Source organism: Winslowiella arboricola (genome assembly GCF_025527015.1).
In the GTDB taxonomy this organism is placed as follows: domain Bacteria; phylum Pseudomonadota; class Gammaproteobacteria; order Enterobacterales; family Enterobacteriaceae; genus Erwinia; species Erwinia arboricola.
Window position 1 is genome coordinate 115,343 of the sequence record NZ_JAODIM010000038.1, and the last position, 56,450, is coordinate 171,792.

The window sequence follows — 56,450 nt, forward strand, 5'->3', positions numbered from 1 at the left end:
CGTGGCGGTATCGCCTTTGATGACAGCCCGGTGCCTGCCGATAAGCGCTCAATCTCCATTCCTGACCAGGATCGCCTGTGGCTGAGCGCCGGTGCTTCTTACGCACTGAATCAGGATGCTTCGGTGGATGTGGGTATCTCTTATATGCATGGTCAGCATGTGACGGTGCAGGAAGGGGATTATACTTTTGAATCTGAAGGGAAAGCCTGGTTGTACGGCGCAGGCTTTAACTATAAGTTCTGAGTTTAACGGCGGCGATAACGCCGCCGCTACCGGCCTTGTAGTGGCGGCGTTATCGCCGCCATTTTCATTTATTCTGCGTCAATATCGTTCAGCTCGCCCTGAATCGCCGAAGCATTTGGGTTCTCCTGCGGTTTCAGCTTGCCACCGCTTGCCAGGAAGTCATGGCGCTGGAAATAGGCATTACGCACAAAGGCGTAAGGATCTTTGGTATTGCGCAGCATCGCATCGGAGTCCAGCAGCTGGGCGCGCGTTTCAACCCCTTCAAACACCCATTTACCTGCCGACATCCAGAAGGTCAGCCAGCTGAGCGCCGGATAGAGATTATCCACATAGTCGCCGCCATCTTCACGCGGCGTGGCGCTGCCATAGCCCGGCAACACCACATAAGGGCCATAACCGACACCGTAAGAACCCAGCGTGCCACCGAAGCGCGGCGGCTCTTCACGCGCCAGTTTCGGGTTCGCCATCCCGGCGACATCAATAAAGCCGCCCATCCCTAACAGGGTATTCAGGAAGAAGCGGTTAAAGTGGATCGCACCGCGATACGGGTCGCCACGCAGGAAGGAGTTTACCATTGCTGCCGGTTCATCGAGGTTACCGAGGAAATTGCCCAGTCCGGTACGCGCCGGCGTCGGCACATAATCACGCCAGGCCACCGCGACAGGACGCAAAACATAGGGATCCAGCATGTTATAGTTGAAATTAAACATGGTGCGGTTAAAACCTTCCAGCGGATCGGAACGTCCTTGTGGCTCGTTCGCATCATTGGAACTGGCGCAACCTGTCAACAGCACAGTTGCCAGTGCCAAACCCGTCAGGCGGTAATTCATGTTGTTCTCCCTGTACTCTATATTTTAAGGCGCTTCAGGGCTGCTGCCGATCGATGGCAACCGACAGCTGCTGATGACCATCGTATGGCGTCGCTGCACTTTCACCCAGCCAGTCGCCCGACTGAGGATTAGCGCTGCCATTGCGCGAAATGCGAACCCGTACCTTGACCTGATGCTGTGCCGAAAGCAGGCGTTCCGGCATCATAGCGTTGCTGTCATCCAGCGTGAGCGATAACGGGAAATGACTCAGCGGCAGTTTTTTCACCGCCACCGGTACCGGTGAAACACCGTCAGAAACAGAAATATACAATACTCCGCCTTCAGGTAACATTTTTTCTGCCGCCGGTGACAACTTAACCGTCAGCGCCAGCTTGCTATTTTGCTCACCCGAGTCGGTTTTCGCCTGCTCAATGCTGCGCTGGATCATGCTGATGCGGCGGTCTCCGGCGGGCAACAGCGTCAGCATCTGCTGCCATCCGGCGATGGCGCGATCGTAATGCTGTTGCTGGTATGCATTAAAGGCTAATAAGCCCAGCACCCGCAGATTATTGCTGTCCTCTTTCTGCATCGCCAGCAGCATCACTTCAGCTTCCCGATTGTCCTGTGCATCGCTGGAACGCGTCAGCACTTCAGCATAGCTGAGTTTAACTTCCTGATTGCCCGGCGACAGTTGCAATGCGTGCTGAAATGCCTGACCTGCAGTGGTGGGGTTATTCAGCACCATGCCAATACGCCCCAGCATCATCCAGTCATCAAGATTAACAGGATCGGTTTGCAGTTCGCTGCGAATACCCAGACCGAGGCGCGCCAGCTCCTCCATCGACAACGGCTTGCCATTCGGATCCATCACCCGCCCACGCAGTGCCGGCAGATCGTTTTTCACCTGCTGCCAGGCCATTAACTGTGGCAGACCGCCAACCTTAAAATAGAGTGCAAGGCTGACGATAAAAATCAGCAGCACGCCTGGCAGCAGCACCCAGCGGCTGATGCTGCGCGCCTGCGGATAAGCGCCCTCCGGAATATCGGTTAACAACGTCTGTTGCAGTTCGCGCACCATCTCGGGCCGCTCAGCCACCACGCCCTGCGCTTCATCCTGTTCCAGCTCCTGCAAGCGCTGATGGTAAAAAGCGGTGTTCAGCGTGTCGCGTTGTTGTGCACTGGCGTTACGGCTGCGCCAGCCAGCGACCAGCAGCAGCGCGCTGGCGGCCAGTAACAATGCGAGAAGAGTTAGCCAAAACACGCTCATGATTGCTTCCTGTTATTCTTCAGTAATCTGTCCAGGCGCTGCTGTTCAGCGGCATCAAGCCGTGCCTGTTGCGTCGGCTGCGGCTTGCGGCTGCGCAAAATAATCACCAGCGCGCCCAGCAGCACAAACAGCACCGGGCCTGCCCACAGAATCAGGGTAGACGCGGTCAGCGGCGGCTGATAAGTGACAAAATTGCCATAGCGCGCCACCATATAGTCGGTGATCTGCTGCTTACTCTGTCCCTGCTTCATCAGCTGATAAACTTTCAGGCGCATATCGCCAGCGATCATCGCATTGGAGTCGGCAATACTGTTGTTCTGGCATTTCGGGCAGCGCAGTGATTCAGTCAGCTGGCGATACTGCTGCTCCTGCTCCACCGAATCAAACTGCAGGGTATCAATGGCGGCAAAGGCGCTGAAACTCAGTAACATCGCTAGCAGCAGGGTAGTTATGGATTTCATTTACCTGACTCCTGACGATATTTATCCCATAGCGGTTTGACTTCCTGTTGCCAGACACGCTCATTCATATCGCCCGCATGGCGATAGCGGATAATGCCGTTGCCATCGATCAGAAAGGTTTCCGGTGCGCCATATACGCCAAGATCCAGTCCCAGCATGCCGTTGCCGTCATACAGACTCAGCGCATACGGATTCCCCAGCGTATTCAGCCAGTTCACCGCTTTTTGCCGGTTATCTTTATAGTTGAGTCCCACTACACGGATACCCTGTTGCGCCAGGGTATTAAGATATTGATGTTCGGCGCGGCAGGTCGGACACCAGGTGGCCCAGACATTCAGCAGAATCGGCTGGCCGTCATTCAGTACCGCCTGGTCGTAAATTTTGCCCGGCTGATCGAGAGATTCCAGTTTAAATTGCGGCACCGGTTTACCAATCAGCGCCGACTCCAGCAGCGTGGGATCGTCACCATTGGCATTACGTGACAGCTGGTATAACAGCGCCGCCGCCAACAGCAAAAATAGTACCAGCGGAATATAGAGAATCTTCTTGTTCATGCTGGCTCCTGCTGCACTTTTTTACGCGAACGATAGCGCGGATCGAGCAGACACAGAATGCCGCCCAGCGCCATAAACAGGCCGCCAAACCAGATCCAGCGGACAAAAGGTTTGTAATAGATACGCACTGCCCATGAGTTATCGTCCAGCTCTTCGCCCAGCGCGGCGTAAAGATCGCGGGTAAAACCACCGTCAATCGCCGCTTCGGTCATCATCGATCGCGTGACGCTGTAAAAACGTTTCTCGGCATGCAGCGTCGCTTCATGCTTACCATTGCGCGTCACGTCAATCAGCGCCACACCGCCGCTGTAGTTAGCGCCCTGCAAACTGCGCAGATCGCGGAACACAAAGTGGTAGTTATGGATATCAACGCTGTCACCCGCTTTCATCCGCACATCGCGTTCAACGCTGTAATTCTGACTAAAGGCGATACCAATAATCGTCACCGCCACGCCGAGATGCCCCAGCACCATGCCCCAGTGGCTGCGCGACAGATGACGCAGCCCGCGCAGCAGTGAGTGGCGGTGGGTAGCGCGTTCATGCAACTCCATCAGCGTCAGAATAATCACCCACAGCGACATCATCAGCCCGACGACCGTCATCGCTTCAATGCGGTCCTGCATCAGCCACGGCAGCAGAATCGATAGCACCAGCGTGGTCAGCATCGCCAGCGCAAGTCGCTTCCATAACTTTTGCGGCTCATCACGACGCCAGCGCACCAGCGGGCCGATACCCAGCGCCAGCGCCAGCGGCGCCATCAGCCAACTGAACATAGTATTAAAGAAGGGTTCGCCAATCGAAATGGTGCCCAGCCCCAGCTGTTTATGCACCAGCGGCAACAGGGTTCCCAGCAACACCACCAGCATCGCGGCAATCAGCAATACGTTATTGCCCAGCAGGAAAGATTCGCGCGACCAGATTTCATTCAGCACCCGGCTGCGCACCTTGCCACCTTTTATTGCATACAGCAGCAATGAGCCGCCGATTACAATCACCAGGAAAGCGAGGATAAACATGCCGCGCGCCGGATCCGAGGCAAAGGCATGCACCGACACTAACACGCCGGAGCGCACCAGGAAGGTGCCGAGCAGGCTGAGTGAAAATGCGGTAATCGCCAGCAGTACCGTCCAGGCTTTAAAGGTGCCGCGTTTTTCGGTGACCGCCAGCGAGTGGATAAGCGCGGTTCCGGCCAGCCACGGCATAAAGGAAGCGTTTTCCACCGGATCCCAGAACCACCAGCCGCCCCAGCCCAGTTCATAGTAAGCCCAGGCCGATCCCAGCACGATGCCAATCGTCAGGAATACCCATGCTGCAGTGGTCCATGGCCGCGACCAGCGCGCCCAGGCAGTATCAAGACGACCGGCCATCAGCGAGGCAATAGCAAACGCAAATGCTACCGAGAAGCCGACATAACCCATATACAGCAGCGGCGGATGGAAGATCAGGCCGATATCCTGCAGCATCGGATTCAGATCGCTGCCGTCGATTGGGAAGTCCGGCAAAGTACGAGTAAAAGGGTTGGATGTCAGGGTGATAAACAGCAAAAAGCCGAGGTTAATCATCCCCATCACCGCCAGCACCCGGGCAATCGCATCCAGCGGCATCGCGCGACTAAACAGCGCCACCAGCAACGTCCAGCCGCTTAGCAACAGCACCCATAACAGCAGCGAGCCTTCATGCGCCCCCCAGGTGGCGGCGATACGATAGTAAACCGGCAACAGGGTGTTAGAGTTGGTGGCCACATAGGCGACGCTAAAATCGTTAACAATAAATGCATGCACCAGCAGCACAAAGGCGCCGAGAATACAGGCAAACAGCCCGTAACTTAACGGACGCGCCAGCGCCATCAGCCGTGCATCCTGACGGCTGGCGCCCCATAGTGGATAGATACTTAACAGCAGTGACAGCGCCAGTGCCAGACAGAGCAGAAAACTGCCGATTTCAGGCATCATGACTGGTCACCTTGCGCCTGCTGATAAGCATCAGCCGGGCGTTTATGATTCTTTTTCATTGCGTCTTCAATTTCCGGCGGCGTGTATTTTTCATCATGTTTAGCCAGCACCTCTTTGGCATTGACCAGGTTACCGGGTTCCAGCACGCCCTGCGCCACGACGCCCTGCCCTTCGCGGAACAGATCCGGCAGGATGCCTTCATAGCTAACGCTAATCACGCCGTTCGCGTCATATAACTTAAACGACACGCGCAGCGTCTGCGGATCGCGTTTTACGCTGCCGGGCATCACCATGCCGCCGACACGTAAGCGCTGCCCGGGCTCGGGTTTCTGCTGCGCCTCGCCTTTACCATTAATAATTTCACCGGGTGTATAGAACAGGTCAATATTGGCGCGCAGCGCATACATCACCAGCGCAGTGGCCAGGCCAAGACCTATTAATATCGCCAGCACCAGATATAAGCGATTTTTACGACGGGTATTCACGGTTGCTCTCCAGCTGTGGCAGAGGCGGATGGTCTGTTTTTGGCCGCACGAATACGTTGCTCACGCGACTGACGCTGACGAATTTCCGCCAGCAGACGGCGACGCTGTAAGCCACTGTGCAGAAACAACGCGCCAAGGGGGATCAGGGTAAAAGCCACTGCCAGCCAGACATAAAAGGCATAGCCGCCCATCGCAAAGAAGTCGTGCCAGGAAGAGAAAGCCGGAGTCATGATTTACGCCCTCCTTTTGCCGCCACGGCGGCCACCCACGGACGGTGACGCTCGCTCAGCAACAGCAGATTGCGCAGACGCATCAGCGTCAGGGCGATAAACACCAGCAGATAACCGAGGATCGACCAGCGCAGCGGAGTACGCATGCTCGGCGCAATCGCCTGTTGCAGCATGCCGGACGATCCCTGATGCAGGGTGTTCCACCACTGTACGGAATAATGAATGATCGGCAGATTAACCACGCCGACCAGAATCAGGATGCCGGCGGCGCGTCCGGCGACGCGGCGATCGTCAAATGCGCTATAAAGCGCGATCACGCCCATATAAAGGAACAGCAACACCAGCTCGGAAGTCAGGCGCGCATCCCAGATCCACCAGGTGCCCCACATCGGCTTGCCCCAGGCAGATCCGGTGACCAGCGCAATAAAGGTAAATACCGCGCCCACCGGCGCCATCGCCGCGGCGGCCAGGTCAGCGCTTTTTAGCTGCCAGACCAGACCCACAATCGCTGCAATCGCCATCGAGGCATAGATGCCCATCGACCACATCGCCGCAGGTACATGGATATAGATGATGCGGTAACTGTCACCCTGCTGATAGTCGGCAGGCGCGAAACCAAATCCCCAAACCCAACCCAGCAACAGGCTTGCCAGACCGGCAATGGTAAACCAGGGCGCCAGTTGCCCGCTGAACTGGTAAAGCCGTTCCGGCTTTGCCAGCTGATGTAGCCATTTCCACATGATTTAGCGCTCACAATAAAAAAATAAAATTTTAGTTTTTATAGGGTTGTCGTGTAGCTACCGGCAGGGGCGGCGATAACGCCGCCCCTGCAGTGTCATCATTTTGTAGGGGAGCCGTTTTCGGCTCCCGCATTACCCGCGAGAACGACGCCCCTGCAATATTATTTTTAATGCACGCTGATCCGTAATGCCGCCGCGGTGGCAAAGGGCGCCAGCGTCGCACTGCCAGCCAGCATCGCGCCAAGAATCGCCAGATAACCATCAATCGGTAAGCCCATTGCGGCAGCATCAATCGCCGCAGTGGCAAAAATCAGTACCGGTATCGCCAGCGGTAACACCAGCAAACTTAACAATACGCCGCCACGGCGCAGGCCAACGGTTAATGCGACGCCAATCGCGCCGAGAAAACTCAGCGTCGGAGTGCCCAGCAACAGCGTCAGCGCCATCGCGCGCCAGCTGGCAAAATCCAGTGACAGCAGCAGCGCCGCCAGCGGTGACAACAGTAACAGCGGTAACCCGGTAATCATCCAGTGCGCCACAATTTTACCTGTCACTATTATCGGCAGCGGTGTCGGTAACAGTAAAAGTTGCTCCAGCGATCCATCCATAAAGTCGTCGCGGAACAGGCGTTCAAGCGCCAGTAAAGAGGCGAGCAGCGCCGCAACCCAGACAATGCCCGGCGCAATTCGCGCCAGCAGCTGCGGTTCCGGGCCAATCCCCAGCGGAAACAGCGTAATCACAATCAGGAAAAACCACAGCGGATTAATAATCTCTGCACTGCTGCGAAAGGCGATTTGCAGTTCACGTTTAATCACACGCCACAGCATCAGCCCGCCTCCGAGCTGGACAGCCGGATTTTGCGTACCGCCTGACGGGCGGCCGGAAGATCCTGATGGGTGGTGACAATCACCGCCCCGCCCTGCTCAGCATGGCGAATAAACAGGGCCATTAATTTTTCCACACCGGATTTATCGATAGCGGTTAACGGCTCGTCGAGGATCCATAACGTTGCGCGGCTCAGCCATAAGCGCGCCAGTGCGACGCGTCGCTGCTGTCCGGCGGAAAGCTGGGCCACCGCCACATCTTCAAAGCCGACCAGGTCGACGGCTTCCAGCGCAGCAAACAGTTGTTGCTCAGCACATTGCGGATGGTAAAACGCCAGGTTCTCCAGCGGCGTTAATACTGCTTTCACCCCAGGCTGATGACCAAGATAGAGTAACTCCGCATGCCACTGTTCGCGCTGATGACGAATATCCTGCTGACGCCACAATACACTGCCGCTTTCAGCCCGGCTCAGGCCGGCTAACAGACGTAACAAAGAGGTTTTGCCTGCGCCATTTGGCCCTTCAATCTGCACAATATCGCCAGCTGAAACGATAAAGTTCAGCTCGCTGAACAGAAATCGCTCATCACGCAGACATGTCAGATTTTTTACTTCCAGCATCGGGGAGAGAGTCACACTATTAATGAAGATCAGAATAGTAACATAAGCAATGGTTAGTTAGCAGCCTCAGCATCCATCTCCATAACCATCGCAGGGCCATTTAATCCTTAATTACGCCGTTTTTGCTGAAAAAAAGCGCAAAGTTAAAGCTTTGTTACCTTTCTTATAGTTTGACGTTACATTTCATCGACCCGTTAAAAAACCGCTACGCTTAACACAGCATGTTTCAGGTTATTTCTGGGGAATATTATGGCGGCAGATAAAAACAGCGATCAGGAAGTTGAAAGTGAAGAGCATGAGCAGGGAAAAGAGATCGAGGTAGATGAAGAGGCATTACCCTCCGCGGCGGCGGCGGTGCATGAGCAGATTCGTCAGGACGGGGAAAAAGAGCTGGAACGCGACAGCATGGCGCTGCTGTGGTCGGCGATTGCCGCCGGATTATCGATGGGCGCCTCGCTAATGGCGAAAGGCATTTTTCAGGTCCATCTTGCCGGTGTGCCGGGTGGTTTTCTGCTGGAGAATCTCGGCTACACCTTTGGTTTTGTTATCGTGATTATGGCGCGCCAGCAGCTGTTTACCGAAAATACCGTCACGGCGGTCTTGCCGATTATGCATAAACCGACCGGCAGCAACTTTCTGCTGCTGTTCCGGCTATGGGGCATTGTGCTGGCAGGCAATCTGACAGGCACTGCCCTTGGGGCGCTGGCATTTAATCATATGCCGATTTTTGATGAAGCCACGCGCGCGGCCTTTACTCATATCAGTGAAAAAGTGATGGCGAACAGTCCGGGAGAGATGTTTGCCAATGCGGTGATTTCCGGCTGGATTATCGCCACTATGGTATGGATGTTTCCCTCCGCCGGTTCGGCGAAGATTATCGTGATTATAATGATGACCTGGCTGGTAGCACTGGGCGATTTAGCGCATATCGTGGTCGGATCGGTGGAGGTACTGTATCTGGTGTTTAACGGCACCATTAGCTGGCACGAGTTCCTCTGGCCATTTGCCCTGCCGACGCTGGCGGGCAATATCATTGGCGGCACCTTTATCTTTGCTTTGATCAGCCATGCGCAGATCCGCAATGAAATTAGCCTGAAAGCGAAGGCTGAGGCGGCGGCGAAGAAGAAACAAGCTGAGCGTCAGGAGAAGAACGCGGAAAATAGTCAGCAGTAATTGCTGACAGAATGAGCAAACAGGCGGGTAAGTGGTTAATCTGCGTGTAAAAACGCGCTATACTCCCCCGCCTTGGTCCCCTTAGTTAAATGGATATAACGAGCCCCTCCTAAGGGCTAGTTGCAGGTTCGATTCCTGCAGGGGACACCATGTTCGAGTAACCGCGCATTACCCCCCGGTAAAAAAACCGCCTGTTTCAACCGTTTGTATCAATTCTGAGTTAGTTACAAGAAAGATGCGTGATTCTAAATTGGCCGTCTGTCAGACGGCTACGCATAAGAAGTTCCGGGCTGTCTCAAAAGGGATATTTTCCGATATGTTGCCACCGCCCTATCGACCAGATAGTGATTTATTATCCGCACGCTCAAGCATTTTCATAATATCTTCATGATCGGATTTAACTTCAATAAAGCGACCTGTCACGTTTGAGTTAGCTTCACGAATAATACTCTATTTGTAAAATTCGTTAATAAATACAACTTATTTGACCAAGGCACAATTGGCATGTGAACTTAGCCACTCCCGTTTTAGCGCAGTGTGCAAAGTATTTAATCTTATATTTAATAAACCTACAGATAAATAACAAAAAAAACCAAGATAATCTAATTTAAATACAATTACATTGCCATGGGAATTATATATTTATGGTCAATGGTCATATCATGCCTTTGCAATTATACTAGCATAACCATCCCATGATAGATCGTATTTCTGGTCAACTTAGAAAACAGGTATTTCAGTGAGGATAACTACATTACTTTTTTTCAGCAATGTCAAATATTCTAAAATCAGGGAAATTTACATCTGAATCGGTCACCCCAATCAGTTTGCATTATGTGAACTTTAATTGACTCAGAGGTATTTTTTCGCCTCATTATAAATACTGCTAAACGGCAAAAACGGCAAAAACGGCACTACACCGTACCCGCCAGCGTTTTAACAAGCCGAACACCAAAATGGTGTTCGGCAGTAAGCTGATCACTGAATACCAGTTATGTGGCCTTGCTCCCTGCCCCCTATTGATAAGCATAATCACCTGATTACCTTCATTTTCAAAACTGGCACCAAACAGCTGTTGAAAACTTCCAACTCCTGATACCAACCTCTGTTAACAGGATGCCTGCACTACAAGGGTCTGTAGAGAGTTACGGTTACTGTCCTAGTATTTGTTTAACTTGACGCAGAAGTTCATCAGCACCGTACTCAGAGTAGTGCCGGTCTGGTTCAGGGTTATACTGATCAGCTAAGCAAAAAATAGTGGACAGTTTTTCATTCAGCTCGGCAAGATCTTCAGCCAAACGGCCACTGTCTCGTTCTGCTTTCCATTGAACCTGATAAGAATCCGCGAACTGATCAGCGGTAATGTTCCCATCAGCGTAATCTTTCACAAACTGCAATAATTTCTGGCTCATCGTAAAACTCCTGTATTGATGTAATTCTGGTATTGACTGGTTAAGGCTTTAGGGTCTAATAACCAACCTGACACAAACATATCCTGTTTGTCGATTATGACCACTCTTAATGTCTTTTCATTAAAGTAGACCCTGGAGCCTTCAACCATTGAGTAGGTTCCTTTCTCAATGGTCGATGGATCTTCGAGATGCGCTTCAATAGCATCGCGAAATTTAGCCAATGTTTCGCGATTCTTTTTAGTATCGTTAATTCCAAAATCGGGCGCATGTTTGAACTTACGATCTAACTGTTTACGAGTAAATCTGCCGTCATCCAGACTGTCCTGAAACATGACATACATCGGTTTCAGATTCAATTCTTCAAATACTAAAATAAAGTCGCTGAAATCCGGCTCGTCAGTCAATGGATAAGTTTCAATATTGAAATCAGTATCTGGCACATTGTGATTACCAGTATCACTGATACCAACCTCAGTGACTATAGGCGTCACTAATGGTGGTAAACCGCCGGCCTCAGGAACACTATCCGGTGAGACAAGTATGGTTCGAGACGGTAAAGTATCGGTAGCAGGGATAGTGTAGCCATAAAATCCGGTCGCTTCATCTATGACAGCATTAACGACGTTGATAGTCGTCGGCTTTTCAGTGCGAACAAGCTCGGTATTGAACCGGTCGTTATCATAATAAACCCGGCCCCTTACAAGAGAATCAACTGTGCCACCACTTTTTAAAGCGGCTTTGATAGTTTTATCATCAGGCAAATTTAGTGCTGAAGGATCCATTACGGTAGAAAACATATTGATGTTATTACGACCAGGAACATCAGCACTGCCTTCTCCTGCCTTGGGGATATAAGCAATTGATGCAATGAGTGCTCCAATGCTGGTACCGGCAATAGCCACACCTGACAATTCACTAACCACTCCACGGACGAACGCCCAGGCTGCGGTAGCCGCTTTACCACTCAGCGAAATGGTGCCAAGTCCGGTTTCAGCGAATACCATTGGCGTTTTTGAAACCGCCATCGCAGCAGCAAGTGCTTTAACACCAAAGACATTTGGCTCCTCAAGGCGTGACATTGCAGCTTCTTTTGCTGCAACTTTGGTGGCGGCTTCCGCTGCTGCTTTTGCCTCTGCATCAGCAACAGCTCTGGCTTTAGCATCGGCCTCCTGTTGAGCTTTGATACGGGTAGCCTCTTCTGCCTGGCGTTTTATCTCAGCGTCGCGTTTGGCTTTTGCATCCGCCTGCGCTTGAGCCAGCGCAGTATCTGCATTTTTCTTACTCGCTAATGCTGTGTTATAGCTTGCGTTAGCTGCACTAAGTTTACTTTGTGCGTCCTGCCTCTGCTTGATGACGGCGTCAAGAGTGGACTTTTTATCTGCTGTTACCTTCTTAGCCGCTTGATACTGGGAATACTTTGCTCTTTCGAACATACCTGCGGTGGTATTCGCCGGAGCGCCTGAGGGTGTTTTAAGCCATTCCTGGCGCCTGACCTCTTCTGCTGCCACTGCGGAGTTATATTCAGCCTGACGCTGATTAACCTTGGTGCTTAGCGTGTTAAAACTAGTTTGCGCACTACTCCGCGACTGAGTAGCACTATTCAGAGCTGTTTGCGCTGTATTAGCGTTACGTTGTGCGGCCTCCAGCGGATGCGCAGCATCCCATTCCGCTTGTTTTCGTTTAGCGTCCTCTGCCGCTTTGTGTTTAGCTTCAGCAGCCGCTTTAGTCTCGGCCTCTTTTTTAGCCGCCGCTGCCGCTGCCACTTTTTTTGCATTAATCTGGGCCTGAACTAACGCTTTTGCACTATTTTTACGGGCTGCTTCATTGCCAGCCCAATCCTTGCGCGAAGCCTGGGCCGGTCGGGAGAACAAATTGACTGCGGTGATTTGATCGCTTCCATTGACCGTTACCGTGTAGATATACCCGTCAATTGCCGCCTGAAAACCTTCTTTAATAGGGGCAGTGACATTAGTACGAAGGTTAGCATTCCCGCTGCCACCTTTGTCGTCAGACCAGTGAATGGAATTGTCTCCTACCCAGCGTGCTCCATCACGGATCTCAATTCTGGGTTCTCCTTTTTCATCATAAGTTATCGCTGACTTATCCTCTTTAATATGAGCCGTGCTCCAGTAACCATAACCACGTTCGCCACCAGAATTGCCTGAACCCGATCCGGTATTAACACCACCGGTTGGACCCCGACTGCCGCCCCCAAACTGATTGTTATGAGCATTATCAGCACCATTTCCAGCCATAAAACATTCCTCTTTGATGTTATGCCTGTAATAACAGGCGAAAAAAAGCCCCGCGATAGCGAGGCTGTTACTGCTTAAGGCACTGCGTGTTGATGTATTGCTGCAAACTGCCAATGATCATTTCGTTACGCTGTTGTCAATCGTCTTCAAGGCAGTGCCATCCTGCTGTTTGATGATATTTAACTGAACGTTGTCAGACTTTCGCGCAGCCAGCACGTTAATATCTTTCTGATCGTCACAGTTGAAATCACCCTGCAAGGAAAGCGCAATGGCCTGAAGCGAGGCGTCAGTGCTGAACGTGACAAATTTCACCACATTGTTCTTATCGATAATTTTCACACCGATAGCGCCGGTTACACTGTTCTGGTAAAGGTCATACACCACTCCATTACGTGAATCAGTATCTACCAGTACGTCAGAACCAAGGTTTTCAGCGCTGGTCACCACCACTGCATCAATATCTGCGCCTGGAGCGTTTCCGCCAGTTGTTCGGCTGGTGTCCACGATTTTAACCAATGCAAATGAACCGGTGATTGATGCCAGGGAGTCAACATCAAAGCCTATAACTGAACCACGAGTGGTTGCTGATCCAGATGGCGTAGGATTGATGTCCTGGAACGCTACCGGGGCTTTCAGCCAGTTCACTCCATCGTTCGAAACGTATGCGTCAAACGAGTCGTAAACCGCCTCTTCGTATATAAAGAAGTCAGCAGCATTGGTGCCGTTCTTTTTGATAGCGAGCGGTTCAAAGGACAGCACAACATTGCCTCCCGGACCCAGTGCAAAGGCCTGCTCACTTTCGCTGAAATAATTCGGGGCGCCCAGGGCATGGGCGGGAACGTTGTAGCCACTTGCCACGCCTGAGCCAGGCGTATAACTAACGACTTTAGTCGCATAACCCTGAGCAGTTCCTGGAATATCCGGATAACCGGTATAGGACTGCGCAAAGACAGAGGTAGATAAAAGGCAGGTGAAAGCAAAAATTGCGTTTTTCATGATTTTCCTTACTTGTGGGATGAAAACTATTTGAGGCACTGTTCATTGATGTAATGCTGCAAACCGGCGATCATCTTTCCGCTGGTTTCGATCCGACTTCTGAGAGTGAAATAATCCCGTTGAGCGGCGTCAGTAAGTCGGGCGCGGGTTGCATCATCCATGCTGGCGGCGGCTGGGGCAGTGCGCTGCTGGCAGGTGGCATTGAGCTGCAACCGGTGATGGCCAGCAGAGAGATCGCGCTCAAGCTGATCAATACTGGCTTGTGCATCGGCTAACTCCTTTGTGTATTTTTGGTCAAGCGCAGCAACACTTTTCTGCCGCCGCTGCATATCGTCGATGGTTTGCTGACGGATCATCACCTGCTTTTCCGCCTGTTGAAACTGGCGGTAATAGTGACTGACCGCTTGCGTCAGGCAGATAATTAGCGCAATCAGGCAAACGCCAGCTACCAGACGCCAGTGCTTTAGCAGCCGGATCATTGATCTATCCCCCAGCAGCTCAGCCCGGCTTCCTGGTCACGCCGTTCGACCTGGCCATAACAGCCATTGGCCTGCCCGCGGGTTAGCCGGCAGTCGCGTCCACCATCATGTACCCACTGTTTGATTGCCGCGCAGGCGCCTCTGCGGTCCCCCGCATTCAGCTTGCGATAAAAGGTTGAGGAAAAACATTTGCCGGGACCAATATTGTAGGGGCAGAAAGAAGCGATCCCGGCCTTCTGTGCTGCGGTGAGCGGAACCTTCACATTGCGATCCACCCAGGCGATGGCTTTGCGACTTTCAGCAGCATTGACTTCATCACATCGTGCCGATGACAATCTCATCCCTGCTATCACCGGCCTGCCATCGATACGCGTCACGCCCCGGCAAATGGTCCAGATGCCCGCACTGTCGCGATAAGCAGCGCGATAATTGCCCTCTTTCTCATCGAGAAACTGGTCGAGGATCACCGGTGCTGAAGCGCCGCCGACAATCAAAGCCACAACGGCAGCGCTGAGTTTGGTTTTCAGTTTTGCCATTCAAGCCTCGGTTTTGGTCATTGCATCAGAAATCACCGCGATGGCGCCAGAGCGCTGTTCACAGGGTTTTTCCTGAGCTTCGCGGATGTAGTTTTCAATAAGTTGCGTCCGGCGCGTATCTTCCCGGCGCTTTGCCCGGGCATCAATACGGCCACTGATATAAGACGCCAGCGAGATTGCGACACCGAACGCACCAAAAATAAAATAGGCCAGATCCTGCGTCGTCCATCCCAGCGCCGCCGCAAGGGTCGCCAGCCACGCAAAGAACTGGGTAACAATATTTCCGGAATGGGCGTTCATTTTGTGATTTTCCACCTCTGATTTCCGTTGTGCTTGAGCAGAAAAAATCAGGCAGCCTGCGGTCTGTTTGGTTAACTTTCAGCAAGTTGCTTTCGTGGTATCGGGTACCCGAAAGAAACTTTCGCTAGTGAGCAGCATTGCCGTTCAACCCTGAACCCGCCGCGCTCCCGACGCATGGTTTAATGTCGCGCCGTTCGACTTATCTCAACGTTGTTGCGTTTCGATGGGCTCATTTAAAACCATAGTTGTAATCATGTCAACAACCATGGTTGTAATTAAAGGCGTAACAGGGTGTAGGTGGTTGTTTTTAATGTACTTAAAGTTGTAATTTATTTTATGATAGTTGTTTTATCGCGTTACAGAGACAAAAAAGCCCGGCTTTGGCGCCAGGCTTAATCGGTAAACAGAGGAGGGTTTACCAGAGGGTTGATGACCAGAACACGCGGCCAATCACTTCAATGCCCTGCATATCGGCTTCTTCATCAGGATATTCAGCGCTGTTATAGCTTCTGATCGCCAGCTTTTCCGGCCCGGTGCGATACAGCAGTTTAAGTCGTTTCCACCCGCCCTGACTGATGGCATATAGCTTGCCATCGACGATTTTCTTATCATTGCAGTTAACCGCAACCACTGTTCCCTCGGGGATCACTGGTTCCATGCTATTGCCATGGGCAGGGAAACATAATACGCCGGAACCATCCGTGTTTACGCCACTCCGGCGCATCGTAGCTTTAGAGAAACGCAGCATAAATCCGTTATAATCCTCATCCGATACGCTGCCATCCCCACAGGCAAATTCGATATCCTTAAGAAAAGGAACCTCGATTTCATCATCATCCAGCGGAGTATGTTTATCCCACGGGCTGACCGGGATCCATTCCGATTCCGGTGGTATTGTCGAGGATGAGTGATGGCCACCATCGTCGTTACCGCGCATGGGACCAATTTCATCAGAGAGCCAGTCGGTACGCACATCAAGCGCGCGCGCGATATCACCGATCCGCGTGGAGCTTTTCGCTTTACCGGAAGTTAATTTTTGGATGGCGGCCTGAGTTACGCCAGCGCGCTGTGCCAGCCCGGTCTGAGTAAATCCCGCCTCTCGCATCGCGAGTTTCAAACGTTCAGCAAGTGTCATTTTCATGCCATAAAAATACAACCAAAGTAGTAGCCAGTCAAACAACTAAAGTACAGGTTAAACATAACTACGGTTGTAGCCGTTTACAACCGGCGCGTCGGTTTCTGTTAATGGATGTTCACAGCAGATCCAGTTGCCGGTTTTCATCGGGTGTTTGGCGCTTTTTAAGCGGCTTTTCCGCTGGCGCCGGTCGCTGCATCTCCTGCCGGAGCCAGCGCACAATCACTGTCACAACATAAGCCTGTTGCGCAGCGCTCATCGGTTGTTGCGAGGCAATACCATGCCATTTACTCAGGCAGCCACGGCAACAGGTGGCAGTAGCGTGCTGAGCAACAAACACCGGATGGCCGCGCATCGGTGTCTGTTTGCCATCATTTTCCGGTTGCGCCGGAGCCAGCCGCTGCTTAATAAAATCAGCAGCATGATGTCTGACCACCTCTTCTCCCTTCTGTCGGCAGTAGTCGTAGTCAGCCCGCGCCAGATGGAATCGCTGGCGGAAAGGAGAGCGGGACAGCCGCAGAAACAGATCATCAACAGAGGACATAGCAGTAAAAAAAGGTGATGGAAAGAATAGTCTGATGATAGCACCAGAGACTCTGTTGTCATCCCTGAAGCAGCAAGCGGCAGCGCAGAGCAATGCTTGATTATCACGCAACAAAGAGGATAATCACTGCGTTTACAATAACCTGGCTAAAAGGTAAATGAGCACATTAGCGACAGTAGTTCTGGTTTTTCCCGCCGCATTTTTGTTGGGCTTTATCTACGGCGGGCTTTATACACAGCGAAAAATGAAAAAGATCAGTCCGGCTGATACAGCGGAATAACGCACCGGGAGCCTCTCGGGCAGGGTGAGCACTGGCGTGTAAGGCAGTGCTGATCATCCCTGTTACTATTGGTACGCATTAATTGACCTCTATTTTCACCATCATTTAACTGCCTTCAGATTAGCCCACGTTGTATTAATACGGAGATGAACATTTTTCTGGCTAATTGAGACTGCCATATATTTTACACACCCGTGTTAACACTATTCTGACTAAGCATTAATAGTGCTGATAATATCGCACTGTTCACTTCGCGCACGATTCAGCCTCTTTTTCAGGCGCCAGAAGCCCTGTACGGAAGGTCAGGTATTGATCAAAAAAGAGACTACCGCCCCGCGTCAAACGCCCTGCCAGCAGGACAACCAACCCTTAAAGCGTAAATAATAAATAACACACGATTCAACTAAGATTTTTTGCGAATCTCTTGCCCGAAGCAGCTAAACAGGTTACGATGATTTCAACCTATACTTAAGGACAGGTTTTCTGACCTGTTACGACGATTTCCCTGGTGTTGGCCAAAGTGGCAACCCCTTACCACAGGTAAGGGGATTTTTTTGTCTGAATAAAAATACTGCCGTCCCGTTAACTTAATAAATGACAATAACGAGTCTGTCAGGCCGTAAATTATAAAATTACATTAGCCAGATTATTTCAGCGGTCAGCAACCCGCATTTATATGTAGTGAATGCTTTCGGCATTAAGCAGTAATTACTGCAGATAAATGCTGACAGCATAAAAGTGTCGCGAGTTTCCCCTGTCATTCCGCCACAAAAATAACCCTGCAGAAACCTTCCAGCCTCTGACGGTAATTTGACACCGCATTAATCATCGCTACAGCTTTCAGATAAACAGACTGGAAAAGAGTCACTTTTTCTGAATACATTCAGATGCTAGTGGATACTTTGCTCAGTTTTAACGTCGTAGCAGCGAAGGGGCATAGCCAAAAACGGTCTTAAAGCGGTTACTGAAGTGGCTGGCGGAGTTAAAACCACAGGCCAGCGCAATTTCGGTAAGAGGAAGTTGCGTATTACGCACCAGCTGTTCAGCTTTTGCCATCCGCCGCTGCATAACATACTGATGTGGCGCCAGCCGGGTAGATTGCTTAAACATCCGCGCGAAATGAAATTCACTTAATCCGGCTTGCAACGCCAGTTCAGCCAGCGTCAGCGGTTGATCCAGCTGATCTTCTATCCACGCCATACTGTTACGCAACACGGTTGGTGCCAGACCACCGCGTACGGCGGGCAGCTTCCACAGAACTTCACTGTAGTGCTGGATCAGATGGGTCATCAGCAGCGTCGTGGCGCTGCTAAGCGTCAGATGGCTGGCGGATTGCTGCCAGTCGCAATTCAGTAAAAACTGACGATAGATCTGCGCAATATGGTTATCACTGCTGAAGATTTTCTCATCCAGGGTAATGGTTGCCGGACTGCGATCCCAGATCTGTTCCGCCAGATGGCGTAAATGGGCATCGGTGCAGTAAAGATGGACAAACGACAGTTTCGAGCGCACATCCCAGGTGGTTTCACTCTGTTCCGGCATCAGACAGAAGCGATCCGGCGCACCGCCATTGCGCCAGCCAGCGGGGGTTTTATGCCAGGTATCCTGCCCGCCATCGACGTAGAGGCTTAACGTATGGTGATCGCTGTTTTGCGTCACACAATCGCCGTCATTCGACCATGCCGCCAGTTGAATGCCCGAACCAAGCTGAACGCTGCCATGCAGGCGCGCTTTATGCTGGCGTAGATTTTCAAAAGCATGATATGGCTTATTCATGGTGCCCGACTGCGGATGAAACAGGCGTCCAGTTTAAGCAGTGGCGCACTTATCTGCCAGCAGTTGCGTCGGGCGGCGATGAAAAAAGCGCAAGAATTTGCAAGTGAACGCAAGCTGCTGAAAGTTTTGCCGCGCGATAACAATGATAATGGCGACAAATCCTGTCTGAACGAGAAGACGAATGAACGCCCTGCTCTATATTCTGGTAGTGGTGATCTGGGGAACCACCTGGATTGCGATATCTCTGCAACAAGGAGTGGTGCCGGTGACGGTATCGATCTTCTGGCGCTTCCTGGTAGCGGCGCTGGTGATGTTTATCGCTCTGACGCTGGCGGGACGCCTGCGCCGCATCAGCCTGCGCGACCATCTGTTTTGCCTGTTACAAGGCTGCTGTGTATTTGGTTTTAATTTTTTCTGCTTTTATCATGCCGCCGCCTGGATCAGCAGTGGGCTGGAGTCAGTGATTTTCTCAATGGCAGTGCTGTTTAATACAATCAACAGCATGCTGTTTTTTCGCCAGCGCCCACACGCCAGTCTGCTGCCCGCCGCAACTCTCGGTATCGCCGGGGTGATAGCGCTATTCTGGCACGATCTGACGGCCACACAGCTGGCGCCGTCACTGCTGTGTGGTATTGGTCTGAGCGCCTTAGGCACCTATGGTTTCTCACTGGGGAATATGATCAGCGCACGCCATCAACGACGCGGGCTGGAAACGCTGTCGACCAATACTTACGCCATGTTTTACGGCGCGCTGGTGATGGGCGCAATCAGCTTGCTGCGCGGCGATAATTTTATGCCGGAGCTTAATTTGCGCTACCTGGGTTCGTTGTTCTATCTGGCGATTTTTGGCTCAGTGATTGCCTTTGGCGCCTACTTTACGCTGATCGGACGGATTGGCGCCAGCCAGGCGGCTTACAGCACCCTGCTGTTCCCGCTGGTCGCGCTAACGCTGTCAACACTGTATGAAGGCTATATCTGGCACGCCAATGCCATTATCGGACTGATAATGATTTTGCTGGGGAATTATGTGATGTTTGCCAGGCCGGGGAGAGTGATATGGCGGCGTAAAACGACGGTATAAGCTAAGCATTTACTTCACGGCAAGCATCCCTGCTTGCCTTCTTTACTACTGAGTATTCGCCCAGCGCGTAACACCAATATTGAACTTATGGGGCTGGGTAATAGCCTTCCGTGCTATCCAGTAGAGAATTACCTTCTCTTCATCATGGTCCCGATCGGCCATCGACAATAATTTAAGCGACAGTGTCGATTTATTGACGGGTTGATGTGCATCACTTAGTTCAATAACAGCCTGACCGATTAAACAGCAGACCTCGTCCTCGTTTGATGCGGATTCATATGCTCGGTCTTTCATATATCCTCCTGTTGGGTGGACTGTAAGCCTGGCAAAAGAATTCCTTCCACGACGGAATAATTGCCACTGAGCAACATTTTGATACCTTATTCGGAGTAATCCGCGTACAACTGGCGCAAAAAACCGCCAGATTAAACCCTGAAGAGCATTATTTAATCCATCACTATTTGTTCCGTGTTTAACCCGTTATTCTCTGGTTTCATCCTCAGGGAGGTCAATATGCAATCAACCAGCCGCTTTTTAGCACAGCTACAGCAGCAATGGCGACGTGAGCCGCGACCTGAAACGGGATCGGGACGGTTCTGGCTGACGCCAGAACAGCGTATCGCCATTGTCAGAGAGTTATTGTATCCGGTGGCCGTAAAGCAACTTAAGTAAACGTGGCAGCGCTGTTAATCACGGCGCTGCTGCGGTTTCTGCCAAAACCAGGCTAAATGGCGATAAAGGTAACCAGCATGCTGCAAAAAGATAAAAGCTTTTTACATCTGTAATCCCTGCCGCTAACGTATTTAACGCCCATCCCAGCGGCATTTCGCGCCAGTAATGGCATTTCAATGCCGTTAATGCCGTTTTCAATGCAATTCATTCCGTCCCTGCGTCAGTTCATGCCGAATTCCCCTGCTTCCGGTGGTCAGCTCATATCATTACTGTAATTTCAGCATTCCCCACCGGGAGAAGAGTTATGAGCACGCAAACCACAGTGAATCCGCAGAATCATGTACGCTGGCTAACCCTTTTTGGCACCATTGTTACTCAGTTCGCGCTGGGATCGGTATATACCTGGAGCCTGTTCAACAGTCCGCTGGCGCATAAACTTGATGCGCCGGTAAGCCAGGTGGCTTTCTCTTTCGGCTTGCTTAGCCTTGGTCTGGCGCTTGCCTCTTCGGTAGCCGGGAAGTTGCAGGAACGCTTTGGTGTGCGCAATGTGACTATCGGTGCGGGCTTGCTGATGGCAGTGGGCTTCTTCCTGACCGCTCACTCCAGTAATCTTTATATGCTGTGGTTTAGCGCCGGTCTGCTGGTCGGTCTGGCCGATGGCGCTGGTTATCTGATCACCCTCTCTAACTGCGTAAAATGGTTTCCGGAACGTAAAGGCCTGATCTCCGCTTGTGCGATTGGCGCCTACGGTTTAGGCAGCCTCGGCTTTAAATTTATCTGTAGCTATCTGCTGAGCGTAAACAGTCTGGAAACCACCTTTATTATCTGGGGCGGTATGGCGATGGTGCTGATTATTGCTGGCGCGATGCTGATGAAAGATGCGCCAAAACAGCAGATAAACAGTGCGAAAAGCGCCGAAAGCGTACGTGACTTTTCTCTGGCTGAATCGATGCGTCAGCCACAATACTGGATGCTGGCGCTGATGTTCCTGACTGCCTGCATGAGTGGTCTGTATGTGATTGGCGTAGCGAAAGATATCGGTGAAAGCCTGGTGCATCTCAGCACCCAGACGGCGGCTAATGCGGTAACCATTATCGCCATCGCCAATCTGAGCGGACGTCTGATTCTTGGCGTACTGTCAGATAAAATGGCGCGTATCCGGGTGATTACGCTGGCGCAGGTGGTCTCGCTAGCCGGCATGAGCATCCTGCTGTTTACCAGCATGAATGAAACCACCTTCTTTATCTCGATTGCCTGCGTGGCCTTTAGCTTTGGCGGCACCATTACGGTTTACCCATCGCTGGTGAGTGACTTCTTCGGCCTGAATAACCTGACCAAAAACTACGGCGTGATTTATCTTGGTTTTGGTATCGGCAGCGTAATGGGTTCACTGATTGCCTCACTGTTTGGTGGCTTTACCGTAACCTTCAGCCTGATTATGACCCTGCTGGTCATTTCACTGATACTCTCCAGCACCATTCGCCTGCCACATCAGCCTGCGAAAGTGAAAGCGGCGTACAAACACAGCGAAGCCTGAGTCCTGTGCAGCGGGCCGGACGCTCTCCGGCCCTTGTTATTATTCGATAAACACGGGTTCTGCCACGCCCGCGACTGCTACCCGCACCGCAAACAAATTACCGGACTGCGGATAACGCGCCAGCTCCTCCTCACTACGATTCTCACGTGAACTGGTGATATACAGCGTTTTTAAATCCGCGCCACCAAATGCCACCATTGTTGGCCAGCGTACCGGCAGCACAATCTCATCAACAATCTCGGCAGTTTCAGGATGGATGCGCACCACCCGACCACCATCGAATAACGCCGACCAGTAATAACCTTCGCTATCCACCGCCGCGCCATCCGGCAAACCTCCCTGCTCAGGGTCAAAGCGTTTAAACACTTTACGCTCGCCCACTTCTCCGCTGTGCGGATCCACCGGATAACGATACAGCACCGCATTCGGTGTATCGCTGTGATACATCCAGCGGCGATCGGCAGAAAAAGCCAGGCCATTGGAGATCATCACATCTTCCGCTATCACTTCCAGTTGCAACCGGGCATTAAGACGGCAAAGCTTGCCGCCATTGCGATCCTGTGGCTCCCACAGGCTGCCACACCAGAAACGGCCAAAGCGATCGACACGTCCGTCATTAAAGCGGCTTTTACTGGCTTCACCGGGATTGTCGGCAACTTTCTTTTCTATTTTTCCCTGCTTATCCAGCAACCAGACGCCGCTGCGTAACGCCGCGACAAGGCCGCCAGCGGCGCGCAGACCGATACAGCCAACGTCTTCGGTAAGTGGATAGGTTTGCAGTTCACCGCTTTCGGGATGATAGCGATAGATTGCTGGCGCCAGAATATCCACCATCCATAACGCCTGCTGTTCCACCGACCATAGCGGGCATTCGCCCAGTTCCGCCTGAAGCGGCAGCACGGTTTCAACCTGATAAGTCATATTTCTCCCCGGTATTCGCTGCATAGTGGCTGTGATAATTAACTGTAGTCGCATTATGGTGCTCCCCACGCTGGCTCCACTATAAGGCAGTAACCGCGAACAGCCAAAAAGCAATGTTGATCGCCGCTAATCCCTGGGGGGAACGTTATAATAACGCTGCGGGAACGATCACAAAATCCTTAACAGAATATAAAATCTAATAGGTGATTTTCAGCGGGATGAAATATAGTCATTGCGCTGATTGCTGATAATTATTAATAAAGTCAAATATAATAAGCACGGTAAATAACATTTCACCTTAAGGTAAATAGTTTCAATATTGAGTTTAAAAAGCATGCATGACTTATTTCAGGATGAAGTAAGTGTCCACGTGACAGCACCGCATAACATCATGCGGCTAAGGCAAAGGAAAGCTAAATGGTTCATCAACATTCTCCCTCCCCCAGAGTATTTCGTCTTTCAACGCCTGTAGGAGCATGTGCTACCAGTAATCCCAATGAAATAAAAACACTGCAGCATTTGATGGTAAATGCAGGTTATCGGCAGGCGACCGGCCGCACACTTGACGTTAATGGCCAGTGTAATCAGGCAACCATTGAAGCCATTCGCTGGTATCAACGCTTGCTGAATATGCATCCTTCCGGAATTGTCTCTCCGCTGGATAGCTGGTTTATCGAGGCGCTAAATAACGCCACCTCGCCACACTGGCGGCCTCAACACAAAAATGGCCCGCTGCAGGTGCGGCAGGGTCAGCTGACTTTCGATGCTGAAGGGGAAGACTATATTACCGCTGCAGAACCTTTCAGGCAGTACCCGACGCCCAATTTTTCACGTGTTCTGCAATGGCCACAAGCCGGTAACTCGGGTGTTACGCTGGGCCGGGGCTACGATATGGGCGGCCGCAGTAAAGGAGAAATTTTTGCCACGCTGCGGCAGGCAAAAATCGAGGAGTACAAAGCGGTGCTGTGTTCCAAAGCAGCGTTTCTGAAAGGTCGGCAGGCGGGTCAGTTTGTAAAGGTCTTTGGGCCTCTGACAGGCGAAATTACCCATTATCAACAAATCTGGCTGTTTGAAATTGTCTACGCTGTAAAACTGAGCGAAACTGTAAGCCTGTACAAACGTTTATCCCGGAACATACCGCAAGCCCCCCGATGGGATTCGCTGGACCAGAAAATAAGAGATGTTGTTGTCGATATTTTCTATCAGGGTGTTCACCATGTCAGTGAGTTGTTTCAGGCCGCCATCAACGGAAAGCAGGATTTAATATCACATATCAAAAATGACATATATTATATGAGATTTGAATCGCGTAGGAAAAGGATAAAGCATTTACAATGAAACTATATTTAACTACCATCACAGCTTTATTATTACTCAATCCTGTTACAGGGTTTGCAGATTTGTATTACGGCAATGAAGCAGCTGACTGTTTTTCTGGTAGCAATGAAAGGCATAAACAGGAGCATTGCCTGTCAAACAAAAGAGACAAAAGTGATAAAGAAGTTGATTTATCGATTAACGAAACCAATAAACGAATAAAAGCTAATAATATCGGCCCCTTTAACGGCAAAGAGGACGCTAAAGAAACATCAGGTGATGTCTACAGCAAACGATTTCTTGCAGCGCAAAAGGAGTGGAAAAAATACCGCGACCAACTCTGCCTTGCAGTAGCAACCGAGATTGACGAGGACGCTTATGATTATCAGTCGTATATCGATCAATGCACCATCAATCTCAACAAACGGCATATTGATGAAATTAATATGATGGGGCTGCCTCCTGCCAGCTGATGCGTACTACCGGGGGCATATCGTCCCCCTCCACGCGTTTGTAGTCCAATAACCGATTGAGTGAGGGCATACGGCGGGCATGGCTAACTGAGAATGATAATCTTATTTCTGTTGCTTTTCGGAAAAATCCATTTATTATGGTCACGCATTCAGCCGATTCTTATTTTTTTTACTCTTTTTTTACTTCTGATAATGCGCCTCTGAAATAACTTTTAATATCTTATTAAATAACTCTACAAAGCCGGCATTATTCCTCCACTTTTCTCTTGTAAAGTTGTAGTCATTGAAAAAGAGAAAGGAAGTAAACCATGAAAACAATAATTAAAGCGGTTTCAGTGATTGCGCTGATGACAATGTTAAGTGGTTGTATCGTTGCCCCGGGTCATCATGATCGTGGCTGGCATGGCGGCGGCCATGGCCATAGTCATGGCGGCGGTCACGGCGGTGGTCACCATCGTGGCTGGTAAAAACAGAATTAAGTAAAATATGGGAATGCAGCACTCCCCATAGAGTAGTAACAGGCAAAGCCTGCACACAGCAATATAAGAAAGAGTAAAAAAACATTGGGCGGGAATTTTCCTGCCCATTTTTTTGCGTGTTAACTGCCCGGCAATAAAAAGCCCGGTTAGCCTTTAATGCTGTAGTTGCACTGATACCACACTTTCTTTAATCCTGGCAGATGGCTATCCTGCTCTGGTAACGGCTCGGCAATATCAAACCCGCGATTTCCGCAGTAAGTGGAAAGATCGCTCAGCATCGCATCACGATTCACCTTCTCTGGATTAAAACGATACTGCACGGTATTTGACAGCGGGTCTTCATCGATTTTTTCAAAAGCACCTGGTTTGCTGGAAGTACAGCCAGCTAATAAAAGCAGCGCCAGCGCGCTGACAATCTTGATCTTCATCACTTTTCCTCATTTTGATGCGGCATGATAGCAATCCAGCCGGAGTCAGCAATCGGAATGAGGCCTAATTGCTTGCGCAACTATAATCTTTTACCAATTGAATCGATTCACTTAAACGAATAGTGCTATCAGCACACTGATGACATTATGCATTCAGACAGGCGAAGGTTGTCTGTGCCACACCAGGTTTATTAAACATAATTACAATGGCTTGACTGATTGATGCCCGCGGCGAGCGGGCTTTTTTATGTCCGTTATCCGGCGTTGGCGCTAAGCATCATACGTAAAACGTTGGCGGATTGTTTGGTCGGAAGTGCCAATATTGCCTGATACAGGTCGATGGTCATATCACACATATGAGTTTGATCCACACGGCTGTCGGTCGGCGCATTCAGTAATTGCAGCTCAGCCCCCCATTTCGCATACAGCGATCGTACAATCACTTGCAGGCTCCGGCGCGACTCGGCTAAATCAATCGGTTTATCCGGTCCGTTACTGGCTTTTAACAGCGCCTCCATCTGTTGCAGATCCTGCTGCTGCAACGCCGGCGGCAATACCTCTTCGGTATTGACCCCTCCACTGATTTGCGGAAACAAAAACTTAAAACAGAGCTCGCCGGACTGCTGACGCAGGCTCTGCATCTGGCGTACCGACAGCTGCATATAGCTGATAATGCTGTTATCTTCCGCACGACCAATTCGCTGGTTAAGCAGATCCGCCAGCAACGGGCGCAGCTGACCAATCGCGCGCGCGGTCGGCGTGCCCTGACGCACCGCCGTCAGCAGCTCATCATTCAGCTGTTTATACAGAGCAGGCTGCTGCTGTTTAATCACGCGATAAGTCGGTGTGGTTGCCAGTTGCTGTTGCGCGGCGGCAATTTTCGCCGCCTGCTGCTGCTGCGGATAAATCCAGTTCAGCCAGATAATATGGCCCGCCAGCAGCGGTGCAATCACTATCAGCACCGCCACCCGGCGTTTGATTTTGCCTTTTTTTACCAGCAGCAGCGCTATCAGAGACAGAACCAGCAATGCGATAATCGAAGGGATAATCGTTGGGTTATTCAAAACAGTTCCCAGTTATCAGTTTAGTCAGCGCGCACATCCACCAGCACCGGGCAGTGCGCACGCTCGATCACCGCCGCGCTTACCGAACCTTTTAATAAACGGTTAAACGGCGACAGATGGCGGCGCCCCATAATGATCATTGCCGCACTCAGCTCATTGGCCTGCGCCACAATAGTTTCGGCAGATTCTCCGGCAATCACGCGGCCACGTGCATTTACTCCCGCACGCAGCAACTCCGCCAGCGCATGACGCACTACCGCTTCAGCGGTGTTTTGCTCATCCTGCGCCACGCCAAAATCGGCCGGATCTTCACCGGCGGTAATCTCCAGCGGCGCACTGCCAGCGGAATAGCTGGTATCCACGCAGCACACCACCATCACTTCGGCCTGCTGTGCCAGCGCCTGCTCAGTCGCCAGCGCAACTACCTTACGGGCCACAACAGAATTATCGACAGCAACTAACAGCGTCTTCATTTTTTTCTCCGATTAATCACGGGCAGTGATTTTGCCAATCTCACGCGTCATGGCCTCTTTGCATTTCAGAATTTCTGCACGATAGCGCGCCTCATGCTTCTGAAAACGTGTGCAGGGCACCAGTAATGATATACAAAAACGTCCCAGCACCGTATCGATAGCCACCGCCATGGTGGAAATCCCCTCAAGGGTTTCTCCACGATCGTAAGAGACGCCGGTTTCGCGCACCTCTTTCAGATGCGCCAGTAACTCAGGCAGGGTTTTAACCGTATTTTCGGTCATTGCCGCATACGCCTCACCCACAAGGGTACGCGCATCTTCGTCACTCTCCAGCGCCAGTAACGCACGGCCGCCGGAGGTGCTGTACAGCGGCAGATTGAGACCCAGACGCGGCACCACGCGCAGCTCGCCCTCGGCCACCACATAATGCACAATCGCCAGTTGCGTACCGCTGGCGCGCGCCAGCGAAACCGTTTCACCGGTGGCATCCGATAACGCCTGTAAATTGGGGCGGGCAATATCCACTACGTCGGTATGCACGCCGGACAACAAACGCAGCAGCGCCGGTCCGAGACGCACGCCACCCGCTCCCTGAATACGGATCATCTGTACGGAATCCAGCGCCGCAACGATGCGTTGTACGGTAGAACGCGGCAAATCCACTGCATGGGCGATTTCGCCAAGACTCATACCATTGGGTTGCTCACCTAAAACATTGAGGATTTTCGCCGCACGCGTAATGACCTGAATGCCACCCGCTTTTTCATCGTCACTGCGTTGAGGGTTATCGGACATGATGTTCTCTTCCTTGTTCGGGGCGCGATTACTTTAGCGCTAATTGCGCACTTTTTACAGCCTGTACCACATTGCAATACATTAAACCGCGATGTAATATGCGCGTCGCTGTATCACATCGCAATACAGTGCATCAAATATAAGAATTTATTATGGAGCATCTGCTATGAACGGCCAGCCCGCTGCGGCTCCGGTCCCCCATCCTTTTACTCTGCGCCTGGCGCTGGGTTTAATCGGGGTGCTGATCGCAGCGCTCACCTCGGGTTTAAACGATCGCGTCACTGATATCGCGCTGGCGGACGTGCGCACGGCGCTCGGCATCAGCTTTGACCAGGGAAGCTGGATTATTGCGGTGTACCAGGCGGCCGAAGTTGCGGCGATGATGATTGCGCCCTGGTTTGCGGTGACCTTATCGTTACGGCGTTTTACCCTTGGCGTCGCAATTGGCTTTGCGCTGATTGGCGCACTGCTGCCGTTTGCTACTGACCTGCCGCTGTTTATTACCCTGCGCACGCTGCAGGGGATTTTTGGTGGCGCACTGCCGCCGATGCTGATGACTGTCGCCCTGCGCTTTCTGCCACCGCCGATCAAACTGTTTGGCTTAAGCGCCTATGCGCTGACCGCCACCTTTGGCCCCAATATGGCTGCCTCGCTGGCGTCATTCTGGACCGATGCCGTTGGCTGGCAGTTTGTTTTCTGGCAGGTGCTGCCCCCAATGCTTATCGCTGCGGTGCTGATTAGCTGGGGGCTGCCGCAGGATCCCACCCGTTTTGAACGTTTTAAGCAGATCGATCTGTTTGGCATGCTGACCGGCTGTAGCGGTATGGCGCTGCTGATAATGGCGCTGGTGCAGGGCGAACGGCTTGACTGGTTTAACTCACCATTAATTAGCGCCATGCTGCTGAGCGCCTGCGCCCTGCTGCTGGTGTTCCTGATTAACGAGTGGTTCCATCCGTTACCACTGTTCCGTTTACAGATGCTGGCGCGTAAAAACCTGGCGCACGGTTTACTGGTGCTGGCCGGAGTACTGACCGTGGCGCTGTCCGGTTCGGCGCTGCCTTCCGCTTATTTCGCCCAGGTGGAGGGATTCCGCACCCTGCAGTTTGCGCCGCTGGCGCTGACTATCGGCCTGCCGCAGCTGATTATTGCACCGCTGATTGCCGCGCTGCTGAATCTGCGCTGGATTGACTGTCGCTGGGTGCTGACCTGTGGCGCCGCACTGATGGCGGGCTCCTGCCTGATGGGCGCGCAGCTCACCAGCGAGTGGGCGCGGGAAAATTTCTGGCTGATTCAGCTTATGCAGGCCTTTGGTCAGCCGATGATGATTATTCCGGTGCTGATGAGCGCCACCAGCGTGGTGTTGCCGCCGGAAGGGCCGTTTGCTTCAGCGATGTTTAACACTGTACGTGGTTTCTCCAGTATCGCGGCCGGTACGCTGGTGGAGTGCTTCCTCAGCCACCGCGAGAAAATCCACTCACATAACCTGCTCGATCAGGCTGCCAATCGCGCATGGCTAATGAGCGCCGAGTCATCGGCCACTGCCAGCGCATCGGCGCCGCTGCTGCCCGATGGCAGTATCAGTTCCAGCGAAAATATTGGCCACTTCTCCACGCTGGTGAAGCATCAGGCAATGGTGCTGAGTATCAGTGACAGCTATCTGATGCTGATTGGTTTTGCCATCTTGCTGGTTCTGCTTACCGCCTGGCTGCCAAAGCGCGTCTGGCCGCCGCAAACCCTTATTCAACCTGTCACGCACACCCCGGGAAAATGATTATGCGTTTCACACCTGCAAAACGAACTCTGCTGCTGGCCCTGTTGCTGGTAATTCTGCTGGCGATGGCGCTGTTTACCTGGTCCACCTTGCATCGCAATAACTATCGCACTAATGATGCTTATATCACCGCCGATTACACGCTGGTCGCGCCGAAGATTTCCGGCTATATCGCCAGCATTAAGGTCGGCGATAACCAGCAGGTCAAAGCTGGCGATCTGCTGGCGACGCTCGACGATCGTGACTACCGGGTCGCGCTGGAAACCGCCAGCGCGAATCTGCAAATCAGCAACGCTAAGCTCACCAGCATCGAAGCCCAGCTGGAACAACAGCAGGCGGTGATTAATCAGAAACGTGCGGCGGTGACTTCAAGCCAGGCAACCCTGAGCTACGCCGGTCAGAATGCCGATCGCTATCGTCGTCTGTTAACCACCGGCACCGCTACTGCTGATGAACAGCAGAAAGCCAGCTCCACCATGCGTTCCGCCGCCGCTCAGGTGCAGCAGGATCAGGCCGCGGTGGTGGCGGCCGATAAAGAAGTGGGGATTTTGCAGGCCAGCATCAAACAGGCGCATGCGGATATTGCCGCGGCGCAGGCCAGCGTGGATCAGGCGCAGCTGAACTTGTCATATACCCGCATTACCGCCCCGGTTGACGGTACTGTCGGCCAGCGCGCAGTACGCCAGGGCGCATTTGTTTCCGCAGGTACACGTCTGCTGGCGGTGGTACCGCTCCAGCAAAGCTATGTTATCGCCAACTTCCTCGAAACCCAGCTGGCTAATGTCCATAGCGGCCTGCCGGTAAGCATTACCGTCGATGCCCTGCCCGGTGCAGAATTCCGTGGTCATGTGGACAGTGTGGCGCCCGCCACCGGCAGCACCTTTTCGGCGATTACCGCGGATAACGCTACCGGTAACTTCACCAAAGTGGTCCAGCGCCTGCCGGTGAAAATTGTGCTGGAACCGGGCCAGCCGGACCTTGCACGCCTGCGCGTCGGCATGTCAGTAGTGCCACATATTTTGGTAAAATAAATGTGAGGGATATCTCAGAATAAGTCTGTTTATTTTGCCGGGGTTTCAGCGTAGATTAGTCGCGATCCTGCTCCGGGTTACCTGGAGCGACCCGGGATGAAAGCGTGATGCACCTTAATAAGCACACCTTTCTCTCCCGTTCTGTTTGTGTTGCGCGGGTCTGGGATCGCCGTTGGCGCAGCCGATCAGAGGAGTTGTCTGGTGAAATACGCTTTGATGGGAATCTCATTCTTCCTGTTGGTCTGGGTTGGCACGTTTGTGCTGATGGTATAAAGGCGGCATTAAGCCTCCATTACCTTTGTAGGGGCGGCGTTCTCGCCGCCCGGGTCAACGGGAGCCGAAAACGGCTCCCCTGGGATGTTTCAGATAGCTTGATTTTCCGAACTGTTCACCGTTCCCGGCAGAATACCGTCGGCGCGGAACATCGCTTTAATCCCTCTTACCGCCTGACGAATGCGATCGCTGTTTTCAATCAGCGCAAAACGCACATGCGTATCACCATAATCACCAAAACCAATGCCCGGCGAGACGCACACTTTTGCTTCCTGCAGCATATGTTTGGCAAACTCCAGCGAACCTAAATGCGCATAGTGATCGGGAATTTTCGCCCAGACATACATTGAGGCCTTCGGCAGATCCACCATCCAGCCCGCTTCGTGCAGACCTTTAACCAGCACATCGCGGCGACGTTTATACTGTTCGGCAATATCACGCACACACTGCTGATCGCCTTCCAGCGCGGCAATCGCCGCCACCTGTAACGGCGTAAAGGTGCCGTAATCGTGATAGCTTTTAATTCGCGCCAGCGCATTGACCAGCTCTTTATTGCCGACCATAAAGCCGATACGCCAGCCTGCCATATTGTAGCTTTTCGACAGCGTAAAGAACTCCACCGCCACATCACGCGCGCCCGGCACCTGCATAATCGACGGCGCTTTCCAGCCGTCGTAAACAATATCGGCATACGCCAGATCGTGGATCACCAGCACGTTATACTGTTTTGCCAGCGCAATAACGCGCTCAAAGAAGTCCAGTTCAACGCACTGCGCCGTCGGGTTGGAGGGGAAACCGAGGATCATCATTTTCGGTTTTGGATAGCTTTCGCGGATCGCGCGTTCCAGCTCATTAAAGAAGTCGACGCCTTCCACCAGCGGCACCGAACGCACCTGCGCACCGGCAATTACCGCGCCATAAATATGAATCGGATAGCTGGGATTGGGCACCAGCACCGTATCACCATGATCCAGCGTCGCCAGCATCAGATGCGCCAGCCCCTCTTTCGAACCGATGGTGACAATCGCTTCCGATTCCGGATCGATTTCCACCTGATAACGATCGGCATACCAGCGTGAGATCGCCCGGCGCAGGCGCGGAATACCGCGCGAGGTGGAGTAGCCATGGGTATCTTCGCGCTGAGCGACTGTGCAGAGTTTTTCCACAATGTGCGGCGGCGTGGGGCCATCCGGATTGCCCATACTGAAATCGATAATATCTTCGCCGCGCCGACGCGCAGCCATTTTCAGTTCAGCAGTGATATTGAAGACGTAAGGGGGAAGGCGTTCAATACGGGAAAAACGACGAGTTGAGCTGTTGTCAGCCATAGCATCCTCTGATTTACGTAAGCGCCCGGACCGTCCGAGCGACGCTGACCACAGTGGTGGTCGAGGATTGAACATATCGCACTCTTTGCAAACCTGTCGAGAGGCAGGATAAAATTTTTTTATCCGACGTTATTAAGCCGGCCGAACACCCAATCGTTTACCCACTGGTCACGCAACAGATAATTATCCCGCAGCGTGCCCTCCAGCAGAAAACCATTTTTCTCCAGCACCCGGCGTGATGCCCAGTTACCCTCCACCACTGAGGCGGTGAGTTTATGGAACTCGCACTCGTTGCTGAGGAACTGACAGAGCGCCGCCAGCGCCTCACTGGCGTAGCCGTGGCCCCAGTGTGCTGTCAGCAGCGAATAGCCGACCTCCGCCTGACGATGCGGGTTCCATGACGGATTGGCGCCCAGCATCCCCACCGCTTCGCCGCTCTCCTGCAAACGAATCACCAGACACAGCATATGGTAGCTGGTGGTTTGCCACGGGGCGAGACGCTCGTTAAAACGCTGATGTACATCGCTAACGGTCGGAATCGCGCCGATCCAGCGCATGATCGCCCGATCGTTATGCACCGCCTGAAACAGTTGCCAGTCTTCCGGCTGCAGTTTGCTTAACCGCAACCGCTCGGTTGTCAGATGCATATCACTCTCTCTAAAACGGGAAGTTTCACTTTAAACCCAGCCCTGTTTAATTCCGCTTTTTTGCGTTGTGATAAACGCTGAACTGAGCCGTGCATAACAACAATATTCTCACCCTGCAATTAACTGGAGAACATCTTATGTCATCTCTGCATATCGACGATATCCCTGCAGCCATCCGCGCGATAAAAACTAAACTGCGCCGCGAGTTACCTGATTACCGTGAAGTCTTCCTTCAGGTTGAAGCGGATATGCAACGCCAGATTGACGCCCTGCACAGTGCGCAGGCCAGCGGCGAGCATCCGGTGCCGCAGCTGGAGGCTGAGGACATTATTCAGGGTCGCATTAGCGACCAGCAAAAACAACAGATTCGTCAGCGCGGTTGCTGTACTGTGCGCGGCGTCTTTCCCCGGCAGCGCGCCAGCCAGTGGAATCAGCAAGTGGGCGATTATCTGCAGCGCAATAACTTCGTCGAGCGGCTGAAACATGCGGCGGAGGATAACTATTTTGGTGATCTGCAAGCTGCTAAGCCGCAAATTTACGGCATCTACTGGTCGGCTCCGCAGGTGGAAGCGCGCCAGGACGCACGGATGAATGCGGTGCAGGTATTTCTTAACTCGTTGTGGCAGAGCGAAAGCCACGGCGTGCAACATTTTGACCCGCAACGGGTAGTGACTTATGCCGACCGCACCCGTCGCCGACCGCCCCATTCCAGCTCCCCCGGACTGTCGCCCCATGTTGATGGCGGCTCGATTGAGCGCTGGCTGGATGAGAATTTCCGTTATGTTTATCGCCAGATTTTTAACGGCAACTGGCAGCAGTACAACCCGTTTGATGCCGAAAAACGCACTGAAGTGCGCGAATTCCCTTCCCCTGCCGTCTGCTCCATGTTCCGCACCTTTCAGGGCTGGACCGCGCTGACGCCGCAGCGCCAGCATGGCGGTACCCTGCGCCTGCTGCCGGTCGCCAATGCCATGGCCTGTATTCTGCTGCGCGCATTGCAGGACGATGTCGCCGATGACGATCTGTGTGGTGCCGCGCCAGGCCGGGCGCTGTCAGTCAGCGAACAATGGCATCCCCTTTTAGTGAGTGGGGTTTCCTCTATTCCCGATATGGAGCCTGGCGACACGGTTTTCTGGCACTGTGATGTGATTCATGCGGTGGAGAATGAGCATCAGGGCGAGTTCGACAGTAATGTGATGTATATCGCCGCCGCCCCCTGGTGTGAGAAGAATGCCGCCTATCTGCAACGCCAGTGGCCAGCGTTTGTGGAAGGCCGTTCGCCGCCGGATTTTGCCGCCGATGATTTCGAGGTGGATTTCACGGGTCGCGCCGGTGAAGCGGCGTTAACGGCACAGGGGAAAACGCAAATGCAGGGATAAAATTGTCGCGGGCGGCGAGAATACCGCCCGTTTAACATTAAGAATTTGGGTCAATATTATTAGTAATCTTCTCAGGCAATAGCATGGCATCGCGACCCTGAACGATGCCAGGTTCACTAGCAACTTAAGGTATGCCGCTGAGAATATGTTTCTTTTCCATCAACTCTTCGGTCATCTGCGTCAATACTTCCATCGCCATGTCCTGCGGCCCGATACCCAATATTTCGGCTATTTCAAAGCAGGAGGCGCCATCAAGCAAGTGCTGCTCAGCTGCATCCCTGACTGCAATTAACTGTAGCTCCACCATCGCGTTACTGTCTTTCGTGATGCCAAACTGATCACAGATAACGAAGCAATTTACGCCAGCTGCGGCATATTTTCCGGCTATCCCCTCTTTTACGGCTTTTATCTGCAACATATCCATCTCAGCAGAGTGTGGTTTGATTCCATGATCTAGAGCAACCTTGAGACAAGATTCCGGGTCCTCTGGTGCCGTGATCCGCGCGAAGGCGATATTCATCGCCAGCTCGTATGACGCAGGATCAGAGATAGTCACTTCCCGCATCCGCCTGAAGATCGCGGCTTTCAGGTCGCGTCGCCAATCCCCGGTTAAAGGATATTCATTGTTGATAAATTTACTCAGCTGATTTAACTCAGATACATCACGAAACCGCGGCCTGGATTCGATCAGTACCTTTGCAAGTTTATAATTTAAATCGTTGCTTTCCGATTGCCGGGTGGCTGGATCAATCGTGAAATCGCGTTCAGCGATAATTTCATATAAAAATTGCTGCTGCTGTGACGTGAGTGTTTTCACGGGCAGTTGCTGTCCGGCCTTTAACAGCGCATCAGCTACCCTGCTGCGGCTGCCAGTTGAAGTTGGCGCCTCTTTCTGCAGGGGGAGTGATTTATCCGATATAGCCGAAGTTTGCAGGTTTTCTGAATACTGCGTAAAAGACTTTAACCCGGTAGGGAACGGTTTTTCTTTATTCGCAAAAACTTGCGGTTCACGCAAATAACTTTCAGGTAGTGAAGGCGATGTCCGGCAATCAGCTAAAATGCCGCCTTTTTTATTACATTGTTGTTTACTTAACATAGCATTGATATCAGATGGTACTGGCAGACGAAGCTGAGAAGTAGACTGGCCAGTAGCCGGCTGAGTTGGAAGGGCAGACACAACCGTGTTTCCGGCTGAAGCCACATGTTGGGCTACGGTCGTGGTGGTTCGTGCCGTCGTTGTATGGTAAGAGTTTACTGAAGATAGCGTTGAAAATGGAACCAACGGAAAATCTGACATTGAATAATCTCTCCCTGAAGTCATTAATCCCTGATCCTGCTGTTCGCCATCATACCCAGGTAGCAGACAGGGCATTTTTTAGAAAAGCGCCATGCCGGGCAAAATTGATCTAAACCGCCTTTACGCCACACTTCTGCGTGCTTGCTGGCACATTACCGTTAGTTTCCTTATGATTGGGACTTCAGCCTTAGCCTTGCGGGATGCCTGTGCAATCCATTTTCGATATGCTGCTGGCGGTTTTTGACCGCGCGGCGCTGATGCTTATCAGCCTGTTCTTTATGACCCGTACGCGTCAGTTCCGTCAGTTACTGCAAAAAGATGAGCATTCGCGTCAGGAGCTGATTGCGGTTACCGCCATCTTCTCGCTGTTTGCCCTGTTCAGTACCTGGACCGGTATCAATGTCGATGGTTCGCTGGTCAATGTGCGGGTAATTGCCGTGATGTCCGGCGGGATTCTGTTTGGTCCATGGGTCGGCATCGCCACCGGCGTGATTGCCGGCGTACACCGCTTTCTGATCGATATCGATGGCGTGACCTCGGTGCCCTGCTTAATCACCAGTATTGCCGCCGGTATTATCTCCGGCTGGATCAATCTTAAAGTGGCGAAAGATAAACAGTGGAGCGTCGGTATTTTCGGCGGCATGCTGTGTGAAACGCTGACCATGTTGTTGATTGTTGTATGGGCGGAACCTAAGTCACTGGGGCTGGCGATTGTTGCGGAAATCGCCATTCCGATGATCCTCGGCGCGGTCTGTATCGGCTTAATCGTGCTGCTGGTGCAGAGCGTCGAAGGCGAAAAAGAGGCGATTGCCGCACGTCAGGCCAAGCTGGCGCTGGATATCGCCAATAAAACCCTGCCGCTGTTTCGCCAGGTCAACAGCCAGTCGCTGCGTAAGGTGTGCGATATTATTCGCAGCGATATTGATGCTGATGCGGTGGCGATGACCAATAAAAACCAGATCCTCGCCTATGTCGGTTTTGGTGAACATAACTATCGCGATGGTGACGATGGCATCAGCCCGACCACCGCGCTGGCGATCTCCAGCGGTAAAATCATTATTAAAAATAACGATGAAGCCCACCGCACACCGGAAATTCACTCGATGATCGTGATTCCGCTGCGCGAACAGGGTGAAGTGACCGGTACGCTGAAAATTTACTATCGCCATGCGCACCGCATCACCTGGTCGCTAAAAGAGATGGCGGTGGGACTGTCGCAGATTATCTCGACTCAGCTGGAAGTCTCGCGTGCCGAACAGCTGCGCGAGATGGCGAATAAAGCCGAGCTGCGCGCGCTGCAAAGCAAAATTAACCCGCACTTTCTGTTTAATGCGCTGAACGCCATTTCGGCGTCGATTCGCCTTAATCCGGATACCGCACGGCAGCTGGTGATTAACCTGTCGCGCTATCTGCGTTACAACCTTGAGCTGAACGACGACGATGCGATCGACATTAAAAAAGAGCTGTATCAGGTGAAAGATTATATCGCCATCGAGCAGGCGCGTTTTGGCGACAAGCTGACGGTGATCTATGAAATTGACGAAGATGTTGCCTGCAAAGTCCCCAGCCTGCTGATCCAGCCGTTAGTGGAAAACGCCATTGTACATGGCATCCAGCCCTGTCGGGGCAAAGGGGTGGTGGTGCTGGCGGTACAGGATCAGGGCGATCGGGTACGTATCTCGGTACGCGATACCGGCAACGGTATCAGCGATGAAGTGATGGCCCGCGTCGAAAATAATGAAATGCCCGGCAATAAGATTGGCCTGCTCAATGTTCATCACCGCGTGCGCCTGTTATATGGCGAAGGGTTACAGATTTATCGCCTGAATCCGGGCACTGAAATTGCCTTCTATATCAGTAAAAATGGCAGTTCACTGCCTGAGAACAATGTTTCACTTTCGGTCTGACAGACCGCCGCTAGCGGAGAAATGCGTGTGAATGCGATTATTGTTGAAGATGAGTTTCTGGCGCAGCAGGAGCTGAGCTGGCTGATTCAACAACATAGCCAGATAAAGATTGCCGCCAGCTTTGATGATGGCCTCGACGTGCTGAAATACCTGCAAAACCATCAGGTCGACGTGATCTTTCTCGATATTAATATTCCGTCACTGGATGGCGTGCTGCTGGCGCAGAATATCAGTAAGTTTGCCCATAAGCCGCTGATTGTATTTATCACCGCGTATAAGGAGCATGCGGTGGAAGCCTTCGAGCTGGAGGCGTTTGACTATATTCTTAAGCCCTATCACGAGTCACGGATTGTTACTATGCTGCGCAAGCTGGAGAGCAGTCATCAGCAAAACCAGCAGGCGCAAACCGCAGGCGCCCATGCGCCGCGCAATGCTGCAATGACCATCAATTTAGAGAAAGATGAACGCATCATCGTCACTGATATCGATGATATCTATTATGCTGAAGCACACGAAAAAATGACCTTTGTTTATACGCGTCGTGAAGAGTATGTGATGTCGATGAATATCACTGAATTTTGCAGTCGCCTGCCGGAGGAGTATTTCTTCCGCTGTCACCGCTCATGGTGCGTTAATCTGAGTAAGATCCGCGAGATTGAACCCTGGTTTAACAATACCTATATCCTGAAGCTGCGCGATCTTGATTTTCAGGTGCCGGTCAGCAGAAGTAAGGTAAAGGAATTCAGACAGTTAATGCGGTTATAACCGCTATACGCCTGCATGGGCGGCGAGAACGCCGCCGCTACAACAGAATATTGAAACGCGAAACCGCTGTAGGGGAGCCGTTTTCGGCTCCCGCCTGACAAGGAGCACCGGCGGCGAAAACGCCGCCTGGATTTAAATCACGCGGCCCAGTTTCTGGCGCAGATGAGCGCCAGCGCCCAGCAGACCCGGCTGATCGTGGGTGATCATATACACCGGAATTTCCGAGACGTAATCTTTAAAGCGGCCTTTATCTTCAAACGCCGCGCGGAAACCGGAGGCTTTAAAGAACTCAAGGAAACGTGGCACGATGCCACCCGCAATATACACGCCGCCAAAGGTGCCGAGCGTCAGCGCCAGATTGCCGCCAAAACGCCCCATAATCACACAGAACAGCGACAATGCACGACGACAGTCGATGCAGCTGTCTGCCAATGCGCGCTCACTAACATCACGCGGCTTCAGGTTTTCTGGTACACGGTCATCTGATTTAACAATCGCCCGATAGAGATTGACCAGACCCATACCGGAGAGCAGGCGCTCGGCGGAAACATGCCCCAGTTCCGGACGCAGAACTTCCAGAATCAGATCTTCTTCTTCGCTGTTTGGCGCAAAATCGACATGACCGCCTTCACCCGGCAGGCTGACCCAGCGCTGATCTACATGCACTAAATGTGCCACGCCCAGTCCGGTTCCGGCGCCGTAGACCGCAATCGGACGATCTTTGATCGCCGCTTTGCCGCCAAACTGAATGACATCCGCTTCGGTCAGCATCGGGATAGCCATCGACACCGCGGTAAAATCGTTGATCACTTCCAGATGTTGCAGACCCAGATTGGCCTTCATCTGTTTGATGGAAAATGCCCAGTCATGGTTGGTCATTTCGACCCAGTCTTCGGTGACTGGACAGGCAATCGCGATGCAGCCGTCTTTAATATCCTGCTTCTGTTCATCAAGATAGACCCGAATAACGGCTTCAAGGTTGGCATATTCTGATGTCGGGAAGGTTTTGGCCTGTGAAACGCTGCCGCTCTCCAGTTCGCACAGGGCAAGGCGTGCGTTGGTGCCACCAACATCACCTACCAAAGCATATTTGGTCATTATTCTGCTGCTCCGTTTGAGTCAATGTGTACCACTATAAATTTCCCCTGATAAAACGACAACGCTCACCGGGAATAAAGGTGAGCGTGTAGTCAAAACTGCCAGCTTTAAAAGTGTATACCTTAACGGTACAGCGGCCTTCTGCACAGCGGCATCTTTCTGAATTCGTCACTGACGGAAAAATCTGTAAGTTGCGATCCTCCGCGCGGAACCGCTTAGTGTAAACGCATACACTGCTATGCTGTATCGGTTACTGACCCTTATAAAGCAGGATTAAAACATGCACTATCTTCCCGACGCCGGGCGCTATCAGCAGATGGAATATCGCCGCTGTGGACGCAGTGGCCTGAAACTTCCGGCAGTTTCTCTCGGTTTATGGCATAACTTTGGCGACACCACGCTGGTGGATAACAGCCGCAATCTGCTGCGTCACGCCTTTGATCGTGGCATTACCCATTTCGACCTCGCCAATAACTACGGCCCACCACCAGGTTCGGCGGAAGAGAATTTTGGCCGTATCCTGCGCGAAGATTTCCGCTCGTATCGCGATGAATTAGTTATCTCGTCGAAAGCGGGTTACACCATGTGGGAGGGCCCGTATGGCGACTGGGGTTCGCGTAAGTATCTGATTTCCAGCCTGGATCAAAGCCTGAAACGTATGGGGCTGGAATACGTCGATATCTTCTATCATCACCGCCCGGACCCGGAAACCCCGCTGGAAGAGACTATGGGGGCGCTCGACCATCTGGTGCGTCAGGGTAAAGCGCTGTATGTGGCGATATCTAACTATCCGGCAGAAATGGCGGAACAGGCGATTGCCATTCTGCGCGATCTCGGCACGCCATGCCTGATCCACCAGCCGAAATACTCGATGCTGGAACGCACGCCGGAAGCAGGTCTGCTGGATGTGCTGCAACATGGCGGCGTCGGCAGTATCGCTTTCTCGCCACTGGCGGGCGGCGTACTGACCGATCGTTATTTGCAGGGCGTACCGCAAGACTCGCGCGCCGCCAGCGGCAGCCGTTTCCTTAATAGCGACCAGCTGACCGAAGAGAAGATGGCGAAAGTTCGTCAGCTTAATCAGCTGGCCAGCGAACGCGGCCAGAAACTGTCACAAATGGCGCTGGCGTGGGTGCTACGCGGCGATCGCGTCACCTCAGTGTTGATTGGCGCCAGTAAAACCAGCCAGATTGATGATGCGGTCGGTATGCTGGCCAATCGCCACTTTAGCGATGCAGAGCTGCAACAGATTGAATCTATTTTAGTGTAACCGTTTACTCTTATCTTTAAATACGGGCGGCGAGAACGCCGCCTCTACAGGGTATGCTGGTTTTTGTAGGGGCGGCGTTCTCGCCGCCCGTCCCGATGGTTTCCCTCGCCCAGACGCCCGCCCTCCAGATAATTCTCAAATCAGACTTTCCTTAGCCTTTTCAGAATCAGCCATAATGCTAATCGCCTTCGCTGCCGATAGTCTTGCCTGACACAACGACGCAGTTAGTCGTTGATAAGGAGATAATATGAAACGTGCCATTATTTTTGCCGCCTTGCTGGCAAGCTTATCGCCTTTGGCTCTTCACACAGCACAAGCCAATAGCGCCGAAATCAATTTAGCACCTGGCATTACCCTGCATCTGGGCGATCGCGATAACCGCGGTCAGTACTGGGATGGCGGTCGCTGGCGTAACGATCGCTGGTGGCGCAATAACTATCGCTACAATGAAGGTCGCTGGTGGCGCCATGAAGAGTGGCGACGTCACCATGAATGGGAACGCCGGCGCGCCCATGATCGCGATCGTGAATGGAAACATCATCAGCGCGATCGCCGCCATGACCGTCGCGACTGGAATGATCATCACCGCCGGGATCACCACGACCGCCACGACCATTAAACAAAAAGGCAGGAACCAGGGTTCCTGCCTTTTTTTGATCAGCAGAGGCTGCGGAAATGACGATTACAAACCTAACGCCATCCCCACCAGCAGATAGAGATTCAGCGCCACCACCAGCAGCACAATCAGTTTTCCGGCATTCTGCATCAGGCGCGAGTTAACCATATCGCCCATCAGCTCACGATTACCGGTAAAGGCCAGCAGCGGCACCAGTGCCAGCGCGATACCAAAACTGAGCAGCACCTGGCTCATCACCAGAATACGCGTGGGATCCCAGCCCGCCATAATCACGATAAACGATGGCAGCATCGTCACCACGCGCCGCACCCACAGCGGAATATGAAAGCGGATAAAGCCCTGCATCACTACCTGACCAGCGAGAGTGCCGACCACGGTCGAGGATAAACCCGCCGCCACCAGACTCAGGCCAAATACCGTCGCCGCCGCGTGGCTCAGCAGCGGTTCCAGCGTCAGATAAGCCTGCTCGAGATCGGCAATGCCGGTATGGCCGCTAAAGTGGAACGCGGCGGCGGCGGTGGCCATCATCGCCAGGTTAACAAATCCGGCAATGGTCATGGCAATCGCCACATCCAGCTTGGTGGAAGAGTAGCGCTGCGCGCGTGAATCTTTATCGCCTGCCTGGGTTAGCGCAGAGTGTAAGTAGATCACATGCGGCATAATCGTCGCGCCCAGTACCCCGGCGGCAAGGAACACCGCATCCGATGTTGGCAGCGACGGGAAGGCCATCCCCTGCACCAGATCGACCATTTTCGGCTGAGAAAAGAACAGCTCAACGATATACGCCGCCGCCACAAACAGCAGCAGACCGGCAATCACCAGCTCCAGCGGTTTTTGCCCGCGACTCTGCAACATCAGGATCAGGAACGTGGCGACACCGGTCAGCACCGCGCCCTGCAACAGGGTCACCCCCAGCAGCAGTTTAAAACCAATTGCCGCGCCGATAAATTCCGCCAGATCGGTCGCCATGGCGATAATTTCCGCCTGTACCCAATACAGCCAGACCGTCGGACGTGGAAAGCGGTCACGAATATGTTCCGCCAGATTTTTGCCGGTGGCGATCCCCAGTTTGGCCGACATCAGCTGGATCAGCATCGCCATCACATTGGCCCACACCACGACCCACAGCAGTTTATAGCCGTAAGACGCGCCGGCCTGGATATTGGTGGCGAAGTTGCCGGGATCGATATAGCCGATAGCGGCAATAAATGCCGGTCCCAGCAGTGCCAGCTTCACTCTTCTGGCTCCGCGTGCTACTCGTTCCGCGGTGCGACTTTCTAACATAGTGGTGACCTTTGCCTGAAAACGCCTGATTCACCTCAGCATAAGGATCATCAGGCGCGATGGAATTCGATTATGATTATCGCTGTGATAGCCAGCGCTATAAAGTATAGCCTTTGCTATACAAGCAGTGACAATAAACCACTGCTAAATAATCAGCAATTGATTTCACTGTAGGTTAAAGCGCTACGCTTAACAACCGTCGTTACGCCTTGCGGTAACGCTGAAAGATGTGATCCATCAGACTTTTCTGAGCAACAGTGAGTATAGGTAATTATTATAATGTGGCGAAGATCTCGTTTTTGCGCTCGCCGTTACATAGAATACACAGCGAATTATAACCTGCCTCATATTTGGAGCACTCATGTCCCGCATTCTGCACTTTGCTTTGGCGCTGGGAGTTGTTGCGTTACTGGCTTTACTGGTCAGCAGCGATCGCAAAAACATCCGCGTTCGTTTTGTCATACAGCTACTGGTCATTGAGGTTCTGCTTGCCTGGTTCTTCCTGAACTCGGAAATCGGCCTCGGATTTGTACAAGGCTTCTCGGAGCTATTTGAAAAACTGCTCAAATATGCAGCAGAAGGCACCAACTTTGTCTTTGGCGGCATGAACGATAAAGGTCTGGCATTCTTCTTCCTGAACGTACTCTGCCCTATCGTGTTTATCTCCGCACTGATCGGTATTCTGCAACACTTCCGCATCCTGCCGGTGGTTATCCGCGCGATCGGTACTGTGCTGTCGAAAATCAATGGCATGGGCAAGCTGGAATCCTTTAATGCGGTAAGCTCACTGATTTTGGGACAATCAGAAAACTTTATCGCCTATAAGGATATTCTCGGCCAGATGTCGCAGCGTCGCATGTACACCATGGCGGCCACGGCAATGTCGACAGTATCAATGTCGATAGTCGGCGCCTATATGACCATGCTGCAACCTAAGTATGTGGTCGCGGCGCTGATCCTGAATATGTTCAGCACCTTTATCGTCCTGTCGCTGATTAACCCGTACCGCGTCGACAAAGAAGAAGACCTGCAGCTCAGCGATGCGCACAAAGGCCAAAGCTTCTTTGAGATGCTGGGCGAATATATTCTGGCCGGTTTCAAAGTCGCGATTATCGTTGCCGCGATGCTGATCGGTTTTATCGCCCTGATTTCCGGTCTTAATGCGCTGTTTGCCGCCATTTTCGGTATCAGCTTCCAGGGCATCCTTGGTTATGTGTTCTTCCCGTTTGCCTGGGTAATGGGTGTTCCGGCCCATGAAGCGTTACAGGTTGGCAGTATTATGGCCACCAAACTGGTTTCTAACGAGTTTGTCGCCATGATGGATCTGCAGAAAATCGCCGGTCAGCTGTCGCCTCGCGGTGAAGGTATCCTGTCAGTATTCCTGGTCTCATTTGCTAACTTCTCGTCTATTGGTATCGTTGCCGGTGCGATTAAAGGTCTGCATGAAGAACAGGGTAATGTGGTGTCCCGCTTCGGCCTGAAACTGCTGTACGGTTCAACGCTGGTGAGCGTCCTGTCGGCATCGATTGCCGGTCTGGTACTGTAAGTCGCAGGGGCCAGGTTTAGCCTGGCCCCTGTTAGTGAACCGGACTGACCTGCAATGCACTATCCTTTTGCTGCGAAAGGTTAAATGAAGCGGTGAAAATTCTGCCCGGTTTACCTGTCCGCTGGCTTGTCTGAGTTTCTAAATGAACTGACACACCATAAGAATGTCCCGCTTCAAATCGATAGCCATAAAGCGGGATACATTGATTCTGTGAAAGATAAACGGGTTGTACGGTATCAGTTAAATAATTTCGCCTAAGGTCATAAGCCGAAGCGTTCCCTCTGCGTTAGCGTTTTTTTTCTGCTCTGCTGTCAGCATCTTACCACCTCCTTTTGTTAAGATTTATTTATCATAAAGAACAAGGTGGATGTCGTCCATAAACAAGATGCGCTTATTCCCCCTTCACCGCATTAAGATCAACAAAGCCCTTTGCCTCCACCGCGTGTGGGATCAGCCCCGCCTGCAAATAGCGATCGGCAGTAGCCTGCTGGATCTGCAACGCTTGCTGCTGATTATTGAGCGGCTGGCTTAACTCGCGTTTCACCTTCAGCAGCGCCACCGATTCCGGCAGGCGCAACAGCTTGCTGATCGATGCCGCGTAGGGCTGCGGATGCTGACTCCCCCACAGCCGCGCGCGCTCCAGACGCCGGGTAAAATCCGCCAGCGCGGCTTTTTTATGCTGGATCGCCTGATTACTGGCGACAAAATAGCTTAGCGCCGGGAAGTCTTTACCATCGGTAATAATACGCGCGGCGGATTGATCGGTGGCAAACGAGACATAGGGTTCCCAGGTGGCGACCGCATCAACGCCGCCCTGATCGAGTACCAGCGTGGCTTCCGCTGGCGTGGTAAACACGAATTTGACACTTTTCGCATCGACACCGGCCTGCGCTAACGCCTGTAGCGCCAGGTTATGGCCGGAAGAGCCTTTTACTGTCGCCACGCGTTTGCCAGCCAGTTGCTGTACCGAGGTGATGGCGCTGCCTTTTTTAACGATAATCGCGTTACCGGCATATTTCACCGCGAAGATCGCTTTGGCATCCAGTCCGGCGGCTACGGCAAAGGTCAGCGGCGCATCGCCCACCGAACCGCCATCCAGCGAACCGGCGCCTAACGCTTCCAGCAGCGGCGCCGCATTGGCAAACTCATGCCAGTCAATTGTATAGTCGAGTTTGTTGAGTTCACCGGCCGCTTCAAGAATCGCCCGCGCATTGCCGCGCTGATCGCCAATCGATAAAGTAGTCGCTGCGTGGCTGCTGCCCGCCAGTGTGGCCAGTAACAGAGATAAGGTGATCAGAGTTTTTTTCACAGTCCGGTGCCTCAAAAAGAGAAAACCCGAGCCTGCCACACCTTACGTTATAATCTAAATGCATTTTATGCCGAATAAATATACTAAAAAGACATATTAAATTCGCGCGCGCCGCTCTATGCTGACACTTTCCCGTCAGATGAAGCAGGCTATGAAACTCGAAGATCTCCAGGCTTTTGTCACCCTTATCCAGCTGCAATCGACGCTGCAAACTGCCGCAAAACTGGGACTGACCCAACCGGCGGTAACGCGTCGCGTACAGAATTTCGAAGAGTCACTCGGCGTGGTGCTGCTCGATCGGCAGACCAAGCCGCTACGCCCCACCACCGTTGGCTTGCAGGTTTATCAGCAGTGCCAGCGCATCATCAGCGAAGTGGATAGTCTGTTGCAGCTGGTGGCCGAGGATGCGCCGCCGCATGGCGTGCTGCGTCTCGGCATGCCGCACAGCCTCGCCGACGACAGTATGTTGCCCGCGCTGGCGCAGCTACAGCAGCGCTATCCCGATTTGCAGCCGCGCCTCAGCAGCGGCTGGGGCAATCAGCTGTTGCAGCAGCTGCAACAGGGGCAACTCGACGCCGCCCTGCTGCTGTTTCCCGCCAGCAAAGTTTTCCCGCAAAATCTGCTGGTTGCGCCACTGGGCAAGGTAGAACTGGCGATCGTCGCCGCTGATGACGGGCAACCGCTGCCGCAGACGCTGGCTGAATGCTATGGTCGCGGCTGGATCCTTAACCCGGATGGCTGCGGTTTTCGCGCAGCCATTACCCGTGCGCTGGCCGATCGCGGTTTGCCGTTGCAGCTGAATATGGAAGTGCAAGGCAGTGCGTTGCAGCTGGCGCTGATTGCCGCCGGACGCGGGCTGGGGATGATGCCGCGTATGCTGGTGGATCGCGCTCCCGCGTCACTTCGGCTGAAGGTGGTGGAACTGAGTGACTTCTCGCCGGTCAGTGAGCTGTGGCTGGTGCAACGTACGCTGCCAGCCAGCCAGCTGGCGGCGCTCGCGCAGTTTGGCAGCGATATGGCGGCAGAATATGGTTTGTTGTCATCAGCAGACAATTGCTAATTTTTATATTAGCAATGCACAATAATGAATTTCACACATATTAAAATCGGCTTTAGGGTGGGTCATCTGCCGGATTTTTTCCGGCTGCTACCACGGAGAACACCCTATGAGCATCCAGTTTCTCGGTATGATTGGCCATCGTCTGGCATCGGAAATTATTCCGGCCAGCGGCCCGCTGTTTGATAAAAACTATATTGCCGATTTCGCCCGTGCCCATGAGCAGGCGGGATTTGATCGTATTCTGGTGGGCTACTGGTCCGATCAACCGGACGGTTTTCTGGTTACCGCCCATGCCGCCGCACATACTTCGCGCCTGAAGTTTTTGCTGGCGCACCGTCCGGGTTTTGTATCCCCAACGCTGGCAGCACGCAAGCTGGCGACGCTGGATAATCTGACCGATGGTCGTCTGGCGGTGCATATCATCAGCGGCGGCAGCGATAGCGAACAGCGCCGTGATGGCGATTATCTCGATAAAGCGCAGCGCTATGCGCGTAGCGATGAATTTCTTACCGTGCTGAAGCAGAGTCTGGAATCCGACACCCCTTACGATCATCAGGGTGAGTATTATCAGGCGGAACAGGCGTTTTCGGCCATCAAACCGCAGCAGGCGCATCTGCCGGTCTGGTTTGGCGGCTCTTCCGCTGAGGCGATTGATGTCGCCTCACGTCACGCCGATGTATTTGCGTTATGGGGCGAACCGCTGGCAGGCGCCGCTGAGACGGTAAAAACCGTACGCGCCGCGGCCGCCAGACATAACCGCCCGATTAAATTTAATATCTCCTTCCGCCCAATCCTCGGCAGCACTGAAAAAGAAGCCTGGGAGCGTGCCGAATATATCCGTGAAACCGCGCGCCAGCAGCTGGCAGCCAGCGATTTCCGCTTTGGCAAACCCAAGCCGCAGAGTGTCGGCGCGCAGCGTCTGCTGGCGGCAGCAAATCTGGGCGACCGCCTCGATAAGCATCTGTGGACCGGCATCGCCAAACTGGTCAGCGGTGGCTATAACTCGACGGCGCTGGTCGGCACGCCGGATCAGGTTTCCGACGCCCTGCTGGATTACTATGACCTTGGTATCGATAATTTCCTGATCCGTGGCTTTGATCCGCTGAACGATGCCATCGAATATGGCAAGGCGCTGCTGCCGCTGACGCGTGAGAAAGTAGCCGCCCGCAACGTTAGTGCAAGGAGCGCCTGATGAAGATCGGCTCGATAGTTGCGGCTATTTTGCTGAGTATCAGCGCCAGCAACGCGCTGGCTGCTGAAAAGGTGACGCTGCGTCTCGGTGATGTTAAAGGCGACCGTTTTGTCGCGCTGAAAGCCTCGGGCCAGCTGGATAATCTGCCTTATCAGTTAAAACTCTCCTCATTTGATTCCGGCGCACCGGTGCAGGAAGCGCTGAATGCCGGTGCGCTGGATGTCGGCTTTACCGGCGATCTGCCGTTTCTGTTTGTTTATGCCGCGGGGGCACCGGTCAAAGCGGTTGGCGCCTGGCAGAACAACCCCGACAGTATTGCGCTGTTAACCCGTCCCAACGCCGGGATCCAGCAGCTGAGCGATCTGAAAGGCAAGCAGATTGCGGTTAATCGCGGTGGCTGGGGCCACTATCTGATCCTCGGTCTGCTGGAACGCGCCGGTCTGACGCAAAAAGATGTCACGCTGCGCTTCCTCGGTCCGGTGGATGGCCGTGCGGCGCTGGCTTCCGGCGCGGTTGACGCCTGGGCGCCGTGGGAACCCTATATCGCCACCTCAATGCAGGTCGATGGCAGTCAGCGCGTACCGCAGGGCGGCGGCAAAGGGATTATGTCCGGCTACTCCTATGCGCTGGCGCGCGAAGAGGCGATTAACGATCCGGCTAAACGCGCGGCGATTAGCGATCTGCTGGCGCGCCTGGCAAAAGCGCAAATCTGGGCGCGACAGCACCCGCAACAGTTTGCCGCCACGCTGGGTAAAAGCCTGAATATGCCCACCGCGATCACCGAGAAATGGATCGCCGATGCGCAGATCCGCCCGATTAATTTTGATCAGCGGCTGGAGGTTACCCTGCAAAAATCTGCTGATTTCTTCTTTAAATATCAGGTGTTACCGAAAGCAGTCGACGTCAGCCAGGCGTTTGATTACAGCCTTGCTGGCGCGGCGAATCAGGTAGCAAAACAGCAACAGGGAGCGACAACACCATGAGTACTCTGCAATCACACCGTCTGCGTGATTTTGTCGGCGGGCTGGCGCAGTTGCTGGATGAGACCAGTGATGAAAGCCTGATCCTGCCGCGTGGCGCGCAGTTGCTGCAAAACCTGATCCAGCATGATGACTGGCTGGATGACGCTTTTGCCCTGCCCAGCCCCGAGCGTTATCAGCAATATCTGCTGCACGCCGACGCGCGTCAGCGCTTCTCGGTGGTCAGTTTTGTCTGGGCCGCCGGACAGTCAACGCCGGTACACGATCACCGCGTCTGGGGCTTGATCGGCATGCTGCGCGGCGCGGAGATTTCGCAAAGCTATCAGCGCGATGCCAGTGGCTTACAACCATTTGGCGCGCCGGTACGCCTGGAGCCGGGCAGCGTCGAATCGGTTTCGCCCAATACGCAGGATATTCATCGCGTCAGCAATGCGTTCAGTGATCGCACCTCGATCAGTATTCATGTCTATGGCGCCAATATCGGTGCCGTGCAGCGCGCCGTTTACCGTGACGACGGCAGCGAAAAACCGTTTATCTCCGGTTATAACAACCGTTATCTGCCTAATTTCTGGGATCAATCACATGACTAATTTCTCTTATCCAACCCGCAGCAGCAGTGAGATCCGTCAGGCACTGCGCCAGCAGCAGGAAGTGGCGCTGATTGATGTACGTGAAGAGGAAGCATTTGCCGCCGGACATCCCCTGTTTGCCGCCAATATCGCCCTGTCAAAGCTGGAACTGGAAATACTGAACCGCATACCGCGTCTGACCACCCCGGTGACGGTATATGACAATGGCGAGGGGCTGGCGGAAGTGGCGGCGCAGCGTCTCTCCGCGCTGGGCTATCAGGATGTGGCGCTACTGGAGGCTGGACTGGCAGGCTGGCGCGACAGCGGCGGCGAACTGTTTATTGATGTTAACTCACCGAGCAAAGCCTTTGGCGAGCTGGTAGAGAACCGCAGTCATACCCCATCGCTTTCCGCCGAAGAGGTTAATGATCTGCTGCAACAGAATGATGATGTGGTGGTGCTCGACAGCCGTCGCTTCGATGAGTATCACACCATGAGCATCCCCGGTGGCATCAGCGTACCGGGTGCAGAACTGGTATTACGCGCCCGCGACCTGGCGCCGTCACCATTAACCACGGTGATTGTTAACTGCGCTGGCCGTACCCGCAGCATTATTGGCACGCAGTCGCTGGTCAACGCCGGTATACGTAATCCGGTCTATGCCCTGCGTAACGGCACTATCGGCTGGACACTGGCAGGACTGGCGCTGGAACATGGTCAGAGCCGTCGCTATGGCGATGCCAGCGAAACCGCCCGGTTACAGGCGGCGAAAAGCGCACGCACCGTTGCCGATCGCGCAGGTGTGGCGCGAGCCAGCAAAGCCCAGCTGGCAGAGTGGCAGCAACAAGATACGCGCACGCTCTATCTGTTCGATGTGCGTGACGCGGAAGAATATGCCGCCGGCCATCTTGCCGCCAGCCGTTCAGTGCCGGGCGGTCAGCTGGTGCAGGAGACCGACCATTACGCCAGCGTGCGCGGCGCACGGGTGGTACTGGTTGATACGGAAGGTGTGCGCGCCAATATAAGCGCCTCCTGGCTGGCCCAGATGGGTTGGGAAGTGTATGTGCTTGACGGGATGAACGCGGCTGATTTTAGTACCACAGGTAACTGGAGTCCGGCAGTTCCGGCCCTGCCCGCACTGGCTGAAATCGACACTGCGACCCTCACCAACTGGCTGCAAAAGGGTGATACGCAGTTGCTCGACTTTACCACCAGCGCTAACTACGCTAATGGCCATATTCCCGGCGCTGCCTGGCTTCAACGCTCGCTGTTAACCGAACAAGGCGCCGCAGCCCTGCCGCAGGCGCAGCGTTATGTGGTGACCTGTGGCAGCAGCCTGCTGGCACGTTACGCGGTGGCGGAACTGGAATCGCTTACCGGCAAACCGGTTTCAGTGCTTAATGGCGGCAATGCAGCGTGGCGTGCAGCGGAGTTGCCGCTGGAAAGTGGAGAGACTCAGTTGTTGCAGGCGCGTACCGACCGTTACCGTCGCCCTTATGAGGGCACCGATAACTCAGCGGCAGCGATGCAGGCTTATCTGGACTGGGAGTATGGTTTGATTGCGCAGCTGGATCGCGATGGCACGCATAATTTCTCCGTGCTGACGCAGCCGAAAAAAGCGAGTGCTGAACAGGTATCCTGAGTATTGCAGGCCGGGTGCAGAAGAGATTAAGTATCCGGTTTATATCAACCAAAAAGTGACCGCGAACGCCACTACTGCAAAAGTAACTGTCGAACTCCAGGCAACAGCGGGCCACCAGGTCACAGCAAACATGCCAAAAATAAGGATCAGCAGAATGGGTACAAATGTGCCCACAAAGTATTTCAGCTGCCTGTGCAACCATCCCTTAAAAAATTTTTTCATCAATTGATTAACCGCATAATTGCTGACGCGATCTCGTCGTCAGATGCCATTAAGATACTAAAATGGTCGTTCCTGCTCATCACAGGCTCGATCAAGAAATACATCATTTCCAGTTCCTGGCTATACAGAGCCTGATAGTAGATGCTGTTAAATATCTTTAACCTGTTCGCCGCGTTTGCCGCCAACTGCACCCGACCATACATGCCTGCGGCAGTTACGGCAATTGCCGATATAGCGCTCAGTTTGCTATCAACTGAAAAAGACATACCTGTGCTGTAGCAAATTGCCGCGGTGATTAAGCCGCTAAACGATTGGTTGGTAAGTGATGAAGTAGCAATGCTGCTCCCCATTTTCATCATAGAACGTTGAATATTTGATATTCGAGAACTGTCGAGATTATTCATTATCTGCTCGACATAGATTTCAACCATTACATGAATGATATCCCGGTGTTTAACCAGTTGTACCAAACCTTCAAGAAAACGCGTATCTTCTTGTTTCTGCTGGGCACATACGTCCTGATAATTATCTGTAAAACACGACGAGTAAAATAGAAGGCGTGTTATACCCTGTTCCAAATTTTCCGCTTGCTCCAGAAGCTGCTTTTTAACTCCTTGCAGTGCCCGATCAAGCCGCAATGCGAGCATCCTGTCTGCCTGCATTTTAGTAATTATTATTGAGCCGTTTTGAATCATTCTTGCTTGCCTCCATCCATGTGGCATGCTTAATTCGATATTAACGTGGCATAATTTGTTTTTAACGTTTTTTAGATCATTTCAGGTTCGAGCTATAAAGCCCTGTCTGAATTTATTAGCTCTGCACGCTCAGTTTAGCCAGTTTTTCTTTCATCTGACGTGCGCGTTCTACAGATGCATTTGCCCGGGCTTTCGATTCTGCTGGCGTTGAACACATCTGTTTAATCATTTGTTCGGCATCTTTACCATCTAAGACGGTAGGACCAAACATACTACTGGTAATTGCCACTTGTACCTCCTGATAAGTTGTATTCCTTTTTCGGCTGGCGAAATTTTAATCTGTCATTGACGAATGCGTCAACTGTATTGCGGCAAAATTCAGCCCTGCCCCAGACAGAAAAATAGCAGAGTAATAATTGATCGATGCAGCCAGATGCCGCAGGGGAATAGACTCTGAAATCACCACTAACAACCCGGTGGCAGTTTCTAAGTAAAGGTATTTGAGATAAAGAAGATTTGGTGGAGATAAGCGGGATCGAACCGCTGACCTCTTGCATGCCATGCAAGCGCTCTCCCAGCTGAGCTATACCCCCACTACAGAGATACGTTTTTCAGTTCCAAATCTGCTGGAGTAGATTTGGTGGAGCTAAGCGGGATCGAACCGCTGACCTCTTGCATGCCATGCAAGCGCTCTCCCAGCTGAGCTATAGCCCCAAACCGAAAAACAGTGTCGTATCGACGGACGGCATAATATGAGACAGCCAGAAGGGTGTCAACGGCAAATTGGTATTCTGTGGTCAATCGCTGAAAAAGGCGTCAACCAGCGTCCGATTGGCGAATTTTCCTTCGCTTACCACCGGCTTACAACCAATCACGGTAGTGGATGTTATACTCTGGTTAAAAATGGCATAAAAAGTCGCTTGTTTTTGTTAATTCCCCGTGCAAAACTTCGCCCGCTAATTAATTAACCAATACCTCCCTGTTCTGCGCCCTGCGTACACTGCCAGATACCAGCGCCGGATATTGGCTATTTTTCTTAATCATTTTTTAAACAACTACACCAGAGCTACTATGTCCTTGCATACACCTAAAGAAATCGCGGCCATCGCCATCCAGGCAGGCGTAGCCAAAAGTCACGCCTCCATCTCTACCTTAATGATCCTTGGCTTTCTGGCTGGCGCCTTTATCGCCACCGGTTTTCTGCTCGATATCCATGTTATCTATCAGCTGCCAGCGGAGTGGGGTTCATTCGGCGGCCTGTTAGGCGCAGCGGTGTTCCCGGTAGGGATCATTCTGACGGTACTGGCCGGTGGCGAACTGTTAACCGGTAATATGATGACGATGCCCATTGCCTGGTTTGCCCGCCAGATCAGCGGTTTCAGCCTGCTACGTAACTGGTTCTGGGTCACCGTGGCCAACTTTATCGGCAGTCTGGCCGTGGCCTGGTTCTTTGGTCATATGCTGGGAATGACCGAAGGCGCGTTCCTGAAAAAAACCGTCGCCATCGCTACCGCCAAAGTAAACGCTGACTTTACTCAGGCGTTTATTTCCGGCATCGGCTGTAACTGGCTGGTATGTCTGGCGACCTGGCTGGCTTTCGCCAGTAAAGATATGGTTGGCAAAATTTTCGGCATGTGGTTCCCGGTGATGGCGTTTGTGGCGATTGGCTTCCAGCACGTGGTGGCGAATATGTTTATCATCCCGGCGGCGATTTTTGCCGGCTACCTGAGCTGGGCCGAATATCTGCCGAACTTTGTCGCCGTATTCCTCGGTAATGCCGTGGGTGGCGCCGTATTTGTCGGTCTGGCCTACTTCCTCGCTTACCGTCCTGTGGCTGAAAGCGTTAAAGCATCCCGTTAATTCCCCTGCCCTTTACCGCCGGGTAAAGGGCAATTTCTTGAGCCAGATCTCATTTTTTTATCCGTTAGTTATTCCTTTACCGAATTATTGTAAGATGTTCGACTGATACATTCGTTACAGGGACTGAAACGTGAAAAAGGACTGGTTAACACCTGAAGAGCTGGCTAAGGTGACGGGATACAGCCGTCAAACCATCAACAAATGGATTAAACGAGAAAGCTGGACCACTGCGCCAAAACCCGGAGTTCAGGGTGGCAAAGCGCGGATGATTCATATTGATGAGCGAGTAAAAGAGTTTCTGAAATCCACGCGTCATGCCGCAGAGCCTTCGGCATCCTACGTGGTCAATCAGAATCCATTGCCGGGCTTATTAATCACCTCTTTGCAACAGATGACGCCAGAAGAGCAGGCGAGATTGTCAGCATTACTGGTACGCGAAGGTATTCAGGGCATTTTGCAGCGTCTGGGGATTAGCGAAGGGTAAAAAAAACCGGAAGCAGCATTGCTGTTTCCGGTTTTTTGTTAATAGCGTGATTAAGCCTGAGCTTCGCGCTCCGCGATAAACGCCAGTGCTTTTTCAATCCGCGCCACAGAACGTGACTTACCGATCGCCTGCACGGTTACGTCCAGACCCGGTGACTGACCGGCGCCGGTTACAGCAACACGTAACGGCATACCAACCTTGCCCATACCGACTTCCAGTTCATCAGCTGTTGCCTGAATCGCATGATGCACATTTTCAGCCGTCCATTCGCTGATAGCCGCCAGTTTGTCACGTACCGCTTCCAGCGGCTGACGCGCTACCGGACGCAGATGCTTTTTCGCCGCATCAGCATCAAACTGCTCAAAGTCTTCATAGAAATAGCGGCACGACGCGGCCATCTCTTTCAGCGTCTTACAACGCTCACCCAGCAGCGTCACAAGTTGCGCCAGCTCCGGGCCGGTGCGGGTATCGATATTTTCCTGCTCGATGTGCCACTGCAGATGGGTAGCGACATATTCTGGTGCCAGCGAATTGATGTAGTGATGGTTCAGCCACTGCAATTTTTCGGTATTAAAGGCGCTGGCTGATTTACTTACCGCGTTGAGATCAAACAGCTGCTTCATCTCATCAATGGTGAAAATCTCCTGATCGCCATGGGACCAGCCCAGACGCACCAGATAGTTCAGCAATGCTTCCGGCAGATAGCCATCATCGCGATACTGCATCACACCCACTGCACCGTGGCGTTTAGAAAGTTTTTTACCGTCGTCGCCAAGGATCATGGAAACGTGCGCATAAACCGGCACCTGCGCGCCAATCGCTTTCAGGATGTTGATCTGGCGTGGAGTGTTGTTGATATGGTCTTCACCACGGATCACATGAGTGATCTCCATATCCCAGTCATCGATGACTACGCAGAAGTTATAAGTCGGCGCGCCATCGGTACGACGGATAATCAGATCGTCCAGTTCCTGGTTGCTGAACTCAATCGGGCCACGAATCTGATCATCGAAAATCACCGATCCTTCCTGTGGGTTACGGAAACGCACCACGCAAGGTTCATCTGCAGCATGATGCTCATGGCTGTCACGGCAGCGACCGTCATAGCGCGGCTTCTCGTTATTGGCCATCTGGTTTTCACGTAATGCTTCCAGACGCTCTTTCGAGCAGTAACATTTATAGGCAGTGCCCGCTTCCAGCATCTCATCGATAACCGCGTTATAGCGATCGAAGCGTTTGGTCTGATAGTACGGACCCTCATCCCAGTCGAGGCTCAACCAGTTCATACCGTCCATAATCGCGTCGATAGCCTGCTGTGTGGAACGTTCCAGATCGGTATCTTCAATACGCAGAACGAACTCACCGCCCTGATGACGGGCAAACAGCCAGGAATAGAGCGCGGTACGCGCGCCACCAACATGCAGATAGCCGGTTGGGCTGGGGGCAAAACGGGTTTTGATTTTCATTAAACGGTGCCTTATTACGCAGATGCGCTGACAAATTACAAAAGAGACTTATTTGGCGCTTTATTAATTGCCTGCATTCTATCATCTGACAGCGATTCCTCAACGGCCTTCCCCTGCCTGCAGAATGGATATGGCGGAATATCGCGCAAGAAAACAGAGGTTTTGCTTAAAACGGCGACATCCTGACTAAATTTAAGCCGAACAATCATTTTCGTTTTAAAAAGCGTTGACTCATTTCGCCGGATCCCTATAATGCGACTCCACACAGCGGGGGTGATTAGCTCAGTTGGTAGAGCATCTCCTTTACACGGAGGGGGTCGGCGGTTCGAGCCCGTCATCACCCACCATCTCTAAGATGGCCGCAGTGGAGCAGGAAAGTTGAGACATGGGCGATTAGCTCAGTTGGTAGAGCATCTCCTTTACACGG

Annotated in this window: 59 protein-coding genes, 5 tRNA genes and 1 pseudogene (2 of these 65 running past the window's edge); 27 read left to right on the plus strand and 38 right to left on the minus strand. The window is 52.6% G+C overall.

From position 1 onward, the window contains the following. Positions 1-243, plus strand: partial view of a long-chain fatty acid transporter FadL gene (gene fadL, locus N5923_RS06445; protein ID WP_267142200.1) — the final stretch only. The gene continues 1,041 nt to the left of window position 1, outside the view; the window shows 243 of its 1,284 coding nt (coding positions 1,042-1,284); its start codon lies beyond the left edge, outside the window; its stop codon occupies positions 241-243. A gap of 68 nt (positions 244-311) precedes the next feature. Here the strand turns inward: fadL and mlaA are convergent, their stop codons facing one another. The 10 genes from mlaA to ccmA all read right to left on the minus strand — a co-directional run bounded on the left by mlaA (position 312) and on the right by ccmA (position 8,185). Continuing rightward, complete coding sequence (gene mlaA / locus N5923_RS06450) at positions 312-1,073, minus strand: phospholipid-binding lipoprotein MlaA (protein ID WP_267142201.1); 762 nt, start codon at positions 1,071-1,073, stop codon at positions 312-314. 34 nt (positions 1,074-1,107) lie between these two features. After that, positions 1,108-2,319 carry a c-type cytochrome biogenesis protein CcmI gene (gene ccmI / locus N5923_RS06455; RefSeq protein WP_267142202.1) on the minus strand — a complete coding sequence of 404 codons (1,212 nt, stop codon included), beginning with the start codon at positions 2,317-2,319 and terminating at the stop codon, positions 1,108-1,110. Further along, positions 2,316-2,780: a cytochrome c-type biogenesis protein gene (locus N5923_RS06460; RefSeq protein WP_267142203.1), complete on the minus strand. Its 465-nt coding sequence runs from the start codon at positions 2,778-2,780 to the stop codon at positions 2,316-2,318. The genes ccmI and N5923_RS06460 overlap by 4 nt, the downstream gene beginning before the upstream one ends. Continuing rightward, a complete protein-coding gene (locus N5923_RS06465; RefSeq protein WP_267142204.1) occupies positions 2,777-3,334 on the minus strand; it encodes a DsbE family thiol:disulfide interchange protein in 558 nt (185 codons plus the stop codon). The genes N5923_RS06460 and N5923_RS06465 overlap by 4 nt, the downstream gene beginning before the upstream one ends. Then, positions 3,331-5,286: a heme lyase CcmF/NrfE family subunit gene (locus N5923_RS06470; protein WP_267142205.1), complete on the minus strand. Its 1,956-nt coding sequence runs from the start codon at positions 5,284-5,286 to the stop codon at positions 3,331-3,333. The genes N5923_RS06465 and N5923_RS06470 overlap by 4 nt, the downstream gene beginning before the upstream one ends. Next, positions 5,283-5,771 carry a cytochrome c maturation protein CcmE gene (gene ccmE / locus N5923_RS06475; protein ID WP_267142206.1) on the minus strand — a complete coding sequence of 163 codons (489 nt, stop codon included), beginning with the start codon at positions 5,769-5,771 and terminating at the stop codon, positions 5,283-5,285. Before ccmE ends, N5923_RS06470 begins: the two co-directional genes overlap by 4 nt. Next, entirely contained in the window at positions 5,768-6,001 is a 234-nt protein-coding gene (gene ccmD / locus N5923_RS06480; protein ID WP_267142207.1) for a heme exporter protein CcmD, read from the minus strand. Before ccmD ends, ccmE begins: the two co-directional genes overlap by 4 nt. Continuing rightward, positions 5,998-6,741, minus strand: a complete 744-nt coding sequence (locus N5923_RS06485; RefSeq protein WP_267142208.1) for a heme ABC transporter permease — start codon at positions 6,739-6,741, stop codon at positions 5,998-6,000. The genes ccmD and N5923_RS06485 overlap by 4 nt, the downstream gene beginning before the upstream one ends. A gap of 167 nt (positions 6,742-6,908) precedes the next feature. Continuing rightward, positions 6,909-7,568: a heme exporter protein CcmB gene (gene ccmB, locus N5923_RS06490; RefSeq protein WP_267142209.1), complete on the minus strand. Its 660-nt coding sequence runs from the start codon at positions 7,566-7,568 to the stop codon at positions 6,909-6,911. Continuing rightward, the gene (gene ccmA / locus N5923_RS06495; RefSeq protein WP_267142210.1) at positions 7,568-8,185 is read right to left on the minus strand and encodes a cytochrome c biogenesis heme-transporting ATPase CcmA; all 618 of its coding nucleotides are present in this window, start codon (positions 8,183-8,185) and stop codon (positions 7,568-7,570) included. The genes ccmB and ccmA overlap by 1 nt, the downstream gene beginning before the upstream one ends. Positions 8,186-8,434: 249 nt before the next feature. On the opposite strand from ccmA, the gene N5923_RS06500 reads away from it, so the two are divergent. Further along, positions 8,435-9,358: a formate/nitrite transporter family protein gene (locus N5923_RS06500; RefSeq protein WP_267142211.1), complete on the plus strand. Its 924-nt coding sequence runs from the start codon at positions 8,435-8,437 to the stop codon at positions 9,356-9,358. 75 nt (positions 9,359-9,433) lie between these two features. Then, positions 9,434-9,508 (plus strand) — tRNA-Arg (locus tag N5923_RS06505). A gap of 1,001 nt (positions 9,509-10,509) precedes the next feature. Here the strand turns inward: N5923_RS06505 and N5923_RS06510 are convergent. The 9 genes from N5923_RS06510 to N5923_RS06550 form a co-directional block, all read right to left on the minus strand. Beyond that, positions 10,510-10,770, minus strand: a complete 261-nt coding sequence (locus N5923_RS06510; protein ID WP_267142212.1) for a colicin immunity domain-containing protein — start codon at positions 10,768-10,770, stop codon at positions 10,510-10,512. Next, a complete protein-coding gene (locus tag N5923_RS06515; RefSeq protein WP_267142213.1) occupies positions 10,767-13,025 on the minus strand; it encodes an S-type pyocin domain-containing protein in 2,259 nt (752 codons plus the stop codon). Before N5923_RS06515 ends, N5923_RS06510 begins: the two co-directional genes overlap by 4 nt. 117 nt (positions 13,026-13,142) lie before the next feature. Continuing rightward, the gene (locus N5923_RS06520; protein WP_267142214.1) at positions 13,143-14,021 is read right to left on the minus strand and encodes a cell envelope biogenesis protein OmpA; all 879 of its coding nucleotides are present in this window, start codon (positions 14,019-14,021) and stop codon (positions 13,143-13,145) included. A 26-nt stretch (positions 14,022-14,047) separates the two neighbouring features. Further along, a complete protein-coding gene (locus N5923_RS06525) occupies positions 14,048-14,500 on the minus strand; it encodes a lysis protein (protein ID WP_267142215.1) in 453 nt (150 codons plus the stop codon). Then, positions 14,497-15,036, minus strand: a complete 540-nt coding sequence (locus N5923_RS06530) for a lysozyme (RefSeq protein ID WP_267142216.1) — start codon at positions 15,034-15,036, stop codon at positions 14,497-14,499. Before N5923_RS06530 ends, N5923_RS06525 begins: the two co-directional genes overlap by 4 nt. After that, positions 15,037-15,351 (minus strand): hypothetical protein, encoded by a 315-nt coding sequence (locus N5923_RS06535; protein ID WP_267142217.1) that lies wholly within the window; start codon positions 15,349-15,351, stop codon positions 15,037-15,039. A 400-nt stretch (positions 15,352-15,751) separates the two neighbouring features. After that, on the minus strand, positions 15,752-16,477 hold the full coding sequence (locus N5923_RS06540) for an XRE family transcriptional regulator (RefSeq protein ID WP_267142218.1): 726 nt from the start codon (positions 16,475-16,477) through the stop codon (positions 15,752-15,754). 112 nt (positions 16,478-16,589) lie between these two features. Continuing rightward, entirely contained in the window at positions 16,590-17,015 is a 426-nt protein-coding gene (locus tag N5923_RS06545) for a DUF4186 domain-containing protein (RefSeq protein ID WP_267142219.1), read from the minus strand. 1,192 nt (positions 17,016-18,207) lie between these two features. Beyond that, positions 18,208-19,071: a helix-turn-helix domain-containing protein gene (locus N5923_RS06550; RefSeq protein ID WP_267142220.1), complete on the minus strand. Its 864-nt coding sequence runs from the start codon at positions 19,069-19,071 to the stop codon at positions 18,208-18,210. Positions 19,072-19,252: 181 nt separating this feature from the next. Between N5923_RS06550 and N5923_RS06555 the strand changes: the two genes are divergently transcribed. Next, the gene (locus N5923_RS06555) at positions 19,253-20,152 is read left to right on the plus strand and encodes a DMT family transporter (protein WP_267142221.1); all 900 of its coding nucleotides are present in this window, start codon (positions 19,253-19,255) and stop codon (positions 20,150-20,152) included. Between the two features lie 45 nt (positions 20,153-20,197). Here N5923_RS06555 and N5923_RS06560 read toward each other — a convergent pair whose 3' ends face one another. Further along, positions 20,198-20,446, minus strand: coding sequence for a hypothetical protein (locus N5923_RS06560; protein ID WP_267142222.1), 249 nt, complete (start codon positions 20,444-20,446; stop codon positions 20,198-20,200). Between the two features lie 219 nt (positions 20,447-20,665). On the opposite strand from N5923_RS06560, the gene N5923_RS06565 reads away from it, so the two are divergent. Continuing rightward, on the plus strand, positions 20,666-20,824 hold the full coding sequence (locus tag N5923_RS06565) for a hypothetical protein (protein WP_267142223.1): 159 nt from the start codon (positions 20,666-20,668) through the stop codon (positions 20,822-20,824). Between the two features lie 18 nt (positions 20,825-20,842). Here the strand turns inward: N5923_RS06565 and N5923_RS06570 are convergent, their stop codons facing one another. After that, positions 20,843-21,022, minus strand: coding sequence for a hypothetical protein (locus N5923_RS06570; RefSeq protein WP_267142224.1), 180 nt, complete (start codon positions 21,020-21,022; stop codon positions 20,843-20,845). A 106-nt stretch (positions 21,023-21,128) separates the two neighbouring features. Between N5923_RS06570 and N5923_RS06575 the strand changes: the two genes are divergently transcribed. Next, positions 21,129-22,361 carry an L-lactate MFS transporter gene (locus tag N5923_RS06575; protein ID WP_267142225.1) on the plus strand — a complete coding sequence of 411 codons (1,233 nt, stop codon included), beginning with the start codon at positions 21,129-21,131 and terminating at the stop codon, positions 22,359-22,361. Between the two features lie 39 nt (positions 22,362-22,400). On the opposite strand, the gene N5923_RS06580 is transcribed toward N5923_RS06575, so the two are convergent. Further along, positions 22,401-23,282 (minus strand): SMP-30/gluconolactonase/LRE family protein, encoded by an 882-nt coding sequence (locus tag N5923_RS06580; RefSeq protein ID WP_267142226.1) that lies wholly within the window; start codon positions 23,280-23,282, stop codon positions 22,401-22,403. A 417-nt stretch (positions 23,283-23,699) separates the two neighbouring features. On the opposite strand from N5923_RS06580, the gene N5923_RS06585 reads away from it, so the two are divergent. The 3 genes from N5923_RS06585 to N5923_RS06595 all read left to right on the plus strand — a co-directional run bounded on the left by N5923_RS06585 (position 23,700) and on the right by N5923_RS06595 (position 25,539). Further along, positions 23,700-24,620: a lysozyme family protein gene (locus tag N5923_RS06585; protein ID WP_267142227.1), complete on the plus strand. Its 921-nt coding sequence runs from the start codon at positions 23,700-23,702 to the stop codon at positions 24,618-24,620. Next, positions 24,617-25,072, plus strand: coding sequence for a lysozyme inhibitor LprI family protein (locus N5923_RS06590; protein ID WP_267142228.1), 456 nt, complete (start codon positions 24,617-24,619; stop codon positions 25,070-25,072). Before N5923_RS06585 ends, N5923_RS06590 begins: the two co-directional genes overlap by 4 nt. Before the next feature lie 308 nt (positions 25,073-25,380). Further along, positions 25,381-25,539, plus strand: a complete 159-nt coding sequence (locus tag N5923_RS06595) for a hypothetical protein (RefSeq protein WP_267142229.1) — start codon at positions 25,381-25,383, stop codon at positions 25,537-25,539. Positions 25,540-25,697: 158 nt separating this feature from the next. Here the strand turns inward: N5923_RS06595 and N5923_RS06600 are convergent, their stop codons facing one another. The 4 genes from N5923_RS06600 to N5923_RS06615 all read right to left on the minus strand — a co-directional run bounded on the left by N5923_RS06600 (position 25,698) and on the right by N5923_RS06615 (position 28,311). After that, positions 25,698-25,979: a hypothetical protein gene (locus N5923_RS06600; RefSeq protein ID WP_267142230.1), complete on the minus strand. Its 282-nt coding sequence runs from the start codon at positions 25,977-25,979 to the stop codon at positions 25,698-25,700. Between the two features lie 254 nt (positions 25,980-26,233). Further along, the gene (locus N5923_RS06605; RefSeq protein WP_267142231.1) at positions 26,234-27,043 is read right to left on the minus strand and encodes a hypothetical protein; all 810 of its coding nucleotides are present in this window, start codon (positions 27,041-27,043) and stop codon (positions 26,234-26,236) included. A gap of 20 nt (positions 27,044-27,063) precedes the next feature. Continuing rightward, positions 27,064-27,516 (minus strand): universal stress protein, encoded by a 453-nt coding sequence (locus N5923_RS06610; RefSeq protein ID WP_267142232.1) that lies wholly within the window; start codon positions 27,514-27,516, stop codon positions 27,064-27,066. Positions 27,517-27,528: 12 nt separating this feature from the next. Further along, positions 27,529-28,311, minus strand: coding sequence for an IclR family transcriptional regulator (locus N5923_RS06615; protein WP_267142233.1), 783 nt, complete (start codon positions 28,309-28,311; stop codon positions 27,529-27,531). Positions 28,312-28,477: 166 nt separating this feature from the next. On the opposite strand from N5923_RS06615, the gene N5923_RS06620 reads away from it, so the two are divergent. From N5923_RS06620 to ypdK, 3 genes are all read left to right on the plus strand, one after another. Further along, on the plus strand, positions 28,478-30,082 hold the full coding sequence (locus N5923_RS06620) for an MFS transporter (RefSeq protein ID WP_267142234.1): 1,605 nt from the start codon (positions 28,478-28,480) through the stop codon (positions 30,080-30,082). A 2-nt stretch (positions 30,083-30,084) separates the two neighbouring features. Continuing rightward, positions 30,085-31,113 (plus strand): HlyD family secretion protein, encoded by a 1,029-nt coding sequence (locus N5923_RS06625; protein WP_267142235.1) that lies wholly within the window; start codon positions 30,085-30,087, stop codon positions 31,111-31,113. Positions 31,114-31,314: 201 nt separating this feature from the next. Next, entirely contained in the window at positions 31,315-31,386 is a 72-nt protein-coding gene (ypdK, locus tag N5923_RS06630; protein WP_267142246.1) for a membrane protein YpdK, read from the plus strand. Between the two features lie 89 nt (positions 31,387-31,475). Here ypdK and alaC read toward each other — a convergent pair whose 3' ends face one another. Further along, on the minus strand, positions 31,476-32,714 hold the full coding sequence (gene alaC / locus N5923_RS06635; RefSeq protein WP_267142236.1) for an alanine transaminase: 1,239 nt from the start codon (positions 32,712-32,714) through the stop codon (positions 31,476-31,478). A 119-nt stretch (positions 32,715-32,833) separates the two neighbouring features. Beyond that, positions 32,834-33,361 carry a GNAT family N-acetyltransferase gene (locus N5923_RS06640; RefSeq protein ID WP_267142237.1) on the minus strand — a complete coding sequence of 176 codons (528 nt, stop codon included), beginning with the start codon at positions 33,359-33,361 and terminating at the stop codon, positions 32,834-32,836. A gap of 137 nt (positions 33,362-33,498) precedes the next feature. Between N5923_RS06640 and N5923_RS06645 the strand changes: the two genes are divergently transcribed. Further along, positions 33,499-34,740: a DUF1479 domain-containing protein gene (locus N5923_RS06645; protein WP_267142238.1), complete on the plus strand. Its 1,242-nt coding sequence runs from the start codon at positions 33,499-33,501 to the stop codon at positions 34,738-34,740. A 124-nt stretch (positions 34,741-34,864) separates the two neighbouring features. Here N5923_RS06645 and N5923_RS06650 read toward each other — a convergent pair whose 3' ends face one another. Beyond that, positions 34,865-36,037 carry a hypothetical protein gene (locus N5923_RS06650; protein ID WP_267142239.1) on the minus strand — a complete coding sequence of 391 codons (1,173 nt, stop codon included), beginning with the start codon at positions 36,035-36,037 and terminating at the stop codon, positions 34,865-34,867. 224 nt (positions 36,038-36,261) lie between these two features. On the opposite strand from N5923_RS06650, the gene N5923_RS06655 reads away from it, so the two are divergent. Beyond that, positions 36,262-37,944, plus strand: coding sequence for a sensor histidine kinase (locus tag N5923_RS06655; RefSeq protein ID WP_323372716.1), 1,683 nt, complete (start codon positions 36,262-36,264; stop codon positions 37,942-37,944). Between the two features lie 27 nt (positions 37,945-37,971). Continuing rightward, on the plus strand, positions 37,972-38,709 hold the full coding sequence (locus N5923_RS06660; protein ID WP_267142241.1) for a LytR/AlgR family response regulator transcription factor: 738 nt from the start codon (positions 37,972-37,974) through the stop codon (positions 38,707-38,709). A gap of 132 nt (positions 38,710-38,841) precedes the next feature. On the opposite strand, the gene glk is transcribed toward N5923_RS06660, so the two are convergent. Beyond that, positions 38,842-39,807 carry a glucokinase gene (gene glk, locus N5923_RS06665; protein ID WP_267142242.1) on the minus strand — a complete coding sequence of 322 codons (966 nt, stop codon included), beginning with the start codon at positions 39,805-39,807 and terminating at the stop codon, positions 38,842-38,844. Between the two features lie 280 nt (positions 39,808-40,087). Here glk and mgrA point away from each other — a divergent pair, with 280 nt between their 5' ends. Both mgrA and N5923_RS06675 read left to right on the plus strand, forming a co-directional pair. After that, positions 40,088-41,077, plus strand: a complete 990-nt coding sequence (gene mgrA, locus N5923_RS06670; RefSeq protein ID WP_267142243.1) for an L-glyceraldehyde 3-phosphate reductase — start codon at positions 40,088-40,090, stop codon at positions 41,075-41,077. Positions 41,078-41,324: 247 nt separating this feature from the next. Continuing rightward, entirely contained in the window at positions 41,325-41,696 is a 372-nt protein-coding gene (locus N5923_RS06675) for a DUF2502 domain-containing protein (protein WP_267140849.1), read from the plus strand. Positions 41,697-41,759: 63 nt separating this feature from the next. On the opposite strand, the gene N5923_RS06680 is transcribed toward N5923_RS06675, so the two are convergent. Then, positions 41,760-42,998 (minus strand): Nramp family divalent metal transporter, encoded by a 1,239-nt coding sequence (locus N5923_RS06680; RefSeq protein WP_267140848.1) that lies wholly within the window; start codon positions 42,996-42,998, stop codon positions 41,760-41,762. A gap of 361 nt (positions 42,999-43,359) precedes the next feature. Here N5923_RS06680 and N5923_RS06685 point away from each other — a divergent pair, with 361 nt between their 5' ends. Then, the gene (locus N5923_RS06685; protein ID WP_267140847.1) at positions 43,360-44,544 is read left to right on the plus strand and encodes a NupC/NupG family nucleoside CNT transporter; all 1,185 of its coding nucleotides are present in this window, start codon (positions 43,360-43,362) and stop codon (positions 44,542-44,544) included. A gap of 31 nt (positions 44,545-44,575) precedes the next feature. Here N5923_RS06685 and N5923_RS24875 read toward each other — a convergent pair. Continuing rightward, a pseudogene (locus tag N5923_RS24875) lies at positions 44,576-44,785 on the minus strand (putative T6SS immunity periplasmic lipoprotein); the annotation flags it as partial. Positions 44,786-44,935: 150 nt separating this feature from the next. Next, entirely contained in the window at positions 44,936-45,853 is a 918-nt protein-coding gene (locus N5923_RS06690) for an aliphatic sulfonate ABC transporter substrate-binding protein (protein ID WP_267140846.1), read from the minus strand. A gap of 151 nt (positions 45,854-46,004) precedes the next feature. Here N5923_RS06690 and N5923_RS06695 point away from each other — a divergent pair, with 151 nt between their 5' ends. The 5 genes from N5923_RS06695 (at position 46,005) to N5923_RS06715 (ending at position 51,296) form a co-directional block, all read left to right on the plus strand. After that, positions 46,005-46,913, plus strand: a complete 909-nt coding sequence (locus N5923_RS06695; RefSeq protein WP_267140845.1) for a LysR family transcriptional regulator — start codon at positions 46,005-46,007, stop codon at positions 46,911-46,913. Between the two features lie 106 nt (positions 46,914-47,019). Then, on the plus strand, positions 47,020-48,105 hold the full coding sequence (locus N5923_RS06700) for an LLM class flavin-dependent oxidoreductase (RefSeq protein ID WP_267140844.1): 1,086 nt from the start codon (positions 47,020-47,022) through the stop codon (positions 48,103-48,105). Then, positions 48,105-49,088 carry an ABC transporter substrate-binding protein gene (locus N5923_RS06705; RefSeq protein ID WP_267140843.1) on the plus strand — a complete coding sequence of 328 codons (984 nt, stop codon included), beginning with the start codon at positions 48,105-48,107 and terminating at the stop codon, positions 49,086-49,088. The genes N5923_RS06700 and N5923_RS06705 overlap by 1 nt, the downstream gene beginning before the upstream one ends. Then, positions 49,085-49,675 (plus strand): cysteine dioxygenase family protein, encoded by a 591-nt coding sequence (locus tag N5923_RS06710; RefSeq protein WP_267140842.1) that lies wholly within the window; start codon positions 49,085-49,087, stop codon positions 49,673-49,675. Before N5923_RS06705 ends, N5923_RS06710 begins: the two co-directional genes overlap by 4 nt. Next, positions 49,668-51,296 (plus strand): rhodanese homology domain-containing protein, encoded by a 1,629-nt coding sequence (locus N5923_RS06715; protein ID WP_267140841.1) that lies wholly within the window; start codon positions 49,668-49,670, stop codon positions 51,294-51,296. The genes N5923_RS06710 and N5923_RS06715 overlap by 8 nt, the downstream gene beginning before the upstream one ends. Positions 51,297-51,517: 221 nt before the next feature. Here the strand turns inward: N5923_RS06715 and N5923_RS06720 are convergent, their stop codons facing one another. From N5923_RS06720 to N5923_RS06735, 4 genes are all read right to left on the minus strand, one after another. Further along, complete coding sequence (locus N5923_RS06720; protein WP_267140840.1) at positions 51,518-52,213, minus strand: hypothetical protein; 696 nt, start codon at positions 52,211-52,213, stop codon at positions 51,518-51,520. Between the two features lie 115 nt (positions 52,214-52,328). Further along, the gene (locus tag N5923_RS06725; protein WP_267140839.1) at positions 52,329-52,502 is read right to left on the minus strand and encodes a hypothetical protein; all 174 of its coding nucleotides are present in this window, start codon (positions 52,500-52,502) and stop codon (positions 52,329-52,331) included. A 228-nt stretch (positions 52,503-52,730) separates the two neighbouring features. After that, positions 52,731-52,806, minus strand: a tRNA-Ala gene (locus tag N5923_RS06730). A 45-nt stretch (positions 52,807-52,851) separates the two neighbouring features. Then, positions 52,852-52,927, minus strand: a tRNA-Ala gene (locus N5923_RS06735). Between the two features lie 357 nt (positions 52,928-53,284). Here N5923_RS06735 and N5923_RS06740 point away from each other — a divergent pair. Both N5923_RS06740 and N5923_RS06745 read left to right on the plus strand, forming a co-directional pair. Continuing rightward, on the plus strand, positions 53,285-54,073 hold the full coding sequence (locus N5923_RS06740; protein ID WP_267140838.1) for a formate/nitrite transporter family protein: 789 nt from the start codon (positions 53,285-53,287) through the stop codon (positions 54,071-54,073). A gap of 130 nt (positions 54,074-54,203) precedes the next feature. Then, positions 54,204-54,557 (plus strand): YfeC-like transcriptional regulator, encoded by a 354-nt coding sequence (locus N5923_RS06745; RefSeq protein ID WP_267140837.1) that lies wholly within the window; start codon positions 54,204-54,206, stop codon positions 54,555-54,557. Positions 54,558-54,607: 50 nt separating this feature from the next. Here N5923_RS06745 and gltX read toward each other — a convergent pair whose 3' ends face one another. Next, a complete protein-coding gene (gene gltX / locus N5923_RS06750) occupies positions 54,608-56,023 on the minus strand; it encodes a glutamate--tRNA ligase (protein WP_267140836.1) in 1,416 nt (471 codons plus the stop codon). Between the two features lie 271 nt (positions 56,024-56,294). Here gltX and N5923_RS06755 point away from each other — a divergent pair. Both N5923_RS06755 and N5923_RS06760 read left to right on the plus strand, forming a co-directional pair. Next, positions 56,295-56,370 (plus strand) — tRNA-Val (locus N5923_RS06755). 40 nt (positions 56,371-56,410) lie between these two features. Further along, positions 56,411-56,450, plus strand: a tRNA-Val gene (locus N5923_RS06760); it runs 36 nt beyond the window's last position.

Coding starts and splice junctions, on each gene's coding strand:
- N5923_RS06715 (WP_267140841.1), top strand. CDS start 49,668: ATGACTAATTTCTCTTATCCAACCCGCAGCAGCAGTGAGATCCGTCAG.
- mgrA (WP_267142243.1), top strand. CDS start 40,088: ATGCACTATCTTCCCGACGCCGGGCGCTATCAGCAGATGGAATATCGC.
- N5923_RS06500 (WP_267142211.1), top strand. CDS start 8,435: ATGGCGGCAGATAAAAACAGCGATCAGGAAGTTGAAAGTGAAGAGCAT.
- N5923_RS06650 (WP_267142239.1), bottom strand. CDS start 36,037: ATGTCAGATTTTCCGTTGGTTCCATTTTCAACGCTATCTTCAGTAAAC.
- N5923_RS06585 (WP_267142227.1), top strand. CDS start 23,700: ATGGTTCATCAACATTCTCCCTCCCCCAGAGTATTTCGTCTTTCAACG.
- N5923_RS06620 (WP_267142234.1), top strand. CDS start 28,478: ATGAACGGCCAGCCCGCTGCGGCTCCGGTCCCCCATCCTTTTACTCTG.
- N5923_RS06740 (WP_267140838.1), top strand. CDS start 53,285: ATGTCCTTGCATACACCTAAAGAAATCGCGGCCATCGCCATCCAGGCA.
- N5923_RS06700 (WP_267140844.1), top strand. CDS start 47,020: ATGAGCATCCAGTTTCTCGGTATGATTGGCCATCGTCTGGCATCGGAA.
- gltX (WP_267140836.1), bottom strand. CDS start 56,023: ATGAAAATCAAAACCCGTTTTGCCCCCAGCCCAACCGGCTATCTGCAT.
- ccmA (WP_267142210.1), bottom strand. CDS start 8,185: ATGCTGGAAGTAAAAAATCTGACATGTCTGCGTGATGAGCGATTTCTG.
- N5923_RS06695 (WP_267140845.1), top strand. CDS start 46,005: ATGAAACTCGAAGATCTCCAGGCTTTTGTCACCCTTATCCAGCTGCAA.
- N5923_RS06645 (WP_267142238.1), top strand. CDS start 33,499: ATGTCATCTCTGCATATCGACGATATCCCTGCAGCCATCCGCGCGATA.
- N5923_RS06600 (WP_267142230.1), bottom strand. CDS start 25,979: ATGAAGATCAAGATTGTCAGCGCGCTGGCGCTGCTTTTATTAGCTGGC.
- N5923_RS06540 (WP_267142218.1), bottom strand. CDS start 16,477: ATGAAAATGACACTTGCTGAACGTTTGAAACTCGCGATGCGAGAGGCG.
- glk (WP_267142242.1), bottom strand. CDS start 39,807: ATGACCAAATATGCTTTGGTAGGTGATGTTGGTGGCACCAACGCACGC.
- mlaA (WP_267142201.1), bottom strand. CDS start 1,073: ATGAATTACCGCCTGACGGGTTTGGCACTGGCAACTGTGCTGTTGACA.
- N5923_RS06485 (WP_267142208.1), bottom strand. CDS start 6,741: ATGTGGAAATGGCTACATCAGCTGGCAAAGCCGGAACGGCTTTACCAG.
- ccmI (WP_267142202.1), bottom strand. CDS start 2,319: ATGAGCGTGTTTTGGCTAACTCTTCTCGCATTGTTACTGGCCGCCAGC.
- N5923_RS06675 (WP_267140849.1), top strand. CDS start 41,325: ATGAAACGTGCCATTATTTTTGCCGCCTTGCTGGCAAGCTTATCGCCT.
- N5923_RS06560 (WP_267142222.1), bottom strand. CDS start 20,446: ATGAAAGACCGAGCATATGAATCCGCATCAAACGAGGACGAGGTCTGC.
- N5923_RS06580 (WP_267142226.1), bottom strand. CDS start 23,282: ATGACTTATCAGGTTGAAACCGTGCTGCCGCTTCAGGCGGAACTGGGC.
- N5923_RS06705 (WP_267140843.1), top strand. CDS start 48,105: ATGAAGATCGGCTCGATAGTTGCGGCTATTTTGCTGAGTATCAGCGCC.
- ccmB (WP_267142209.1), bottom strand. CDS start 7,568: ATGCTGTGGCGTGTGATTAAACGTGAACTGCAAATCGCCTTTCGCAGC.
- alaC (WP_267142236.1), bottom strand. CDS start 32,714: ATGGCTGACAACAGCTCAACTCGTCGTTTTTCCCGTATTGAACGCCTT.
- N5923_RS06510 (WP_267142212.1), bottom strand. CDS start 10,770: ATGAGCCAGAAATTATTGCAGTTTGTGAAAGATTACGCTGATGGGAAC.
- N5923_RS06685 (WP_267140847.1), top strand. CDS start 43,360: ATGTCCCGCATTCTGCACTTTGCTTTGGCGCTGGGAGTTGTTGCGTTA.
- N5923_RS06525 (WP_267142215.1), bottom strand. CDS start 14,500: ATGATCCGGCTGCTAAAGCACTGGCGTCTGGTAGCTGGCGTTTGCCTG.
- N5923_RS06610 (WP_267142232.1), bottom strand. CDS start 27,516: ATGAAGACGCTGTTAGTTGCTGTCGATAATTCTGTTGTGGCCCGTAAG.
- N5923_RS06680 (WP_267140848.1), bottom strand. CDS start 42,998: ATGTTAGAAAGTCGCACCGCGGAACGAGTAGCACGCGGAGCCAGAAGA.
- N5923_RS06545 (WP_267142219.1), bottom strand. CDS start 17,015: ATGTCCTCTGTTGATGATCTGTTTCTGCGGCTGTCCCGCTCTCCTTTC.
- N5923_RS06515 (WP_267142213.1), bottom strand. CDS start 13,025: ATGGCTGGAAATGGTGCTGATAATGCTCATAACAATCAGTTTGGGGGC.
- N5923_RS06655 (WP_323372716.1), top strand. CDS start 36,262: ATGCTGCTGGCGGTTTTTGACCGCGCGGCGCTGATGCTTATCAGCCTG.
- N5923_RS06465 (WP_267142204.1), bottom strand. CDS start 3,334: ATGAACAAGAAGATTCTCTATATTCCGCTGGTACTATTTTTGCTGTTG.
- N5923_RS06565 (WP_267142223.1), top strand. CDS start 20,666: ATGCAATCAACCAGCCGCTTTTTAGCACAGCTACAGCAGCAATGGCGA.
- N5923_RS06720 (WP_267140840.1), bottom strand. CDS start 52,213: ATGATTCAAAACGGCTCAATAATAATTACTAAAATGCAGGCAGACAGG.
- N5923_RS06710 (WP_267140842.1), top strand. CDS start 49,085: ATGAGTACTCTGCAATCACACCGTCTGCGTGATTTTGTCGGCGGGCTG.
- N5923_RS06520 (WP_267142214.1), bottom strand. CDS start 14,021: ATGAAAAACGCAATTTTTGCTTTCACCTGCCTTTTATCTACCTCTGTC.
- N5923_RS06640 (WP_267142237.1), bottom strand. CDS start 33,361: ATGCATCTGACAACCGAGCGGTTGCGGTTAAGCAAACTGCAGCCGGAA.
- N5923_RS06470 (WP_267142205.1), bottom strand. CDS start 5,286: ATGATGCCTGAAATCGGCAGTTTTCTGCTCTGTCTGGCACTGGCGCTG.
- N5923_RS06550 (WP_267142220.1), bottom strand. CDS start 19,071: ATGAATAAGCCATATCATGCTTTTGAAAATCTACGCCAGCATAAAGCG.
- ccmD (WP_267142207.1), bottom strand. CDS start 6,001: ATGACTCCGGCTTTCTCTTCCTGGCACGACTTCTTTGCGATGGGCGGC.
- N5923_RS06575 (WP_267142225.1), top strand. CDS start 21,129: ATGAGCACGCAAACCACAGTGAATCCGCAGAATCATGTACGCTGGCTA.
- N5923_RS06595 (WP_267142229.1), top strand. CDS start 25,381: ATGAAAACAATAATTAAAGCGGTTTCAGTGATTGCGCTGATGACAATG.
- N5923_RS06555 (WP_267142221.1), top strand. CDS start 19,253: ATGAACGCCCTGCTCTATATTCTGGTAGTGGTGATCTGGGGAACCACC.
- N5923_RS06460 (WP_267142203.1), bottom strand. CDS start 2,780: ATGAAATCCATAACTACCCTGCTGCTAGCGATGTTACTGAGTTTCAGC.
- N5923_RS06530 (WP_267142216.1), bottom strand. CDS start 15,036: ATGGCAAAACTGAAAACCAAACTCAGCGCTGCCGTTGTGGCTTTGATT.
- N5923_RS06615 (WP_267142233.1), bottom strand. CDS start 28,311: ATGTCCGATAACCCTCAACGCAGTGACGATGAAAAAGCGGGTGGCATT.
- N5923_RS06625 (WP_267142235.1), top strand. CDS start 30,085: ATGCGTTTCACACCTGCAAAACGAACTCTGCTGCTGGCCCTGTTGCTG.
- N5923_RS06590 (WP_267142228.1), top strand. CDS start 24,617: ATGAAACTATATTTAACTACCATCACAGCTTTATTATTACTCAATCCT.